The sequence below is a fragment of the Aureimonas populi genome, assembly GCF_017815515.1.
Classification (GTDB): Bacteria; Pseudomonadota; Alphaproteobacteria; order Rhizobiales; family Rhizobiaceae; genus Aureimonas; species Aureimonas populi.
The window spans coordinates 57,672-114,677 of the sequence record NZ_CP072611.1 but is presented as its reverse complement, the minus strand read 5'-3'; the positions used below and the strand labels follow the sequence as shown (position 1 = coordinate 114,677).

Below are 57,006 nucleotides of genomic sequence, written 5' to 3'. Positions count from 1 at the left end.
CCTCCAGCCGCATGTCCACCACGGCCAGCGCCGGGGCCTCGTGCTTCACCGCATCCAGCCCCTCGGCGACGCTGGTGGCGGCACGCACCGGGTAGCCGCGCGTTTCGAAGGCGCGGGCAAGGCGCGTGACGAAGGCGCGGTCGTCATCGACGAGCAGCAGTGACCGTTCGCCCGCCGCGCCATCCTGATCCTGCTGCGCATCCATCATCATCGTCGTCGATCCTTTCGCTCTAGATGGCGTATCGAGACGCCCCGTTCAATGAAGCGCGGCCTCCTGCCGCAGGGCAGGGCCGAGAAGCGCCGTGCGCGGCCATGAAATGGAAACGCTGGCGCCGCCCGCCTCGCGGTTGCGGAAGGCGATCTCGGCGCCGGAGCGCTCCAGCAGCGTCTTGGCGATGAACAGCCCGAGGCCGAGGCCTCCGCCCGTTTCTCGCTCGTCGCCCTCCCGCCGGGCCATGTAGGGATCGCCGATCCGCGACAGCACCTCGGGCGAGAAGCCGGGCCCGTCATCGAGCACGAGAACGCGCACCCGCTCCTCGTCCCAATGCACGCGCAGCGTCACCTGGGCGACGGCGAAGTCCACCGCGTTCTCCACGATATTGCCGAGGCCGTAGAGCACGCCGGCATTGCGGCGCGTCACCGGCTCCTGCCCGGAATTGCCCTTCGCCTCCACCGTGATGGCGATGCCGAAGCCCTTGTGCGGGGCGCTGACCTCCTCCACCAGCGACAGGAGGGGCAGGCGGGCCATGTGCTCCTCGGAATGGGCCGAGAGGCTCGTCAGGCGGCGCAGGATGTCTCGGCAGCGCTCGGACTGGGTGATGAGAAGATCGACATCTTCGCGCAGGGGCGCGTCGGCGGGTGTCGCGCGGCCCATTTCCTTGGCCACGAGGGCGATGGTGGCCAGCGGCGTGCCGAGCTCGTGCGCGCAGGCCGCCGCCAGCCCGTCGAGGGCCGACAGGTGCTGCTCGCGCTGGAGCACCAGCTCCGTCGCGCCGAGCGCGTCCGAGAGCGCGCGCGCCTCGGCGGCGACCCGGTAGATGTAGAAGGTGGCGAAGGCGAGCGTCACCACGATGCCGAGCCACAGCCCACCCACATAGGCTTGGGGAAGGGCCGGCGGCAGCTCCCCCGCGGAGGGCAGGGGAAAATGGAAGAAGGTCAGGAAACTGGCCGAGGCGACGGCGAGAAGCGACAGGCCCAGCACCGTCTGCGGCGGCTGGGTGGCGGCGGCGATCATCGCCGGCACGATCAGGAAGATCGCGAAGGGATTGTAGATGCCGCCGGTGAGAAAGAGCAGGCTGGCCGGCTGGAGGATGTCGAAGGCCATGACGAGCGCGACCGCGCGCGACGACAGCCGGTGGCTCTTGCGATAGCGCAGGCGCAGCCAGACGTTGAGCGCCAGCGAGAGGGCGATGAGCGCGAAGCAGGCCGATACGGGAAACGGAAACCACAGCACCCAGGCAACGAACACGCAGGCCGCCGTCTGGCCGGTGATGGAGAGCGTGCGCAGGCGGGTGAGCGTGGCAAGCCGCAGGCGCTGGCTCTCGCGCGGCGCTTCCATCAGCGCCGGCAGGCCGGTCCAGAAGCGGGGGTCGGCGGCGGGGTTCGGCATGGTCGGTCTCCGTCGCGCCTCAGGCGCGGGGCTTGGCGCGCGCGGTGGGCTGCGCCGAGGCCGGGTCTTCCGGCCAGGAATGCTTGGGGTAGCGCCCGCGCAGGTCGGCCCGCACATCGCGCCAGGAGCCCGCCCAGAAGCCCGGCAGGTCGCGGGTGATCTGGATGGGCCGATGCGCGGGCGAAAGCAACTCCAAAGTCAGCGGCAGACGCCCCTCCGCCACCGTGGGGTGGGCCTTCAGGCCGAACAATTCCTGCACGCGCACCGGCAGTACCGCCTGCCCGTCCTCGTAGCGGATCGGCAGGCGCGAGCCCGTCGGCGCTTCGAAATGCGAGGGGGCCGCACGCTCGACACGGGCGGCAAGGCCCGGCGGCAGGCGGGCGAGAAGCGCGTCGTGCAGCGCGCCGGGGCCGATGGCCTCCATGCGGGCGATGCCGGGCAGATAGGGTATCAGCCAGTCCTCCAGATCGGCGAGGAGTGCGGCCTGCGAGACGTCCGGCCAAGGCTCCCCGACGCTCTGGCGCAGGAAGGCGAGCCGGGAGAGCAGCCGCTCGGTCTCCTTGCCGAAGGGCAGGCAGGACAGGCCGAGCTGGCGCATGCCGCCGGCAAGTGCCGCCGCCACGGCCTGCGGGTCCGGGTTCGCGAGAGGGGACTCGGACAGAACCGCGCGCCCGACGCGGCGGATCGTGCGCGCACGCACCGAGCGGCTGGCGGCGTCGAAGGCGATGCGGGCCTCCTCCACGATCCGGCCGGCGCCGCCGCTTTCCAGCGTCTCGCGCGAGAGGGCGGCGGCCGAGAGGATGCGCGCGGCGCGCGCTTCACCCTGCAACTCGGCGACGACGAGGGCCCCTTGGGCGGCGAGGGCATGGGTCTCGTCCACCCGGCCGCCGCGCCCGTTGGCGAGGAGGAAGTGGCCGCGCGCCCCGCGTGCCACGGCCACACGGTCGGGGAAGGCCAGCGCCAGCAAGGTGCCCGCCTCGGATGTGTCGAGCCCGGCCGCCGGGCCGCTTTGGGCGATGCGGCCGGCAAGCCCCGCCGCCGCCCTCGCGCGCGGGCTCTTGTCCGTTCGAAAGCGGCGCAGGCGCTCGGACAGGTCGGTGTCGTTGCCGCCGAGGCCCCGCTCTGTGAGAAGCACCGCCAGCTCGGCCGCCATGCGCCGGGCGGCGCCGGGCGCCGCGCCCACCACCATGCGCGACAGGCGCGGCGGCAGGCCGAGCGTGCGCATGGCCCGGCCCTCGGCGGTGAGCCGCCCGTCGGCGTCGAGCGCGCCGAGTTCGACGAGCAGCGCGCGCGCCTCGGCCAGCGCGGGCGCGGGCGGCGGGTCGAGGAAGGCGAGGTCGGCGGGCGACGCGACGCCCCAGGCGGCGCAATCGAGCACGAGGCCGGACAGGTCGGTGGAGAGGATCTCCGGCGGGTCGAAGGCCTCCAGCGCCGCGCTGGCCTCCGCGCGCCACAGGCGGATGGCGATGCCCGGCTCGGTGCGCCCGGCGCGGCCGGCCCGCTGCTCGGCGGAGGCGCGCGAGACGCGCACCGTGGCCAGCCGCGAAAGGCCCGTCGCCGGCTCGAAGACCGGCCTTCGCGACAGGCCCGAATCGACGATGATGCGCACGCCCTCGATGGTGAGCGAGGTCTCCGCGATGGAGGTGGCCAGCACCACCTTGCGCGCGCCGCCCTCCATGGGGCGCACCGCCATGTCCTGCGTCTTCTGGTCGAGCGCGCCGTAGAGCGGGGCCAGGACGACGCCCGCCGGCAGGCGGCCATCGAGGCGGGAGGCGGTGCGCTCGATCTCGCGCTGGCCGGGCAGGAAGGCCAGGACGCTGCCCTCCTCGTCCCTGACCGCGTCGAGCACGGCCTCGGCCACCGCATCCTCGATCGCCTGCGTGCCGGGCCTGTCGCGATGGCGGATCTCGACCGGGAAGGCGCGCCCCTGCGCCTCGATGACCGGAGCATCGCCCAGAAGCCTTGCCACGCGCGCCCCGTCCAGCGTTGCGGACATGACGAGGATGCGCAGATCCTCGCGCAGCGCTCCGGCGACATCGAGCGCCAAGGCGAGGCCGAAATCGCCGTCCAGCGAGCGTTCGTGGAACTCGTCGAAGAGCACGGCGCCGATGCCCGAAAGCTCCGGGTCGGAGAGGACCATGCGGGTGAAGACGCCTTCGGTGACGACCTCGATGCGCGTGCTTGCCGAAACGCGTGTGTCGAGGCGCATCCGCCAGCCCACCGTGTCGCCGACGCTCTCGCCCAGAAGCGTGGCCATGCGGCTAGCCGCCGCGCGGGCGGCAAGGCGGCGCGGCTCGACGAGGACGATCTTGCCGGCCGGGAGATCGCGGCCGAGAAGGTCGAGCGGCACCAGGGTCGTCTTGCCGGCGCCGGGCGGCGCAACGAGGACGGCCTTGCGGCTCGCCTTCAGCGCTTCGGCCAGCCGCGGCAGCACGGCGCGCACGGGCAGGTTCGGAAGGTCGGGACGGATGGGTGTGCTCCGCTGGTCTCCTCGTCGCCGCGCTTATAGCCGAGGATCGGCCTTCGTGCAGTCGCGCTCCGCGTGAAAGACCGTCGCGGATCGCTCGGGCTTGCGCTAAGAGGGGCCCAGACCTTTTGAAGTGGCAGCGGGATCGGCACCATGGCGGAAGAAACGGCTTTGGATGAGCGCCGGGTGATCGTTCTGACGGGCGCCTCGCGCGGTATCGGCCACGCGACGGTCAAGCGCTTTTCGCGCGAGGGCTGGCGCGTGATCACCTGCTCGCGCCAGGCCTTCTCGGAGGATTGCCCCTGGCCGGCGGGGCCGGAGGACCACATCAAGGTCGATCTCTCCGACCAGGAGGATGTGGGCTACGCGATCTCGGAAATCCGGCGGCGGCTCGAAGCCAACGGCTCCTGCCTCCACGCGCTGGTCAACAACGCCGCGATCTCGCCCAAGGCCGAGAAGGGCGCGCGCATGGATTCCATCCGCACGCCCATGCATGTCTGGCGGGACGTGTTCCAGGTGAACTTCTTCGCCCCCATCATGCTGGCGCGGGGCCTCCACGCCGAGCTTGCCAAGGCCCAGGGCTCCATCGTCAACGTGACCTCCATCGTGGGCAGCCGCGTGCATCCCTTCGCCGGCACGGCCTATGCCACGTCCAAGGCGGCGCTCTCCTCGCTGACGCGCGAGATGGCGGCCGATTTCGGCCCGGCCGGCATCCGCGTGAACGCCATAGCGCCGGGTGAGATCGACACGGCGATCCTCTCGCCCGGCACCGAGAAGATCGTGGAGACCATCCCGCTGCGCCGCCTCGGCAAGACTTCCGAGGTGGCCGACATCATCTACTTCCTGTGCTCGGGACAATCGTCCTACGTGACCGGGGCCGAACTCCACATCAATGGCGGCCAGCACGTGTGAGCCGCGTCAGGCGGGGCGGTCGCGCCGGGCTTCCAGCGCGGCGAACAGCGTTCCCGACCCGGACATGACGAAGGAGATGCCGAGGAAGAGGCCGACCGCGAAGACGGCTGTCTCCGGCAGGCCGACCACGAGGTAAAGCGCGAGCGCCACGTTGACGAGGGCCGCCAGGACCAGCGGCCAGGAGCGCAGGCCCCGCGCCTTCAGCGCCCGGCCGAAGGCGAAATTGGCCACGGCCGAGAGAAGGAAGAACACGGCGAGCAGCCAGGTCAGCGTCACCGCTCCCGCGAAGGGATCGAACAGGATGACGAAGCCGAGCAGCGTGACGAGGATGGTGAAGAGAAGGGTGGAGCGGAAGCCGCTGCGCCCGCGCATGCGCCACGCGCCGAACAGGCCCAGAAGGCCGCCGAAAAGCAGCAGCCAGCCGAAGAACAGCACGGTGGCGTAGGTGGCGGCGAAGGGGGCGATGATGGCCAGGACCCCGATGACGAGCGTCAGCCCGCCCTGGAAGGCGTAGCCGCGCCAGTTCTCGTGAAGGTGCCGGCGAAGCTCGCGCTCCACCCCTTCCAGTTCCGATGTCTGCGGGGAGAGGGGCTCATGGGTCATCGAAGATGCCTCGGCTGGAGGGTTGGCGGGCTTTCAGCCCCGGCTGCGGGCGCCGTCGCCCACGCGATTATAGATCCACACGCGCGCCGGCGGGAGATTGGCCCAGACGACGGGCGTGGAAGACACGGCGTAGGCCCCGAGCTCCGGCTTGACCGGCGGCGTGAGGGAATAGGAAAGCTGGGTGAGGTTCCCGGCCGGCACGATGCGCTCGAAATAGCGCTCCAGGAGCCGCCGCCGCTCGTCCGGCTTGAAGCGGATGATGGGAATGGCGAGGAGGATGGCGGCGAATCGCTCCTCCTCGCGGCCCTTGAGCGTTTCCGTCAGGTCGAGCCCGTCGCCCTGGATGACGTTCACGTTCGGGAAGCGGGCCTTCAGCTCGCGCGCGAACTCGCGGTCGTATTCGATGGAGGTGATGCGCTCCGGCGCGATGCCGGCGCGCAGCAAAGCCTGCGTCACCACGCCCAGCCCCGCGCCCAGCTCCAGGATCGGCCCGTCGAGATGGGTCGTCGCCGCGCGCACCATCGCGTCGCAATAGCTTCTGGACGAGGCGGCAATGGCCCCCATCGCGCCGGGGTGCTTCAGCCATGTGCCGAGGAACTTCGCCCAGTCGCCCTTCGCTTCGCTCTGCCCGTGCATTCCTGCCCCCCTGATGAACAACCTCTACTCCGTGGAACGGCGATAGACGAGGACGCGTGCCGGGGGAAGGTTCCGCTTCACCCAGCGCGTCGTTTCCACCTTGGCGGCGATGCGCGCGGGCGCGACGGGGAGCGTAAGCGCGTAGGTGAACTGCACCAGCGGCGCGCCCGGCGCCATGCGGCCGAGATGGTGGGAAAGCGCGGCCTCTCGCTCCGTGTCGGGGCGCGTCATCAGCGGGAGGCTGGAGACCGTGGCGACGGTCCTTCGCCCGGCCAGCGCCTTCTCGAAGGCGGGTCCGGGCCGGTAGGCATCCCCTTCCACGATCCGCGCGCGGGGAAAACGCAGGCGCAGGCGTTTGCAGAACTCCGGGGAATATTCGACGAGAACCAGCTTCTCCTCGGGGACGCCGGCCTCGATCAGCGCTTGCGTGACGACGCCGGTTCCCGGCCCCAGCTCCACCACCACGCTCGCCTCGTCGAGGGTGGCGAGCGGGACCTCGGCGGCCATGGTCTGGGCCAGCGCCCGGGAGGAGGGGAGGACGGCGCCGGTGCGCAAGGGGCGACGCAGCCAGCCGAGAATGAAATGCGCCTCCTCGCGAATGCCCCGGCGGGGGCTGTTGCACTTGTCGCGAGCGGGCGGCAACGTCATCGGCGTATCGTCTCCCTTGGTGCGGCGGGTCTCGCCGTCAGGTGCGGCTCTCTCCGAGGCCTTCGAAGAATTCGCGCATCCGCGTGAAGAAGCCGGTGCATTGCGGCGAGTTCTCTGAGGAGGAGATCTCCTCGAACTCCTCCAGCAGCTCGCGCTGCCTGCGCGAGAGCTTCTGGGGCGTCTCGATCATGATCTGGATGAAGAGGTCGCCGGTCTGGGCCGAGCGCAGCACGGGCATACCCTTGCCGCGCACGCGGAACTGCTTGCCGGTCTGCGTGCCTTCGGGAACCTTGACGCGCGTCGTCTGCCCGTCGAGCGTCGTCACCTCGAAGGCCCCGCCGAGGGCGGCCGTCGTCATGGAGACGGGCACCTTGCAGTAGAGGTCTGCGCCGTCGCGCTGGAAGAATTCGTGCCCGCGCACGGAGAGGAAGATGTAGAGGTCGCCTGAGGGGCCGCCGCGCAGCCCGGCCTCTCCCTCGCCGGCGAGGCGGATGCGCGTGCCGTCCTCGATGCCGGCCGGGATGTTGACGGAGAGGTTGCGTTCCTCGGGCAGGCGGCCCTCGCCGCCGCACTTGCCGCAGGGGTCGGCCACCGTCTCGCCCCGACCCTGGCAGGTGGGGCAGGTGTGCTGGACGGAGAAGAAGCCCTGCGTGGCGCGGATGCGGCCCGCACCGCCGCAGGTGGGGCAGGTGCGCGGTGAGGTGCCCGGCTTGGCGCCGGTGCCGGTGCAGGCATCGCACTGCACCGTGGTGGGCACGCCGATCTCGGCCGTCTTGCCGGTGAAGGCCTCCTCGAGGCTGATCTCCATGTTGTAGCGCAGGTCCGAGCCGCGCTCGCGCCCGCCGCTGCCCCCGGCCGCGCGGCCGCGCCGCTGGCCCATCATCTCGCCGAAGATGTCGTCGAAGATGTCGGCCATGGAGGCTGAGAAGTCGCCACGGAAGCCGCCGCCGCCCGCGCCGCCGTTCTGGAAGGCGGCATGGCCGAAGCGGTCGTAGGCGGCCCGCTTCTGCGGGTCCTTCAGGACCTCGTAGGCTTCGCCGATCTCCTTGAAGCGGCGCTCGGCCTCGGCATCTCCCGGGTTGCGGTCCGGGTGGAACTGCATGGCGAGCTTGCGGAAGGACGCCTTGAGGGTTTTCTCGTCGCAGGTTTTGGCGACACCGAGCGTCTCGTAGTAATCGACCTTGACGGACACGTCTCTTGGGCTCGTTTCTCGATTGTCTTCGGGCACGGGCGAAAGGCGCGCCCAAAACGGGCGGCGTGGGCCCGATATGGGCACGCACCTGCGGCGTTACCATAGTGGTTCCAAAGACGGAAGGTTCACCAGGCGCCCTCAGGCGGCGGCAACGCCCTGCCGTGCCCGCTCCCCGCCCGTCAGGAGCGCATAGGCCCACCGCTCGAAGGGCCGCGAGAGGAAGGCGGCCGCCATGGTGAAGGTGACAGGCAGGAGCGTGTAGGCAAGGAAGGCCGTCGACCCCGCGCCCGCGAACAGCTTGTTCCACAACAACTGATAGAAGATCGCGGCGAAGACCATGTGCCAGAGATAGATGCCGAAGGACGTGCGCAGGAGCGGGCTCCACGCCGCAAGAAAGAGGGTCGCGCAGGGGCGGGCGGTCTCGGCCGCGGCGGCCAGGAAGAGCGCAAGCGCAAGCGTGGCGATCGGCAGGAGAGGCGGCGCCTCGACGAGCATCAGCGCGACGGCGAGGAGAAGCACCGCCTGCCCCGGCCACAGGCGCGTGACGGCCACCCGCCGGGCCTCGACCGCGAGCGCCACGAGGCAGCCGGCCAGAAAGCCGATCAGCGCGCGATAGGCCCCGAAATTGTTGGCGCGGCTCCAGTGCTCCTCTCCCAGGCGCCCCGAGGCCCAGAGGAGTTCCACGGCGACGACCCAGGCCAGAAGCGCCACGAGGAGCCCCCTGGGGCCGAGGCGGCGGTGCAGCAGAAGGATGGCGGGGAAGAGCAGATAGCAGAGCAGCTCGGCGCTGAGCGACCAGGAGGGGAAGTTGAAGGCCAGTTCGTCCCTCAGCCCCCAGGCATGGGTAAGGGTGAGGTGCAGGGGCAGGAGCGAAAGATCCCAGCGCGCGGGATTGTTCAGCGTCATGAGCCCGGCCGCGCCCGCCAGCGCGATGGGAACGAAAAAGGCGAGCGTCAGGAGATGCAGGGGGTAGAGCGTGGCCAGGCGGCGGCGCAGGAAGCCCGCGAAGTCCGCCGCGCTCTCCATGCCGCGCCCGTAGCGCGTCATGACGAGGAAGCCCGAGATCATGAAGAACAAGTCGAGCAGCGCTTGCGGGCGGCGAACGATGGGACCGAGGACGTTCCACAGCTCGATCGGCGCGAAATAGAGATAGTGGTAGACCATGATGAGCATGGCCGCCACGAAGCGCCAGAGATCGAAGGTGCGGTAGTGCATTCCGGCCGACCCCTCCTGGCTCCCTGCCCGTGCGCGCCTTCAAGCTTAGGCCGCCTCCCGTAGGAGACCATGAACGGCTCCGTCCTTTTCTCGATCAAGGTTAGCAAAGCCTCGCCGAGAATGCCTTCTGCCATGCAAAAAGGGCCCGGCGCAAACCGCCGGGCCCTTTCCTGTCAATCGGGGAATTTCGGCTGTCAGGCCGACTTCTTGCGGTCGTCGTCCTGCACTTCCTCGAAGTCGGCGTCCACCACGTCGTCGCCCTGGGCAGAGGTATCGCCCGGCTGCGTCTCGCCGGCCGCCGCTTCCGCCTGGCTGGCCTCGTACATCGCCTGCCCGAGCTTCATGGACGCTTCCGCCAGGCGCTCGCTCTTGGCCTTGATGGCCTCGGCGTCCGCCTCCGGCTTCTCCAGCTCGGCCTTCAGGTCGGCGAGCGCGTCCTCGATGGACTTGCGGTCCGTCTCGGAAACCTTGTCGCCATAGTCGGAGAGCGACTTCTCCGCCGAATGGACGAGGCTCTCGGCCTGGTTCTTGGCCTCCACGCCCGCGCGGCGCTTCTTGTCGCTCTCGGCGTTGGCCTCGGCGTCCTTCACCATCTGCTCGATATCGGCGTCCGAAAGGCCGCCGGAAGCCTGGATGGTGATCCGCTGCTCCTTGTTGGTGCCCTTGTCCTTGGCCGAGACGTTGACGATGCCGTTGGCGTCGATGTCGAACGTGACCTCGATCTGCGGCACGCCGCGCGGTGCGGGCGGGATGCCCTCGAGGTTGAAGCGCCCGAGCAGCTTGTTGTCCTGCGCCATCTCGCGCTCGCCCTGGAAGACCTGGATGGTCACGGCGTTCTGCGAATCCTCGGCCGTGGAGAACACCTGGCTCTTCTTGGTCGGGATGGTCGTGTTGCGGTCGATAAGGCGCGTGAACACGCCGCCCAGCGTCTCGATGCCGAGCGAGAGCGGGGTGACGTCGAGAAGCAGCACGTCCTTGACGTCGCCCTGCAGCACGCCGGCCTGGATGGCCGCGCCCATGGCCACGACCTCGTCCGGGTTGACGCCCTTGTGCGGCTCCTTGCCGAAGAAGTTCTTCACCGTCTCCTGGATCTTGGGCATGCGCGTCATGCCGCCGACCAGCACGACCTCGTCGATGTCCGAGGCCGAGAGGCCGGCATCCTTCAGCGCCGCGCGGCAGGGGCCGACCGTGCGCTGGACGAAATCGTCCACCAGGCTTTCGAACTTGGAGCGCGTCAGCTTCAGGGTCAGGTGCTTGGGGCCGCTCGCGTCGGCGGTGATGAAGGGCAGGTTGATCTCGGTCTGCGAAGCGGAGGACAGCTCGATCTTGGCCTTCTCCGCCGCTTCCTTCAGGCGCTGAAGGGCGAGCTTGTCGTTCTTCAGGTCGATGCCCTGGTCCTTCTTGAACTCGGTTGCGAGATAATCGACCAGGCGCAGGTCGAAGTCCTCGCCGCCGAGGAAGGTGTCGCCATTGGTGGACTTCACCTCGAAGACGCCGTCGCCGATCTCGAGGATCGACACGTCGAAGGTGCCGCCGCCCAGATCGTAGACCGCGATGGTCTTGCCGTCGTTCTTCTCAAGCCCGTAGGCGAGGGCGGCGGCCGTCGGCTCGTTGATGATGCGCAGGACGTCGAGGCCCGCGATCTTGCCCGCGTCCTTGGTGGCCTGGCGCTGGGCGTCGTTGAAATAGGCCGGAACGGTGATCACCGCCTTCTCGACCTTCTCGCCCAGATAGGCCTCGGCCGTCTCCTTCATCTTCTGAAGGATCATCGCGGAAATCTGCGAGGGCGAATACTTCTCGGAATGGGCGCGGACCCAGGCGTCGCCATTGTCGGCGCGCACGATCTCGTACGGGACGAGACCCTTGTCCTTCTGGGTCAGCGGGTCGTCATAGGTGCGCCCGATCAGCCGCTTGATGGCGAAGAGCGTGTTCTCCGGGTTGGTCACGGCCTGCCGTTTGGCGGGCTGGCCCACCAGTCGCTCGCCATCATCCGAGAAGGCGACCATCGAGGGGGTGGTGCGCGCGCCCTCGGCGTTCTCGATGACCTTGGCGTTCTTGCCGTCCATGACGGCGACGCAGGAATTGGTGGTGCCGAGATCGATGCCGATCACCTTGGCCATGGGACGAAACTCCTTCGAATTTAGCGACCCGCCGGGACCCTCTCGCTGGAGGCATTCCGGGGGGCGGGCCCTTGTCGATCAAAACCGCTGCCGCCGGCCACCTTGCCTTTCGGCTGCCGGCTCCGGTGCGGCTGGGGGCTATATATGAATGGGGTTTTGAGGGCGCAAGACGGATCGCACGGCCCTTTCGCGCCCGCGCAAGCCCGCTCGCGCCTAACGAACAATCGCGGCCGGCGCCGGAACCGGCCATCCTCCCGGGCCCTTATGGCATCAAAGCGTGAAGGCGTGCGCCACACGCGGCACGCGAGCCCAGGGAAGACATCTCATGCACAGCATCATCTATCTCATCGGGGTGATCGTGGTCGTCCTCTTCATCCTGTCGTTTCTCGGCCTCGCCTGAAGAAAAGGAACACCGCCATGGTCTCCAATCCCAACATCCCACAACCGCCGGACGAGGCGAAGGCAGACGCCGGCGCCTTGCGCGACGCGGCCTCGCGTGAAGCCTCCTCGGCCAAGGCCGAGGCGCAGAAGGCAGGCGCCACTCTTCGAGACGAAGCCTCGCGCCTGGCATCCGATGCAAAGGACAAGGCGTTCGAAGGCGCCGAGAGCGGCAAGGCCTATGCCGCCAGCAGCCTCAACGACTTCACCGCCGCCATCAAGAAGGCCTCGGAGGAACTGGGCGCCCGCGACCAGTCCATGGCCGCCAACCTCGTTCGAGAGGCCGCGTCCGGGCTGGAGCAGGTGTCGGGCGCCATCGAGGGCAAGAGCATCAAGGAGCTGACGGGCTCCGTGGCCGGCTTCGCCCGCCGGCAGCCGGCGGCCTTCCTCATCGGCGCGGCGCTGGCGGGCGTGGCCATCGGCCGCTTCGCCAAGGCCTCCGGCGAGCATGACGAACGGGACTATCCGGGCGCCGACGAGCGTCCCGATTATGGCCGGCCGGCCCCGCGCTCGCCGGGCTACGGCGCGTCCTCGTCCGGAACGTCCGGCTTTGCGGGCGAGGAGCGCAGCGCGCCGGTGAGCGGCTCGGCCGGCACCGGCACCTCCGCCACGGGCTCGCCCGCCGCATTCGGCTCCGCGACGCCCAAACCGTCCTCCTCCGTATCCGGCGCGCCGGGCCGCGAGACCCCGGGCGAGACGACGACGCCGGGCTCCACCTCCACGCCGGGCGTGGCGCGCACGGCCATCACGCCGGCGACCTCCGGCTTCGGCGTCGCGGACAAGAAGGGAGACAGCCATGAGCGTTGAGCCGCGCGAGACGAAGTCGGTCCCCGATCTCATCGCCGAACTGATGCGTGAGGCGAGCGAGCTCTTCCGCACGGAAGGGCGCCTGATCCGGTCCGAGATTTCCGACAAGATCACCCAGCTCCAGGTCGGCGGCGGCTCCATCGCCGCCGGCGCCATCTGCCTGCTCGTCGCGCTCATCGTGCTGGCGCAGGCGCTCGTCATCGCCCTGTCCGAGTTGATCGCGCCCGGCTGGGCAGCCCTGATCGTGGGCGTCGTCATCGCCGCCATCGGCGTGATGCTGCTCCTGAAGGGCAAAAAGGACCTCGACCCGGCCAATCTGACGCCGGACCGCACCGCGCAGCAACTGCGCAAGGACGGACAGCTCGTGAAGGAGCAGACCCGATGAGTGAAGAAACCGAACGCCTCGCAAGGGAGGCGGAAACGCATCGCGGCCGGGTCGACGAGACGCTCGACCGGCTGAAGGAGCGGTTCTCGGTCGGCCAGATCGTGGACGAGCTTTCGGGCTATGTCCGCGACGGGCAGGGCGCGGACATGGTGAAGAACCTGAACCGGCAGGTGCGCGACAATCCGCTGGCGCTCGGTCTCGTGGGAGCGGGCGTCGCCTGGCTGCTGATGGGCCAGGGCGTGCGCGACGAGGGCCGGCGGCTCAAGGGGCGCTATGAGGACTGGCGCGAGGAGGACGACCTCTACGATCGCGACCGCCTCTCGGGCGGGGGCTATCCCATCGCCGACGGCCGCCCGCACACGGTGGGCGAGGGCCCCTACGCCGGTTCGACGGCGGGCAGCTACAGCGATTCCGGGCGCGGGCCGGGCTATTCCGCACGCGCCAAGGAGGCCGCTTCCTCGGCCGCGTCCGGCATTTCTGGCGCCGCCTCTTCCACGGCTTCGAGCGTCTCGGGGGCGGCCTCCTCGGCGGCGTCCGGCGTCGCCGGTGCGGCTCGCTCGATGGGCTCGTCCGTATCCGATGCCGCGCAATCGGCAGGCTCTGCCATCTCGGATGCAGCCGGTTCCGCCTCCGAGACCGTCACCCATGCCATGCATGACGCGCGGGACGCGGCCTACGGGGCAGGCGAAGCGGTCTATCGCGGCGGCGCCTCAGCCGGGCGGCGGGCCGCCGGCTACGGCCGCAAGGCGCGCCGCAGCTTCCTGGACACGCTACAGGAGGAGCCGCTGATCGTCGGCGCGGTTGCACTGGCCATCGGCGCGGCCGTAGGCGCCGCGCTTCCCGCCACGCGCCGCGAGGACGCCTTGTTCGGCGAGGCGCGCGACCGCCTGCGGGACGACGCGGTGGACTATGGACGCGACGCGTTGAGCAAGGCCGAGCATGTGGCGAGCGAGGCCTACAAGGCCGGCAGCGAAGAGGCCGAGCGCAAGGGCCTGAAACCGCAGGGCGAGGGCGAGACGCTGGCCGAAAAGGCCTCGTCGGTCGTCGGCAAGGCGGTGGACGCCGCCAAGGACGACGCCAGGAAGGAAGGGCTGGTCTAGGCCACTCTGCCCGCCCATCACGGCGAACCAGCAGAAAGGCCGCGGGAGCGATCCCGCGGCCTTTTCATGTCATCCGCCGAAGAGGCCCCGGAAGAGGGAGCGGTCGATGGAGCGTCCCCCGCCGACCGGGCCTTCCAGCACCGCGTCCGGCGGAAGCTCGTCCCGGCGCACTACGCGCGCGGGCGGTTCCACGGGCACCGGCTCGTAGCCGTATTCGGGCGGGGGCGCGCCATAGCCGCCGTCCCCGTAGGGGTCCTGCGGCCCGCGCGCATAAGCGCCGTCGGGCTGCGGGGCCGGCTGCTCGGACGGGGGCAGGGCCGCATAGCCTTCGTCCTGCCCGCCGCGCACGGTGGGAAGCTCCTGCTGCTGCCCGTTGTCCACCAGCCCCTCGCCGCCCAGCGGGCGGCCATAGGGATCGACCGGATTGCCGTATTGGTCGACATAGTTGCCCCACTGGTCGATGAAGACCTGCACCGGCTCTTCCGGCAGGCCCGGCTGCGCGGGCGGCTCGCCGATCCGGTAGTCGCCCGGCAAGGGCACGGGCGGCAGGCCCTCATGGGCGGCGACCATGAAGGTTTTCCAGGCCTCGGCCGGCAGCGCGCCGCCCGTGACCTGGCGCATGGGCGCGCCATTGTCGTTGCCGAACCAGACACCGGTGGTCAGGTTGGCCGTGTAGCCGACGAACCAGGCGTCCTTGAAGTCCTGCGTGGTGCCCGTCTTGCCGGCGGCCTGCCAGCCCTCCAGCGCCGCGCGCCGGCCCGTGCCGTTGGTGACGACGCGGCTGAGCATGGCGTTCATCATCCCCGCGATATCGGCGGTGACGATGACCGGCGGCACTTCCGCACCGCGCTCGTAAAGCACCTTTCCCGAGACGGTGGTGACGCGGTTCACCAGATGCGGCGTGGCCTGGTAGCCGCCATTGGCGAAGGGGGCGAAGGCGCCCGTCAACTCCAGCAGCGAGACCTCGGCCGTGCCGAGGGCGATGGAGGCGTTCTCCTGCATGGGCGAGTTGATGCCCATGCGCTTGGCGGTTTCCACCACCTGCGCCGGCCCGACCTCGGCCGTGAGCTGCGCGGCGATGGTGTTCAGCGAGGAGGCCAGCGCGTCGGCGATCGTCACCTGCCCGCGGAACTTGTTGTCGTAGTTCGACGGGCTCCAGTTGCCGATGCGCGTGGGCGCGTCGTTGACGATATTCTCGGGCCGCCAGCCATATTCGAGCGCGGTGGCGTAGACGAAGGGCTTGAAGGTGGAGCCCGGCTGGCGCTTGGCGTCCACCGCGCGGTTGAACTGGCTCTCATTGTAGTCCCGGCCGCCGACGATGGCGCGGATCGCGCCGGTGCCGTCCAGCGCCACCAGCGCGCCCTGCGTGACGTTCTGCGTGGCGCCGTCGATGGTCTCGCGGATGACGGTCTCGGCCTGCTTTTCGAGGCTCAGGTCGATCGTGGTCTCCACCACCACGTCCTCGGCGATGTCCGGGGCGAGGTTGCGCAGGTCGCGCATCACCATGTCGGCGGCGTAGTGCTCGCCCCCCGTCCAATAGGCGCGGGCGGTGGTGGGCTCCTCGGCGCGGGCGGCTTCCAGCTCGGCCTCGGTGATGAAACCGGCCTCGCGCATGGATTGCAGAACCACCATGGCACGCGCCTTGGCGCCGTCGGGGTTTCGCACCGGCGTCAGGCGCGAGGGAGCCTGCAGGACGCCGGCGAGCGTGGCGGCCTCCGTCAGCGTCACTTCGGAGGCGTTCTTGTCGAAATAGCGACGGGCGGCGGCCTGCACGCCAGTGGCGCCGGAGCCGAAATAGACGCGGTTGAGATACATCTCCAGGATCTGGTCCTTGGAGAACTTGGCCTCCAGCCACAGCGAAAGGACGGCTTCCTGGATCTTGCGCTGGATGGTCTGCTCGGGCGTGAGGAAGACGTTCTTGGCGAGCTGCTGGGTCAGCGTGGAGCCGCCCTGCACGGTGTTGCCCGCCGCCATGTTCTCGAAGAAGGCGCGTGCGATGCCGATGGGATCGACGCCGAGATGGTTGTAGAAGCGCCGGTCCTCGATGGCGATCACCGCCTGCGGGATGTAGGGGCTCATCTGGTCGAGCGAGACGGCCTCGCCGCCGGTCAGGCCGCGATCGGCCAGAAGCTCGCCATCGTACGAGACGATCTTCACGTTGGGCGGCCGGTCCGGAACGACCCAGGCCTCCTGCGGCAGGGTCATGGCGAAATAGCCGACGATGCCCGCCACGGCGACCGCGCCCCAGAACGCCACGACGAGCGCCAGACGAGCGATATGGCCGAAGAAAGTGCGGCGCTTGCGCGGCGGGCGGCCGAAGAAGCCGCCTCCGCCTCCGCCTCCCTGTCCGGCCGGCGTCCTGCCCTTGCGGGCGGTGCGGGAGGGGGACGGGGCGCCGGACGGGCCGGCCTTGGCGCGGGCCGCCTTGTCCTGCGCGGGCACGGCGCGGTCGTCGGCCGACAGGCGGAAGTCCTCGCCAGAGGCGGGCTCGCCCCCGAATGTCGGCTCGATTCGCGTTTGCCTGCGCTGAAGCGCCATCGGCCAGACCCCCTTACATGCCCGGCGGGAGGAGCCATGCGCCGCCCCGCTTCCCGCACCCCTCTATCGCCCGCGTCCGGAAAAGTCCGGCCGAAAACGCGCCATCATGCCGCTTCAGCCTGAATTCACCCTGAACGGCGCAAGGCAAGCGGCCCGCTCCGGTTCCGGATCGTCTTTGCCGCGCCAGGGCGCAACAAATCGAATCCGGCCGGCGAGCGGGCCAGCGAAATCGGAAGGCGATCCCCGCTTCGATGCCTCTACGGAACGGCGTGGACGAAAAATGCGGCGATTTGACGGGGTTGGGCGATCAGAGCCCGAAGCGCTTCGGGCGCAGAAGCCCCTGCTCGATCTCACGCTGGCGGCGCTCCAGATCGGTGCGCGAGCTGGACTGTTCCAGATAGGCGCGTTCGATGTCCTGCTGGCTGCGGACCGAAAAAGCGCCACGCAGGGCGCTGCGAATGTTCATGATGCTGTTTCCCTTGTTTTCGCAGGGGAAATAAGAATTGCCCATGAGGGCCGCAACTCGGCATCGCGCATGCGAGCCATGCAGAAAGGCGAAGGGGGCACCGGCCGACCGGCGCCCCCCTTCGAATCAGGAGTTGGCGAAAGCGGCGAGGTCGGCGGTCAACCGATCCTTCTCGGTGAAGTGCAGCCCATGCGGCGCGCCGTCATAAGTGATCAGTCGCGCACCCGGAATCATCTCGGCGGCCCGCTTGCCGGAGGATTGGAAGGGCACGGTCTGGTCCGAGGTGCCGTGGATGACGAGCGTCGGGACGTTGAAATGAGCCATGTCGGGCCGGAAGTCGGTGCGCCCGAACGCGTCCACGCAGGCGATGGTCGCCGGCAGCGAGGCCTGCATCGCCAGCATCAGCGTCCAGTCGAGCACCTCCTGAGAGACCTCGAAATTGAGCAGCCCAGCGCCGAAGAACTTCTTGCCGAAGCCGGCCAGGAAATGCGGCCGGTCCTTCTCCAGCTCCGCGATGAAACCGTCGAAGGTGGAGCCGTCGACGCCGTCCGGATTGTCGTCGGTCTTCAGAAGGAAGGGTGGCACCGCGGCCACCAGCACGGTCTTGGCCACGCGCTTGCCGCCATGGCGCGACATGTAGCGGGCCACCTCGCCGCCGCCCATGGAGAAGCCCACCAGCGTGGCGTCCTGCAGGTCCAGTGCCTCCAGAAGGGCGGCCAGATCGTCCGACAGCGTGTCGTAGTCGTAGCCGCTGAAGGGCTGGTCGGACCGGCCGAAACCGCGCCGGTCGTATGAGATCACGCGCAAGCCCTGGCCGGCGAGGCCGAGCGCCTGGTCCTCCCACATGTCGGCGTTCAGCGGCCAGCCGTGGATCAGGACGATGGGGCGGCCCGTGCCCCAGTCCTTGTAGAAGAGATCAACGCCGTCTTTGGTCTGGACGAAGCCCATGCCCGTCTCCTTCGATTGGTTCGAGGAGCGGGAATGCGCCGTTGCCCGGCGGAGTTCCGCCGGGCGCGTCGGCGCCAGCGGGCCCGTGGCTCAGAAAAGATCGAGCGAGAAGCGGCGCGACACGCCGATGCCTGCGGTGAACTGGTTGGCGCTGCCGACCCGCACGATGGGCGAATCCTCCGCATCTCCCACGAGCCGCTCGTAGCCGGCCTCGAGATTCAGGAACCAGTCCGGCCGGAACTCGTAGCGGGCCGAGGCTTCCAGCCCCACCGAATAGAAACCGCCATCGGCCTCGTAGGCCTCCAGCCTGCCCAGCGAAGCCATGCTCTCGGCCGGCGAGACGGAGAAGTAGGTCTGCACGTAATCGTCCGAGGCGAGGCTGGCGCGGGGGCCGACCTTCAGCTCCAGCACCTCCGTTGGACGGACGATGGCATGCACCCCGAAGCCGCCGACGAAGCCCTCGGCCTCGCCGAAGGCATAGCGTGCCTCGCCGAAGACCTCGGCGCCGTAGACGGCGTTGAAATTGAACTCGTAGCCGGCGCGCAGGCCGACTTCGTAGGTGCGGTCCAGCTCCCGCGTGCCGGCGAGATCCTCATGGTCGGACGGGTCCCGCTCGCCGATGAAGCGGAAGGAGGGCGCCAGCGAGAAAGCCGTCTTCGGGCCGCCGCCGATCTCGAACAGGCCCGGAAGGCTCAAATACGAGAGCGAGACGATGGGGAAGGGGGAAAGGATATACTCGTCCGAGCCCAGGAAACGCGGCTGCACCTGCCCGCCGATGCCAAGTTCGATGACGAGATCGGCGTTGTTGGCGATCGCCACCTGCGAGGTGTCCAGAACGTAAGGGTCGGCGGCCAAGGCGGGGGAGGCGACGAGGATGCCGGCAAGGCCGGCGGCGAGGCGATGGATGGACAAGGGATGTCTCCGGCAGCGAGTGCGCACACGGGGCGCCTCCGATCGACCTTCGTCTTCGCAGGCCCCCCCGGAACACGGCAATCGCTTTCGCGCGCCGCTTAGCCGCTGGGGGCTGCTTTTGCGGGCGGCCGTTGCATGTGGGCCACGCGCGCCTTGTCGGGCGCCCGGCGGGGCGTTAGCCTTTACCAAGGGCGGGATTGGGCCTGTCCCGAGGGAGAGATTCGATGAAGAAGATGTTCGCCGGAGCGGCCGTGGGCATGGCCGCGCTGATCGCCGCAATCGTGCCCGCGCGCGCGCAGTCCGACTTCCCCACCCAACCGATCACGCTCGTCGTTCCTTTCGCGGCGGGTGGCTCGACCGATCTCGTCGGGCGCCTCGTGGCACAGAGGATGAGCCAGGAGCTCGGCCAGCAGGTGCTGGTGGACAACCGCGCCGGGGCGGGCGGCAATCTGGGCGCGACGGCCGTGGCGCAGGCGCAGCCGGACGGCTACACGATCCTGATGGGCACCATCGCCACCCACGCCCTGTCCGCTTCGCTCTATTCGAACCCGCCCTTCGACCCGGTGGAGGATTTCGAGCCCATCGCCTGGCTCGTCACCGTGCCGAACGTGCTGGCGGTGAACCCGCAATTTCCGGCGCAGACCGTGGAAGAGCTGGTCGCGCTCCTGAAGGAGAACCCGGACGAGTATGTCTACGCCTCCTCCGGCAACGGCTCGCCGCTGCACCTCTCGGGCGAATTGTTCAAGGCGCTGGCCGAGGTGGACATGGTGCATGTGCCCTATCAGGGCTCCGGCCCGGCGCTGGTGGACGTGATCGGCGGGCAGGTGCCGATCATCTTCGACAATCTTCCCTCCTCTACCGAGCCGATCAAGAGCGGGCAGCTCCGGGCTCTTGCCGTGACGACCACCGAGCGCGCTGCGACCTTCCCGGATGTGCCGACCATGCAGGAAGCGGGCATCGAGGGCTACGAGACCAATACGTGGAACGCCTTGTTCGCGCCGGCCGGCACGCCGCCGGAAGTCGTCGCGAAGCTCACCGAGGCGGCGTTGGCCGCCGTGGCGGACCCCGGTGTGGCGGCGCGCCTGGAGGAAGTGGGCGCGATCATCGTGGGAGCGGGACCGGAGGAACTCGGCGAGCACGTGCGGGCCGAGGTGGAGCGCTGGGCGCCGGTGGTGGAACGCGCCGGCGCGCGCATGGACTGACGCGAAATCGGGGGCAGGTTCCGGCCTGCCCCTTCCATACGGAAAGAATGCATGGACATCGTTCTCTACGGCATCCGCAATTGCGACACGGTGAAGAAGGCCCGCGCCTTCCTCGACGGGCGCGGCGTCGCCTACCGCTTCCACGATTTCAAGACCGAGGGTGTCGAGAGGGCGCGGCTCGAGCGCTGGTGCGCCGAGGCGGGCTGGGAAACGGTGCTGAACCGCGCGGGCACCACTTTCCGCAAGCTTCCCGAGGAGGAGAAGCAGGGGCTCGACGGCACCAGGGCCGTGGCCCTGATGCTGGCCCAGCCCTCGATGATCAAGCGCCCGGTGCTGGAGGCGGGCGGAGAGCTGCGTGTGGGCTTCAAGCCGGAGACGTATGAGGCGATCGCCTCCTGAAGGCGCTCGCCCGATCGTTTCAGGCCTCGGGAGCCCGATAGCGCCGTTCCGTTTCCAACGGCTCGCATCCCCTTGTCCTGCGCTGTTCGTCATCCCGGCCCTGAGCCGGGACCCGTGCCGTTCCCTTCATCCGTCCAATCCGTGGTTGCAGAAGCGGCTTGTACCGCTTGGCGTGCTCTCCCGCTCAAGGCCGGGATGACGATCGGAGAGGCAAGGGTGGACGCTCCCGCGGCGGCCACCCTCGTCCATGGGTGTCTTCAGATCGCGGCTTTATCGCCCAGCGCGGCCAGCACGCGCGCCCAGGAGCGCTGGCCCTTGGCGAAGGAGCTCATCTCGTATTTCTCGTTGGGCGAGTGGATGCGGTCGTCGTCGAGGCCGAAGCCGATGAGGAGCGAGGGCATGCCGAGGCGGTCCTTGAACTCGCCGACGACGGGGATCGAGCCGCCCATGCCGATCATCACGGCCGGCTTGCCCCATTCCTCCGTCAGCGCCTGGCGGGCATTCTGGATCAGCGCGGAATCGTAGGGGAGCTGGATCGCGGCCGAGCCGCCATGCTCGTGGAACTCCACTTCGCAGTCGGCCGGAATGCGCGCGCGCACGAAGTCGCGGAAGTTCTCGCGGATGGCGACCGGGTCCTGGTCGAAGACGAGGCGGAAGGAGACCTTGGCGTGGGCCTGTGCCGCGATCACCGTCTTGAACCCCTTGCCAGTGTAGCCGCCCTCGATGCCGTTGAACTCGGCGGTCGGGCGCGCCCAGACCTGCTCCAGCACCGTGCGGCCCTTCTCGCCCGAGGGAACCCAAAGGCCGATCTCGCCGAGGAACTCAGATTCGCTGAAGCCCAGGCCGTCCCAGATAGCGCGCATCTCGTCCGAAATGTCGGGCACGCCGTCGTAGAAGCCGGGAATGGTGACACGCCCGTCCGCGTCGTGGATGTCGGCCAGGATGCGCGAGAGGATGCGGATGGGATTGGCGGCCGCGCCCCCGTAATGGCCCGAGTGCAGGTCGCGCGTGGCGGCCTTCACGGTGATCTCCTCGCCCACGAGGCCGCGCAGGCTGGTGGAGATCGCCGGGGTCTCGCGGTTCCACATGGAGGTGTCGCAGACGAGCGCCACGTCGGCCGTCAGCTCCGCGCGGTTGGCCTCGAGGAAGGGGATGAGCGAAGGCGAGCCAGATTCCTCCTCGCCTTCCAGGAAAATCGTCACCCGGCAGGGCAGGGTGCCCGTCTCGCCGATGAAGGCGCGGCAGGCCTCCACGAAGGTCATGAGCTGGCCCTTGTCGTCCGCCGAGCCGCGCCCGGTGATGCGCCGGGTGCCGTCCGGCATCTCCTTCACCTGCGGATCGAAGGGGTCCGTTTCCCACAGGTTCAGCGGGTCGACCGGCTGCACGTCGTAATGGCCGTAGAAGAGCACGTGCGGCTTGTCTAGCCCGGCGCCGCCGTGATGGGCGACGACCATGGGATGGCCGGTCGTCTCGCGGATCTGCGCCTCGAAGCCGATGGCGGAAAGGTCGGCCGCCAGCCATTCGGCGGCGCGGCGCACCTCCTGCGCATAGGCGGGGTCGGTGGAGATGGAGGGAATGCGCAGAAGGTCCTTCAGCCGCTCGAGCGAGGCGTCGAGCTCGCGGTCGAGGCAGGTCAGAACGCTATCGAGGGCGGGCATGAAGACTCCTTGCGAATGGGCCGGCCGCGCCGGCGAATGCGAAGGATGGTCTAGAACAGCGCGCGGCCGAGCGAAACGCCCTTTACCAAGGGCGCCTTACGGCCTATGGCCCGATTGCAACAGTTCCAAAGAAGGAAGAGCCCCAAAAACAGAAAAAGGCCGCCGCGGACTGGAGGGGGATTGTCGCGACGGCCCTTTCTGGTAAAGCGGAAATCCCGAGAGGGGGGAATGGGACTTCCGCTCATTATCCGGCGTCGAAAGCGGGGGACGAGCTTTGCGCCGAACACGACGCTATCGTCGCGTCGTTGCATCCTAAATGCGCCTTCCCGGCAATGGGTTCAAGACACTGCGATCACATCCGCGTGATCGCGCGGTTAAACTCTCGTAAGAATCGTAACGTCTTTCACGGCCTCGTGTTTTCGAGCCAGCCGATGGCGCGCAGCATCGGGCCGCGTCAGCGCCCGATGGACTCCCGCCCGACGCCGCGATACGAGCATGGCCCATGCAAAAGGGCGATCATCTCTTCCTCGTCGACGGCTCGGCCTACATCTTCCGCGCCTATCACGCGCTGCCGCCGCTCACACGAAAGTCGGACGGGCTGCCCGTGGGCGCGGTCTCCGGCTTCTGCAACATGCTGTGGAAGCTGGTGGAGGAGTCTCGCGACACCTCGGTCGGGGTCGCTCCCACCCATTTCGCGGTGATCTTCGATCATTCCTCCACCACCTTCCGCAATGCGCTCTACGACCAGTACAAGGCCAACCGCGCCGCGCCGCCCGAAGATCTCGTGCCCCAGTTCGCGCTGATCCGCGAGGCGGTGCGGGCCTTCGACCTGCCCTGCATCGAGAAGCAGGGCTTCGAGGCGGACGACCTCATCGCGGCCTATACGCGCCAGGCGCTGGAGGCGGGCGGGGACGTGACCATCGTCTCCTCCGACAAGGACCTGATGCAGCTCGTCGGCCCCTGCGTGACGCTCTACGACCAGATGAAGGACAAGCGCCTCGGCCCGCAGGAGGTGTTCGACAAGTTCGGCGTCTATCCGGACAAGATGATCGACCTTCAGGCGCTGGTCGGCGACAGTTCTGACAATGTGCCGGGCGTGCCGGGCATCGGCCCGAAGACCGCGGCCAAGCTGCTGGAGGAGTTCGGCACGCTGGAGGCGCTTCTGGAGCGCGCCGCGGAGGTGAAGGCGGCCAAGTGCCGGGAGAACCTGATCGCCTTCGCCGAGCAGGCGCGCCTTTCCAAGCGCCTCGTCACGCTGGACCAGAACACGCCGCTGGACGTGCCGCTCGCCGATCTCTTCATCCACGAGCCGGATGGGGAGAAGCTCGTCTCCTACCTCAAGGCGATGGAGTTCACGACGCTGACGCGGCGCGTCTCCGCACGCCTGGGCACCGATGCCTCCGAGGTGAAGGCGGCCGACATCAAGGTGGACGGGCCCGCGCGCGGGCCTGATCTCGACGCCAGCGCCCCGCCGCCGGCCGGCGATGGGGCGCTGGCCCTGTCGCCACAGGCCTTCTCGGTTGCGCGCCTTGCCGAGATGGCCGCGTCCAGCTTCGACCGCTCCGCCTATGTCACCATCCGCGACGCCGACACGCTCAAGCGCTGGATCGCGCGCGCCTACGAGACGGGGCTCCTGTCCTTCGACATCGAGACCACCGCGCTCGACGCGATGAACGCCGATATCGTGGGCTTCGCGCTGGCCGTGGCGCCGGGCGAAGCGGCCTATGTGCCGGTGGCGCACGTGCACGAGGGGGAGGGCGACCTTCTGGGCGGCGGCGAGGGCGCGCAGGGGCCGGGCGAGCAGCTATCGCCCGGCGCGGCGCTCGACCTCCTGAAGGGGCCGCTGGAGGATGCGAGCCTCCTGAAGATCGGCCAGAACTTCAAATACGACTATCTCGTGCTCCTGCGGCACGGCGTCGCCGTCTCGCCCTTCGACGACACGATGCTCATCTCCTACGCGCTCGACGCCTCCTCCTCGCTGGAGGGGCACGGGATGGACGAGTTGTCCGAGCGGTTCCTCGGCCACAAGCCCATCTCCTACAAGGAGCTTTGCGGCTCGGGGAAGGGCGCGAAGGCCATCGCCGCCTGCCCGGTGGAGAAGGTGACGGAGTACGCCGCCGAGGACGCGGACGTGACGCTGCGCCTGTGGATGGCGCTCAAGCCCCGCCTCGTCGCCGAGGGGCTGTCCCATGTCTATGAGCGGCTGGAGCGCCCGCTGGTGCCGGTGCTGGCGCGCATGGAACGGCGCGGCATCAAGACCGACCGGCAGATCCTCTCGCGCCTGTCGGGCCGCTTCGCGCAGAAGGCCGCGAGCCTGGAGTTCGACGTCCATGCCATGGCGGGCGAGCCCTTCAACCTCGGCAGCCCCAAGCAGCTCGGCGAAATCCTCTTCGGCAAGCTCGGCCTGCCGGGCGGCAAGAAGACGCGCACGGGGCAGTGGTCCACCGATGCGCGCACGCTGGAGGATCTGGCGCTGGAGGGCCACGATCTGCCGCGCCGCATCGTGGAGTGGCGCCAGCTCACCAAGCTGAAGGGCACCTATACGGACGCGTTGCCGCTGCACATGGATGGCGAGAGCCGCATCCACACCTCCTTCTCCATGGCCTCCACCACAACGGGGCGGCTCTCCTCCACCGAGCCGAACCTCCAGAACATTCCCATCCGCACCGAGGAGGGGCGGGCGATTCGCACCGCCTTCGTGGCGGCAGAGGGGCACAAGCTCCTTTCGGCGGACTACAGCCAGATCGAGCTGCGCATCCTGGCCCACATGGCCGAGATTCCCCAGCTCGTGGAGGCATTCCGCGAGGGCACGGACATTCACGCCATGACGGCTTCCGAGATGTTCGGCGTGCCCGTGGAGGGAATGCCCTCGGATGTGCGCCGGCGGGCCAAGGCCATCAATTTCGGCATCATCTACGGCATTTCGGCCTTCGGGCTGGCGGCCCAGCTCTCCATCCCGCGCGAGGAGGCCGGCCTCTACATCAAGCGCTATTTCGAGCGCTTTCCCGGCATCCGCGACTACATGGACCGCACCAAGGCCGAAGCGCGCGAGAAGGGCTATGTGGAGACCCTGTTCGGCCGGCGGGCGCACTATCCCGACATCCGCCATGCCAACCCCAGCGTGCGCGCGGCGGTGGAGCGGGCGGCGATCAACGCGCCCATCCAGGGAACGGCCGCAGACGTCATCCGCCGCGCCATGGTGCGCATGGAGGACGCGCTGAAGGCCGAGAGGCTGGAGGCGAAGATGCTTCTCCAGGTGCACGACGAACTCGTCTTCGAGGTGCCGGACGAGGAGGTGGAGCGCGCGATCCCCGTGATCCGCGCCGTCATGGAAAAGGCCGCCGAGCCGGTGGTGGAACTGAAGGTGCCGCTCGTCGTCGATGCGCGCGCGGCGCAGAACTGGGAGGAAGCCCATTGACCGCCGACATGCGCGAACGCCTCATCGTCGGCCTCGACCTGCCGGACCGCGAAAGCGCCGAGGCAATGGTGGGGCGGCTCGGCGACACGGTGTCCTTCTACAAGATCGGCTACCAGCTCGCCTATGCGAAGGGCGGGCTCGAATTCGTCTCCGAGCTGGCGGCCTCGGGCCGTAAGGTGTTCCTCGACCTCAAGCTGCTGGATATCGACAATACGGTGGAGAAGGGGGTGGAAAGCGTCCTGCATCTGGGCGCCTCCATGCTCACCGTCCACGCCTATCCGCACGCCATGCGCGCGGCGGCGAGAGCCGCGCGGGGCACGGGCCTGACCGTTCTGGGCGTCACGGTGCTGACCTCTCTCGACGAGGCGGGGCTGGCCGAGGCGGGCTACGAGACCGGCGTCGAGGCGCTGGTGGAGCGTCGGGCGCGGCAGGCGCGTGAGATCGGCGTCGGCCTCGTGGCCTCGGCGGCGGAGGCGCGCGCCATCCGCGCGATCGTGGGGCCCGAGCTGGCGCTGGTCACGCCCGGCATTCGGCCGAAGGGCGCCGAGGCGGGCGACCAGAAGCGCGTCGTGACGCCGTCCGATGCGCTCGCGGCCGGGGCGTCGCATCTGGTCGTCGCCCGTCCCATCATCGCCGCGCCGGACCCGAAGGCGGCGGCGCAGGCCATTCTCGCCGAGATGAGCCGCTGAATTTTCAACGCAGGAGGAGAAACCCACATGCCCAAGGCCTATTGGATCGCCCGCATCGACGTGCGCGAGCCGGAGCGCTACCCGGACTACATCGCCGCCGCCAAGCCCGCCATGGAGCGCTATGGCGCGAAGTTCCTGGCGCGGGGCGGCCCCTTCGTGGAATGCGAGGGCACGGCGCGCAAGCGCAACGTGGTGATCGAGTTCGCCTCCATGGAGGATGCGCAGGCCTGCTACGAGAGCCCGGAATACCAGGCGGCCCGCGCCATCCGCGAGGAGATCGCCGACGGGGAACTGGTCCTGGTCGAAGGCGCCTGATCCAGCAGGGCGTTCGGGCCTGTTTCGCGTGGGCGGCAAAAGAGGTGGACGAAACCGCCCGGCCGGTGGAAACGTTGTAACCGACCGGGGCCTTTCGCCGGGATGAAAGCTGGGAGCGGATGTTGTACCAGTTCTTCGAATGGAGCCACGCGGCCATGGCGCCTCTGCGGGCCGTGGCCGACGCCACCCGTTTGCTCTACCGCGACCCGCTGAACCCGCTTTCGCAAACCCATCTGGGGCGAACCGTCGCGGCCTCGGCCGAGCTGTTCGAGCGCGCGACGCGGGTCTATGGCAAGCCCGAATTCGGGCTGGAGGAGACGCTGGTGGGCGGGCTTCGCGTTCCCGTCGCCGACCGCACGGTCTGGGAAAAGCCGTTCTGCCGGCTGCTTCATTTCGACCGCGCCCTTCCCGAGGGCAAGGATCGCAGCCCCCGCCTGCTCATCGTCGCGCCCATGTCCGGCCACTACGCCACGCTCCTGCGCGGCACCGTGGAAGCGCTGCTCCCCCACGCCGAAATCTACATCACCGACTGGTCGGACGCGCGGCAGGTGCCTCTTTCCGACGGCCGGTTCGATCTCGACGACTATGTCGACTACCTTATCGAGATGCTGCATTTCCTTGGCCCCGATACGCATGTGGTGGGCGTGTGCCAGCCGGCGGTGCCGGTGCTGATGGCCGTGGGGGTTATGGAGCAGCGCGGCGACGAATGCGCGCCCTCCTCCATGACGCTGATGGGCGGGCCAATCGACACGCGCGTCAGCCCCACCGGCGTCGACAAGCTGGCCAAGGACCGGGGCATCGACTGGTTTCGCGACAATGTCATCATGACCGTGCCGTTTCCCCAGCCGGGCTTCATGCGCCCGGTCTATCCCGGCTTCCTGCAACTCACCGGCTTCATGTCGATGAATCTCGACCGGCACCTCACCTCGCACAAGGATTTCTTCTGGCACCTTGTGAAGGGCGACGGGGATTCGGCAGAGAAGCACCGCGCCTTCTACGACGAATATAACGCCGTGATGGACCTGACCGCCGAGTTCTACCTGCAAACGGTGGAGGAGGTGTTCATCAAGCACTCGCTGCCCAAAGGCGAGATCACCCATCGCGGGGAGAGGATCGACCTGTCGAAGGTCAAGCGCACCGCGCTTTTCACCGTGGAAGGCGAAAACGACGACATTTCGGGCGTCGGCCAGACGATGGCGGCGCACGACCTCTGCTCCTCGCTGCCGCAGGACAAGCGCGTGCACTACCTGCAACCCGGCGTCGGCCATTACGGTGTCTTCAACGGCTCGCGCTTCCGCTCCGAGATCGCTCCGCGCATCATGGATTTCGCGCTGACGCACGGGCGCCCGGCAAAGGGGCGCAAGTCGCGGCCGGGCAAAGGCGGGCAGCGCTGACGCCCGCTCCTTATTGAAGGCGGGGCTTCCACTTCCCATCTCGAAAGCGGAGCCGGGCGCAATCCGGCTCAGTCCCCGCTTCGATAGACAAGGGAAGCCCGACATGCGCTCACAGGCCCTGATTCGTCCTGCCTGGACACCGGCGACCATCGCGCTGATGGTCCTCGGTTTCATCGTATACTGGCCACTCGGCCTTGCCGTTCTCGCCTATATTCTCTGGGGCGACCGGCTGGAAGCCTTCCGCACCGATGTCAGCCGGTCCACCGACCGGGTGGTCGGCGCGTTCCGCCGCTCCGGCGCCAACCTGCCCTTCGGCGCGGACCGCACCGGCAATGTTGCGTTCGACGACTGGCGCGAGAAGGAACTGGCGCGGCTCGAAGCAGAGCGCGCGCGACTGAACGATGCGGCGGCGGAGTTCGCCTCCTACGCCCGCGAGCTGCGGCGCGCCAAGGACCAGGAGGAGTTCGACCGCTTCATGGCAGCGCGGCGCCACGGCGACATTGAGACGGCCGAGCCCGCTCGCTGAAGCCGTCCCTCGCAAGACCAAGCAGGATGGGCCGCGATCGCCAAGCGATCGCGGCCTCTTCGCGTCCGCCTCTGGCGGGTGCGGGCGCGGGGGTGTAATCCTGCGGTCGGATATTCTGTCGGCTCGGGGAAGCACGGGATGAAGGGAGCGCTGGCCAGACTGCTGCGGGCACGCGGTCGCCCCGCCGCACCCTCCTTCCCGGCCGAGTTCGAGATCGCAGGTCGCGCGGTGCCGCTCCGGGTGCGCGAGCATCCCACGGCGCGCCGGATCGTCATGCGGCTCTCGCCCTGCGGCGGCATGTTGAGGATCACCGTTCCGCGCCGCACCTCCTCGCAGGCGCTTCTTTCCTTTCTCGACCGACACAGCGCCTGGGCCGATGCGCGGCTGGCGAGCGCCGGCGGCGCTCGTGGCGTGGTCGACGGGGCCTTTCTGCCCCTTCGCGGGCGCGACGTCCTCATCCGACACGAACCGGCGCGCCGGACCGCCCGGCTCGACGAGGCGGGCGGGGTGATCCTTGTGGGCGGCGCGCCGGAGCACCTGCCGCGCCGTGTGCGCGACTGCCTCATCCGGGAGGCGCGCCGCGACCTCGAGGCAGCGGTAGCGTGCCATTCGGCCAGCCTCGGCATCCGCCCGGCGGCCATGGCGCTGAAGGACACGCGCAGCCGCTGGGGCTCCTGCTCGGCCGAGCGCCGGCTCTCCTTCTCCTGGCGCATCGTCATGGCGCCGCCGCATGTGCTGGACTATCTAGCCGCGCATGAGGTGGCGCATCTGAAGGAGATGAACCACGGGCCGGATTTCTGGGCCCTGTGCCGCACGCTGTGCCCGCGAATGGACGAGGGGCGCGACTGGCTGAAGCGACATGGCGCGTCGCTCCATGCCGTGCGTTTCGACTGACGCGCCTTTACCCCGCGCCATGGAGGCGCGATAAGCAGGCGATGAGCTCTTACACCCGCCCCTTCGTCAAGATCTGCGGCCTCTCGACCGAAGCCGCCATCGACGCCGTGCTCTCGCGCGGCGGAGAGGAGGTCGGCTTCGTCTCCTTCGCCAGGAGCCCGCGCCATGTGCCGATCGAGGCGATGGCGCGGCTGCGGCGGCATGTGGGCGAGCGGGCGCGCGTGACCATCGTCACCGTGGACCCGGACGATGCGCTTCTGGCGCGCCTCGCCGCCGAGGTCAGGCCGGACACGATCCAGCTTCATGGCGGGGAGTCGCCCGAGCGCGTGGGCGAGGTGGCCGTGCGCACGGGGCTGGACACTATGAAGGCGCTCTCCATCGCCGGGCCGGACGATCTGGCCCGGGTGGCAGCCTATCGCCCCGTCGCCGGTCGCATCCTGCTCGACGCCAAGGCGCCCAAGGGCTCGGCCATCCCCGGCGGCAACGGCGTCTCCTTCGACTGGTCGATCCTGGCGGCATGGACGGGCGGCCCCTTCGTCCTTTCCGGCGGCATCAACCCGGACAATGTCGCGGATGCGGTGCGCGTGGCGCGCCCGGCCGGCATCGACATCTCCTCGGGCGTGGAAAGCGCGCCCGGCGTGAAGGATATCTCCCGCATTCACCGGCTGTTCGACGCGCTCGACGCCGCGACCCTTCTCGAACCCGAACGGCAAGCCTCATGAACGAGACCCCGAGCCCGAACTCCTTCCGCGCAGGCCCCGACGAGGAGGGGCGCTTCGGCCTCTTCGGCGGGCGCTTCGTCGCCGAGACGCTGATGCCGCTCATCCTCGACCTGCAGCAGTCCTGGACCCATGCGCGCACCGACCCGGCCTTCAAGGCCGAGCTGGACCATCTCAATACGCACTATACCGGCCGGCCCTCGCCGCTCTATTTCGCCGAGCGGCTGACGGAGGAGCTCGGCGGGGCGAAGGTCTATTTCAAGCGCGACGAGCTGAACCACACGGGTTCGCACAAGATCAACAACTGCCTCGGCCAGATCCTGCTCGCGCGGCGCATGGGCAAGACCCGCATCATCGCGGAGACGGGGGCCGGCCAGCACGGCGTGGCGACCGCCACGGTCTGCGCGCGCTTCGGCCTGCCCTGTGTCGTCTATATGGGCGCGACGGATGTGGAGCGGCAGGCGCCCAACGTGTTTCGCATGAAGCTCTTGGGCGCGGAGGTGGTGCCCGTCACCGCCGGCCACGGCACGCTCAAGGACGCCATGAACGAGGCACTGCGCGACTGGGTGACGAATGTCGAATCGACCTATTACCTGATCGGCACCGCCGCCGGCCCGCACCCCTATCCCGAGCTCGTGCGCGAGTTCCAGTCGGTGATCGGCAAGGAGGTTCGCGAGCAGATCATGGCCGCCGAGGGCCGCCTGCCGGACCTTCTCGTGGCGGCGGTGGGCGGCGGCTCCAACGCCATCGGCCTCTTCCACCCCTTCCTCGACGATCGCGACGTCGCCATCGTGGGCGTGGAGGCCGGCGGCAAGGGGCTGGACGGCGAGGAACACTGCGCCTCGCTCACGGCCGGCTCGCCCGGCGTGCTGCACGGCAACCGCACCTATCTGCTCCAGGACGGCGACGGCCAGATCAAGGAAGGCCATTCCATCTCCGCGGGCCTCGACTACCCCGGCATCGGCCCCGAGCATTCCTGGCTCAAGGACCAGGGCCGCGTGGAATATGTGCCGATCATGGACAAGGAGGCGCTCGACGCCTTCCAGCTCCTGACCCGCGTGGAAGGCATCATCCCCGCGCTGGAGCCAGCCCACGCGCTGGCAGAGGTCATCAAGCGCGCGCCGAAGATGGGCCGGGACCAGATCATCGTGATGAATCTGTGCGGGCGCGGCGACAAGGACGTGTTCACGGCCGCAAAGCATCTGGGCGTGGAGCTTTGAACCAAGGCGCTTCGTTCGTCGTCGACACCTACCGGGCTCGGCAGATCGGGCTCCTCGGACAATGGCAGCCCAACGGGGCGAATGTGAAATGCTATGCCATCCGTGCGACGTCGGAAGCGCTCGATCCCGCCGTTCTCGATGCGGCCGCGGCGAGGGTGGCGGCGGAGCCGCCGCCTGCCGGCAGTCTTGGCTTCGTCATCCTCCACCGGGGAGAGGAGGCCGTATGGCTGCTTCTGCACTGGTGGCTGCCGGGCGGAATGTTGGCAGAGCGTCTCTGGTCCGCGTCCTTGGGTGAGCCTGGCGCCTTCCAGCCGGTTGACCGGCCTTCCATGGCTTGCGTATGGGAACTGGTGCCGATCGCCTTCGAACGGGACGCTTATGTGCGCACGATGATGAATGGCGGACGCGACAGGGATTATCTGGCGTGCGTCATGCCGGACGGGAGCTACTGACTTGACGACACGCATCGAAGAGCGTTTTCGCGCCTTGAAGGCGGAGGGCCGCCCGGCGCTCGTCACCTTCCTGATGGCGGGCGATCCCGACATCGAGACGGCCTTCTCCATCCTGCGCCAGCTTCCCGCCGCCGGGGCCGACGTGATCGAGCTCGGGATGCCTTTCTCCGATCCCATGGCCGACGGGCCGGCGGTCCAGAAGGCGGGCCTGCGGGCCCTGAGGGCCGGCGAGACGCTGCGGCGCACGCTGGAGACGGTGCGGCGCTTTCGCGCCGGGGATGCGGCCACGCCCATCGTACTGATGGGCTATTTCAATCCCATCTACATCTACGGCGTGGAGCGCTTCGTGGCCGATGCCCGGCAGGCGGGCGTGGATGGCCTCATCGTCGTCGACCTGCCGCCGGAAATGGACGAGGAACTTTGCCTGCCGGCGATGAAGGGCGGGCTGAACTTCATCCGCCTCGCCACGCCCACGACCGACGAGAAGCGCCTGCCGGCGGTTCTGAAGAACACGTCCGGCTTCGTCTACTACGTGTCGATCAACGGCATTACCGGCTCGGCCGCGCCCGATACCGGCAAGGTCGCCGCCTCGATCGAGCGCATCCGCGCCCGGACCGACCTGCCGGTCTGCGTCGGCTTCGGCGTGCGCAATGCCGAGCAGGCAGAGGCGCTGGGCCGCCATGCGGACGGCGTGGTGGTGGGCTCCGTGCTGGTGGGCGCCATCGAGGGCTCGCTGGTGAACGGCGCGGCGAGCGCCGACACGCCTGAGGCCGTCCTGTCCCTCGTGCGCGAGCTGAGGGAGGGGGTCGCCCGGTCCCGCCTTGCGCTCGCCTGATTGCCGGCCCATCTCGAACCCACCTCAAGACGCCTGAAGAGGCCGCGCCCGTGAACTGGATCACCAATTACGTCCGCCCCAAGCTGACGAGCCTGCTCGGCAAGAGCGAGGTTCCCGAGAACCTGTGGATCAAGGACCCCGAGACGGGGGAGATGGTCTTCCACAAGGATCTGGAGGCCAACCAGTGGGTCGTGCCCAATTCCGGCGTCCACATGAAGATCGGCGCGAAGGAGCGCCTGGCGGCCTTCTTCGACGACGGCGCCTATGAGGCGGCCGAATTGCCGAAGGTGGCGGTCGATCCCCTGAAGTTTCGCGATTCGAAGCGCTATGTGGACCGCCTGAAGGAGTATCGCGCCAAGACCGGCATGGAGGATTCCGTGCTGGTGGCGAGTGGCGAGATCGAGGCGCTGCCCATCGTCGCCGCCGTCCAGGACTTCGCCTTCATGGGCGGCTCGCTCGGCATGGCGGCGGGCGAGGCCATCGTGAAGGCGGCCGAGATCGCGGTGGAGACGAAGCGCCCGCTGGTGCTGTTCGCCGGGTCCGGCGGGGCGCGGATGCAGGAGGGCATCCTCTCGCTCATGCAATTGCCGCGCACCACCGTGGCGGTGGAGAGCGTGAAGGAAGCCGGGCTTCCCTACATCGTCGTCCTGACCAATCCGACCACGGGCGGCGTCACGGCCTCCTATGCCATGCTGGGGGACGTCCATATCGCCGAGCCGGGCGCGCTGATCGGCTTTGCCGGGGCGCGCGTCATCGAGCAGACCATCCGCGAGAAGCTGCCGGAGGGCTTCCAGCGCTCCGAATATCTGATGGAGCACGGCATGGTGGACATGGTCGTGCATCGCCACGAGCTGAAGGGCACCATCGCGCGCCTCCTGCGCATCATGACGAAGCAGCCGGCGCGCTCGGTGGAGGTCTCGCCGGCGCCCCAACCGGCGCAGGAGCCGGTGGCGGCGGAGGCCTCGGCCTGAGCCCGGTCCCCCAGCCCGTGAGCGCCGCCAGCCTTGCCGGCGGCGAGATCGAACGCCTGATGCTGCGCCACCCCAAGGGCACGGATCTCGCGCTGGAGCGCATCCGCCGGCTTCTTTCGGCGCTGGGCGAGCCGCAAAGGCGGCTGCCGCCGGTGATCCATGTGGCGGGCACCAACGGCAAGGGCTCCGTGGTCGCCTTCTCGCGCGCGATCCTGGAGGCGGCGGGCCTGTCGGTCCATGTGCACACCTCGCCGCACCTTGTTTCCTGGCACGAGCGCTACCGGCTCGGTCGGGCGGATGGGCCGGGGCGGCTGGTGGAGGACGCGGTGCTGGCCGAAGCCATCGCACGCGTCGGGCAGGCCAATGGCGACGAGCCGATCACCGTCTTCGAGGTGCTGACGGCCGTGACCTTCCTGCTCTTCTCCGAGCATCCGGCCGACGCCGCGCTGATCGAGGTCGGGCTCGGCGGGCGCTTCGATGCGACCAACGTGATCGAGAATCCCGCCGCCACCCTCGTCTCCTCCGTCTCGCTCGATCATCAATCCTATCTCGGCGACCGGGTGGAGCTGATCGCGGCCGAGAAGGCCGGGATCTTCAAGCGCGGCGCGCCGGCCGTCGTCGGCCTGCAGGGTGAATCGGTCGCGCTCGACGTGCTGCGGGCACGGGCCGGGCGGGCAGGAGCGCCCCTTCACGTCTATGGCGAGGACTTCTTCGCGTTCGAGGAGCGCGGGCGGCTGGTCTATCAGGACGAGCGCGGGCTGCTCGACCTGCCCCTGCCGCGCCTGAACGGGCGCCACCAGCTCGCCAATGCCGCGCTGGCGCTCGCCGGGCTGCGCGCCGGCGGGTTCGATCCGTCCGAGGAGGCGGTGGCCGAGGGCATCGCGCGGGCAGAGTGGCCCGGCCGCCTTCAGCGCATCACCTCCGGGCCGCTTCACGCGCTGGCCGTGCCGGGAGCGGAAGTCTGGATCGACGGGGGCCACAATCCGGGCGCGGGCGTGGCCATCGCGGAGGCCATGGCCGAGATGGAGGACCGCGTGCCCCGGCCGCTGTTCCTGATTTCGGGAATGCTCTCGACCAAGGACCCGATCGGCTTCTTCGAGGCGTTCTCAGGCATGGCGCGCCGGGTCTTCACCGTGCCGATCGTCTCGTCCGAGGCGGGAATGCCGGCGGACGAGCTGGCCGACGCCGCCATCGAGGCGGGGCTGGACGCCGAGCCCTGCGACAGCGTGGCCGAGGCGATCGCCCTCGTCTCCACGGGCTGGCGCTCGCAACCCGCGCCGCGCTTTCTCATCTGCGGCTCGCTCTACCTCATCGGCGAGGTGCTGGCCGAGAGCGGGCTGGCCCCGCAATGAAAAAGGCCCGGCGCGCGGCCGGGCCTTCCCATCAGGACGGTGCCTTCGAAATCAGGCCGCGACGTTCTGGTTGATCCAGGCCACGAGCTTGGACTTCGGCGCCGCGCCAACCTGCACGGAGGCCTGCTGGCCGTCCTTGAACAGCATCAGCGTCGGGATGGAGCGCACGCCGAACTGGGCGGCGAGGTCGGGGTTCTCGTCGATATTGATCTTCACGACATCCACGCCCGTCATCTCCTCGGAGATCTCCTCCAGGCTCGGCGCGATCATCTTGCACGGGCCGCACCATTCGGCCCAGAAGTCCACGACCACAGGCTTGCCGGCCTGCAGCACGTCGGACTGGAAATTGGTCTTGTCGATCTTCTTGGTGGCCATGGAAAGGCTCCCTTGCGCCGGCGGGAGGCCGGCATGGTGAATCGCTTAAGGGGCGGATGCCCCGTCGGCTCCGAAGGTAGAAGCGCGCGCGCCCGACTTCAAGCCGCGCCGCGTCGCGAGGCAAGGCCGGCCAGCGCCTCTTCCATCGCCGCGGGAGGCAGCTCGATCAGGCGCGGCGCCTCGGTGAAGAGCAGCGCCGCTTCCACCGGACGGCCGGGATACAAGGGCATGAGCAGCGCGCGATAGAGCGCAAGCTGGGTGACATAGGCGGCCGGAACCTCGTCCAACGTGGCCGGCGGCAGGCGGTTCGTCTTGTAATCGACGATGAGAACGGACCGTTCAGAAACGGCGAGACGGTCGATCGTGCCGCTGACGGGATAGGTCCGGCCGGCGATTTCCACCGTGCCGCGAAGCCCCACTTCGGCGCGGCTGCCGGGCGAGAACAGCGCCGAGAAGCGCTCGTGCGATAGCACGGCGAGGGCGGCGCCGAGGATCGCCTCGCGCTGCGCCTCGCTCATCTCGCCCGCCGCGACGGCGAGATGGCGCCTGGCCGCCGCCTCGCGCGCCTGCGGGGGGAGTTCGGGCAGGATCTGCAGGAGCTTGTGGGTCAGCAGGCCCCGGCGGATGGCGAGCGAGGCCTGCGGCTGGCCGGAGAGGACGGGCGAGCCGAGGCGAGGCGGCTCCTCCTCCATCTCGATGCGCAGCGTGCCGGCCGGGTCCGAGGGCACCAGCGGGCGCGGCGGGCGCAGCTCGGCCGGAAGCGGGGAAAGGTCGAGGACGCGGGACGCGGCGGCTTGCGCGGGCGTTGGCCCGGCCAGCTTCGCCTCGGCGGGGGCGGGGCCCCAGCGATAGGCCACGAGCTCGCCCGCCTCATCGCGCACCTCCTCGCAATCGGGCCCGAGGCTGGACTGCACCCGCATCAGCCAGCTCGATTCGTGCGGGCCCCGCGTGCCCGCATGGCCGCAGATCACCAGGCGGTCGGCGGCGCGCGTCATGCCCACATAAAGCAGCCGGCGATACTCCTCCTCCGCGCGCTGCCTTTCCGCCTCGCGCAGGGTCTCGACCACGGGGGTGACGAGCGCCTTTTCCGGGCACCAGAGGAAGCCGGGGGCGGCGCCGGGCGCGAGGCCGGGCATGGCCTCCCACTCCATCAGCCGCGCGCCATGGGTGTGCACGAAGGGCGCCGAGCCGGGATCGACGAGGAAGACGACCGGCGCTTCCAGCCCCTTGGCGGCGTGCGCCGTCATGATCCGCACCTCGCCGCGCCCCTGGTCCATCTCTCGCTTGATGGTGGGCGGCGCGCTGGCCAGCGTGGCGAGGAAGGCGTCGAGATCGGGCTTTCCGTCCGCCTCGTGGGCGCAGGCGAGGTCGAGGAAGGCATCCACCACTTCGCCGGCATCGTGGCCGAGCCGGGCGATGAGGCGCGCGCGCGCGCCTTCCGGCCCCAGCAGCCGGGCATAGAAGGTGAAGACGCCCTCGAAGCCGGCGCGGTCGCGCAGTTCCTCCAGCCGCAGGAAGGCCGCCGCCGCCCTGGCGGCGAGCGCCGCCTTGTCCGTCACGAAGGCGGGCAGGCGCTCCGCGCCCCCTTCGGCCGCGAGGCGCCGCAGGGCGAAATAGAGGGGCTCGGGCCGCTCGGCGCGCCGCGAGAGGGCGAGCCCCATGAGGTCGTCGTCGGAGAAGCCGAAGAGCGGGCTCTTCAGCGCCTCGGCCAGGGACAATTCGTCCTCGGCGTTGGAGACGACGCGCCCCAGGGCCATCAGATCCTGCACGGCGATGTGATCGGTGATGACCAGGCGGTCGGCGCCGGCGACCGGGATGTGCCGGTCGCGCAGGGCCGCGCTCATCGCGCCGACGAAGGCCGAGCGCTTGCGCACCAGCACGATCACGTCGCCGGGCCCCAGCGGCCGGCGCCCGCGCCGGTCCTCCAGCGGCTGGCCGAGCCAGCCCTCGATGGTGCTGGCGATGCGCATAGCCAGCCGATTGACGGGGGAGGAGAGGGGTTCGGTGTCGATGGGGTCGAGCCAGTCGTCGCTCTCGCGCGCGGCCTGCTTCACATAAGGCGGCCAGATCTCCACGAGGCCCGGCACGGCGCCGCGCGCGGAGACATGGACGGGTTTCTCGTTCTCGACCGAAAGGCCGCGCCTGTCCTCCTCCGCCTCGAACGCCTTGTCCACGGCGGCGAGCACCGTTGCGGTGGACCGGAAGGATTGCTGCAACGCCACGCGCGAGAAATCGGCGCGCGCGGCCTTGGCCTGCGCCTCCAGCCGCCGCCGCTCGGCGGTGAACATGGCCGGCGAGGCGCCCTGGAAGGAATAGATCGACTGCTTCTCGTCTCCCACCGCGAACATGGTGCGCCGCTTGCGGTCGTCGCTCGAGAAGAACTCCTCCACCAGCGAGCGCACGACCTCCCACTGGCGCGGGCTTGTGTCCTGCGCCTCATCGACCAGCACGTGGTCGATGCCCTGGTCGAGCTTGTAGTGCACCCAGGCCGCCGCCTCGCCGCGCGTCAGCAGGTCGGCGGTGCGCACGATCAGGTCCTCGAAGTCGAGCCGGCCGCGCCGCCGCTTCAGCTCCTGATAGTCGCCCTCCAGCTTGCGGGCGATTATCAGCGCCGCGCGGCTGGCGCGGAACAGGCGCAGCGTCGAGAGGCGCTCCGCCGTTTCCTCCACGAAGCCGGCCAGCGCGTGCAGCCGCTCCTCGAAGTCCGCAAAGGCGCCGGTCACGGCCTTCGTCGCCACGCTGCTCGTCTTGTAGCGTCCGCCATCGGCCTTGAGGCACAAGGCCTTCAGCGCCTCGAACCGCTCGGGCGCCTGCGAGGCGGCGTGCAGGGACGAAAGCTTCGCCAAGAGCTTGGCGTCCGTCGGCTTGCCGCTCTCGCGCGCGGCCTCGGCAAGGCGCGCGGCGAAGGCGTCATCGAAGCCCGGCGGGTGGAAGGCGGGCGCCAGCAGGCTCTCCTGTGTCTCGTCCGCCCGCACGTCCAGCGCCTTCGCCAGCCGCCCTACCGCCTCATCGAGGCCGCCGGCGGCGCCGAGATGCGCGCGGATGCGGTCGCGCTTGGAAACGCATTCCCCGATCAGCCGGTCGAGCCCGGCCTCGCCGGCCAGCGAGAGCGCCTCGGCGAAGGCCTCGGCCAGTCCCTCGTCGGCCTCCTCGCCGCTGGCCTGCACGATGAGAAGACGGCGCGCCTCGGCCAGGAGCATGGCGCTTTGCGCATCGTCCAGCACCTCGAAATGGCCGGGCACATGCGCTTCCAGCGGGAAGAGATGCAGGAGCGATTCGCAAAAGGCGTGGATGGTCTGGATCTTCAGCCCGCCGGGCGTTTCCAGCGCGCGGGCGAAGAGCCGGCGCGCGGCTGCCAGCGCCTCGGGCGTGGGCCGCGCACCGAGTTGGGCCAGCTCGGCCGCCAGCGCCTCCTCGCTCGCCCGCGTCCATTGCGAGAGCGTCGCGAAGATGCGCGTCTGCATCTCGGCGGCGGCGGCCTTGGTGTAGGTGAGGCACAGGATGCGCGAGGGCTCGGCGCCGGAGAGGAGAAGGCGCACCACGCGGCATGCGAGCACGAAGGTCTTGCCGGAGCCTGCATTGGCCGCCACGAAGACCGAGCGGGCGGGATCGGAGGCGCGCTCCTGCGCCGCGCGCGTGCCTTCGGAAATGTCGAGCGCGCTCATGCGCCGTCCCCTTGCGCGTCGTCCTCGTCGCCCAGCGCCCATTCCCGCGCGCGCGAAAGATGGTCGTAGTCGCCCGAGAAGTCCGAGGAGAGAAGCGGGCGGGCGCGCGAGAGGAAGCCCTTGGCGGGGTCGAGGTAAGAGGCGGCCAGGCCCTTGAAGCGCGCCAGTGCCTCCTCGCCCAGGCCGTCGGCCGTCACCGCCTCGCCGGAGGCGCCGCCCGAATGGGAGAGGCCCTCGGGCTTGAAGGCTCGCTCGCGCAGGCGCACGTAGAGAAGCTCCGAAACGGTCTCGACCGGCCCGACGGCCTTGAATGCGCCGAGCCGCGCCATCGCCGCTTCCAGCGGAAGCTGGGGGGCGAGCAGCGTGCGGGCCTGTTTGACGCTGGGCTGGGTGCCCGTCTTGAAATCGATGATCTCCACCGAGCCGTCCTCCATCGCGTCGATGCGGTCGGCGTAGCCCTTCAGCGCGACGCCGATATCGGCCAGCTCCACGAAGCCGCCCAGCTCGGCATGACGTTTGGCGACGGCGCGGCCGCGCTCCCAGGCGAGGATGCGCCCGGCCAGCCCCTCCATGCGCGGCCACCAGATGGCGCGGATGTCGGCGGGCAGGGCTTCCTCGTCGAAGGCCTCGCGGGCGATGGCGAGGAGGCGCGCCTCGGCGTCCGGCGCGGCCGGGTCCACGCCGCGCTCCACCATGCGCGCCAGGATGGCGTGGAAGAGATTGCCGCGCTCGGCCGCGCCGGGGGCGCGAATGGGCGGCGGCAGCCTGTCGAGGTTCAGCACCCGCTTGGCATGGATGGCGTAGGGGTCGCGGATCAGCCGTTCCACCTCGGTGATGGAATAGGCGCGCGGGCGGGCTTCCACGGGCGGGCGCGGCTCGGGGCGGGCGGCGCGAGGCTCCGGCGGCGCCGCGTCCAGCGCACGGGCATGGGCGAGGAAGGGCTCCCCCGCCGCCCGCAGCCGCGCCTCGCCCTCGGGCCCGGCCAATGTCAGCAGGCGCTGGAGCCAGCGCGAGGGAATGGCGGGCGCGCCGCCGGCGCGTGCAGAGCGCGCCAGCACCACGCGCGGATGGCCCATGGCCATCCAGAAATCGTGCGCGGCAAGGCCGATGCGCCGCTCGGGCGGATCGAGCAGGATCTCCGAGCGCATGAGCCGCGAGAGGAAGGCGTCGCTGCGCGCGCCCTGCGGCCAGGTGCCCTCGTTGAGCCCGCCGAGGATCATCGTATCCACCGATTGGAGCCGGGCCTCCAGCGCACCCCAGACGAAGGCGCGCTGCGAATGGCCGGCGCGGGGACGGGCAGTCGTTTCGGCGGCGAGCGCGCGGAATACGTCCGGCCATTCGGCGGGCGCGAAGGCGAAGCCGACGGGCGGAGCGGCCACCAACTCGCGCATCAGGGCCGCGAAGGCGGCGCCCGCTTCCTCGGCGTAGAGGCCGGCGGTGCTGCCGTCCTCGTCCGCGCCAAGCGCCTCCATGGCCTGTGTCAGCGCCACGGCGTAGGTCGCGACCTCGGCCGGGGCCGTGCGGCGCAGCGCCACGAGCGGCGAGAGGGCCCCGGCCAGCCGCTCGCACAGCGCCTGCCCCTCGTCGCGCTCCTCGGGCCCCAGATGCTGGACCGGGCGGGTGACGCGCTCGCCGCCTTCGATGGCCGCGCGGCGCCGGGCGAAGAGCGCGGGCAGGGTGGCGGCATCGGCCCGGCCGCTGCCGCCGCGCAGGGCGATCAGCTCCACCACGCGCGCCGCGCGCCGCGCCGCGCCCTGCGACAGGCCGAGGCGGGTGAGGGGATGCTTGAGGAGCGAGACCAGCGCCACGGGGTCGCCCGGCTCGAAGCTGGCGGCCAAAGCGAGGGTCGCCAGCGTGCCTGGCGGCGTGGCCGAAAGCGGACGCCCGGCCGAATCGTTGGCGTCTATGCCGAAGCGGGCCAGTTCGGCCGCCACGCGGCGCGCGAGGTCGCGGTCGGGCGTCGTCAGCGCGACGGTCGCGGCCGGATCGCTCAAGGCATCGCGCATGGCGACGGCGATGGCGAGCGCCTCCTCGCGCTCGTCCGCCGCCTCGATCAGGGCCAGATCATCCAGCGCGGCCGGCGGATGGGCGGGGCCCTCGGCCCAGAGCTCGGTGGTTTCGGCCGGGCGCAGGGCATCGGAGACGAAGGCCTCGCGCGCGGCCGGCGCGCTGCCGGCATCCGGCGCCAGCGTTGCCACCGCCTCGCGCGGAACGCCGAGGCCGCCGAGAATGCGCTTCAGGCCATATTGCGGGTGGCCGGCGGCCGAAAGCGAGGCGGCGCGCTCGATCCCGGCGAAGCTCGGCGCGTCCAGCGTCCGGTCCAGGCCGGGGAGGACGACGGCGCCGTTCTGAAGCTCGGCCACCGCCCGCATCAGCTCGATCGTGGCCGGGGCCGTGGCCGTGGAGCCGGCGATCACCACCGGGCCCGGCGAGCCCTCGGCCCGGTAGCGCGCCGCCGTTTCGCGCGCGAAGCGGCGGCGGATCTCGGTGCTGGAGACCATGCCGATCTCGGCGAGGTGCCGGGGCCATTCCTCCGTCAGGATAGCGAGAAAGGTGAGGGTGAGCTGCCACCATTCGGCCAGCCGGTCCTCTATGCCGAGCCTGGCGAGGCCGGAGAGCGAGATTTCCTCGTCCTCCGCCTCGTCGAGAAGCGTGGCGAGATCGCTGGCAAGGTAGAGCGCATCGGCCGCCGAGGCGGGCAGGACGATGTCCTCGCCGGCCAGCATCGAGGCCGTGCCATCGCCGATCCGCGACTTCCAGAAGCGCACGAGGCGCGCCAGCTCCAGCCGGCGCCGAAGCGGATCGACGGCGGGCAGGAGCGCGGGCGCGCCGAAGAAGGGGGCGTCGTCCTCGTCCTGGCCGAGCGGGCGCACGCGCGGCAGGATGGCCGCCGGCCCGCCGATCTCATGGGCGAAGGCGGCCGTGAGCGCGATGGCGGCGCGGCGCGTCGGCACGTAGACGGTGAGGTCGGCCAGCGCCAGCGGATCGCCGCTACCCATCACGCCCTTCACGATCCGCCCGGAGAGGATGGAGCGCGCGAGCGTGGGAAGGAAGGGCAGGCCGGGCGCGATGGAGAAGATGTTGGCTGGCATTGCGCGGGACTTTACCGCCTGCCCCGCGCCCCGGCCAGCATCGAAAGCTCAGGCGGCGCTGGAAAGAAGCACGCTCTCGGCCTCGCGGATCGAAGCCGGCGTGCCGACCGTGATCCAGAGCCCGTCCAGGCGCACCCCGTGCAGCCGCCCCGCCTCGATCGCGGTGTCGAAGACGCGGTTCAGCGAGAACTTCTCCTCCGGCAGGCCCGCGAAGAGCGAGGGTTTGAGGATCGCCGCGCCGGCATAGATGAAGGGGCTCATGTCGCGCTCGGCCACGCGGGAGAGCCGTCCTTGCGCATCCATGGTGAAATCGCCGCGCCCCTCATAGCCCGTCGCCCGCTTCATGTCGGCGATGAGAAGGAGCGCGTCCATCTCGTCCTCGTCCCACAGCTCGGCCAGAAGGTCGAGATTGTCGCGGTAGCCCTCGATCCAGAACGTATCCGAATTGACGAGGAAGAAGGGCCGGTCCCCCAGCTCCGCCAGGGCCTTCACCACGCCGCCGCCCGATTCCAGAAGCGCCGACGTCTCGTCGGAGATGACGATCCGCGCGCCCTTGCGCTTGCGCAGATGCCCGCGGACGAGATCGGCCATGTAATGCACGTTGACGACGATCTTCGTCACGCCGGCGCGCTCCAGCGCGTCCAGCCCGTAGTCGATCAGCGCCTTGCCGCCCACTTCCACGAGGGGCTTGGGCGTGGTCGAGGTGATCGGGCGCATCCGCTTGCCGAGCCCGGCCGCGAGGACCATGGCCGTCCTCGGGCGCGATCCCTTCTCATCTGTCTCAGTCATCGGCAAGAATGCCCCATTCCTCGTAAAGCGCGGCCACCGGCGCCAGCACCGGGTGGCCCAGCGTGCGGCGCAGATAGGCTCGTATGCGCGGAAGATGACGCAGATATTGCGGCTTGCCGTCGCGCTCGTGCAGCCGCACGAAAATGCCGAGGATCTTGGTGGCGCGCTGGGCGGCCATGGCCGCATAGGCCGCGTCGAAGCCCGGCGTGTCGAAGGGGCCGGCGGTGGAGCGCGCGGCGCGGTAGGCGGCAAGGAGCCGCGCCTCGAGCTCGGCGGGCATGTCCACGCGCACGTCCTGCGCCAGCGAGGCGAGATCGTAGGCTGTCGGCCCGATCATCGCGTCCTGGAAGTCGAGGAGCCCGATGCGCCGGCACCCCTCCCGCTCGCCCTGCCACAGGATGTTGGGCGAGTGGAAGTCCCGCAGCAGAAGGTTCGTCTCCGTGCCCGCCAGCGCGTCGAACACACTGTTCCAGACGTTGGCGAAGGCGGCGCGCTCCTCCTCGGAGGCGCGGCGGCCCTTGATGCGCGGGAAGGCCCAGTCGACCAGAAGCCCGACCTCCACCATCATCGCCGCCCGGTCGAAATCCGGTATCTCGTAGGCGAGGCCATCGCTCGTCTCGACGTGCCGGCCGAAGGGCCGGGCGTGGAGTTCGGCCAGGCACAGGGCGGCGGCCTCGTAGCGCTCGGCGATCGGCCGGCCCGCGGCGTCGAGGATGCCTTCGTCCCCCAGATACTCCATCAGCACGAGCCCGGCGGAGAGGTCGGCCGCTACGATATGCGGGGTGGAGAAGCCGCGCGCCTCGAGCGTTTCGGCCAGCGCGACGAAGGGCAGCACCTCCTGCGCGAGATGCGCGGTCTGCGCATAGAGCCGCGCGGCGTCGGAAACCGGCCCATTGGCGGGCGCGTCCATCAGGACGAGCGAAGCGTCGGCGTTCTCTATATGCTCATAGCGACGCGCGGAGGCATCCGCCGGGAAGGGGCGGCGGTGCGCCGTGCCGTGGCCCGCCGCGCGCAGGAAGGCACGCACGGCCAGCGAGCGCTCGACCCGCGCCGCCGCCTCCGGTGTCAGCAGGACCGTGGCCTCGCGCCGCTCGGGGCTGTCGCCCGACAGGGTCAGGTGGATATTGGCCTCTTCCATCACCAGCGTCGAGCGCTCCGGCCATTCGACGAGGACGAGGCCGGTCTCGGCCGCCTCCTCGAAACCGAGTTCGACCAGATCGTCCTCTCCACCGATTCGGTAGAGGTCGAAATGGGTGGCCTTGGGGCGCGTCTCGTAGGTCTGGACGAGGGTGTAGGTGGGAGAGGGCACCTCCAGCGCGTCGTCGCCGGCCAGATGGCGCAGGAGGGCGCGCGCGAAGGTGGTCTTGCCGGCGCCCAGCTCGCCCGAGAGGGCCAGCATGTCGCCCGTGCGCATGACGACGGCGAAATCCTGCGCGAGACGGTGGCTGGCTTCCTCGCCTTCCAGCATCATGGTGAAGCCGTCCGCCAAGGGGGCGGGCAATTCGTCCTGGCTCATTCGGCCGCCCTGTCGGCAAGGGAGCGGCGCACGGGGAAGCGGCAGGTGACGACGGTGCCGCCCTTGGGCCCGGCGGCGATGGAGACCTTGCCGCCATGCAGCTCGACGAAGCTCTTGACGATGGACAGGCCGAGGCCCGCGCCCGACTGCCGCCCGCCGGAGGGGTTCGCCTCGAAGCGCTCGAACACCTTGGAGATATCGTCCTTGGCGATGCCCGGTCCCTCGTCGGACACCTTGAAGACCACGTCCTCGCCCAGCCTCGCGGCGCGCAGCGAGACGGTGGAGCCGGCCGGGGCGAAATTGGCCGCGTTGGAAAGAAGGTTGAACAGGATCTGGGTGATGCGGTGCTCGTCGGCCGAGAAGCTCTTGCCGGCGTTCGAGACGTCCACTTCAAGCTCGATCTCGTTCTCGCGCAGGCGCTCGCGCACCGCGTCCGCCGCGTAGCCCACGGTCTTGGCGATATCCACCTCTGTGATGTCGAGATCCATGATCCCCGCATCCACGGTGGCCAGGTCCAGAATGTCGTTGACGATGGTCAGCAGCGTGGAGGTGGAGGTGGAGATGTAGTCGAGATACTCGCTCTGGCGCTCGTTGAGCGGGCCGGTCTCCTGCGCGCGCAGAAGGGCGGAGAAGCCGATGATGTTGGTGAGCGGGGAGCGCAGCTCGTAGTTGACGTGCTGGACGAAGTCCGACTTCATCCGGTCCGCTTCCACCAGCGCCTCGTTGCGCTCGCGCAGCATCCGCTCGGCGGCGCGCGCGTCGGAGATGTCGGTGAAGGTCAGCATGGTCTGGCCGTTCGGCAGGGGCACGATGCCGTAGCTCTGCACCCGGCCGTCCGAAAGCTCGAACTCGCCCCATTGCGATTCGCGCGCGCCCTCGTCGAAGGCGGTGACGGCACGGGCGAAGCCCTGCCAGCTGGCGTTGGAATCGTCCTCGCGCGCCAGGATCGAGACCGAGACGGTCTGGCCGAAGGTGCGGATATGCGGCTTGGCCTCCACGAACTCCTTGGAGAGCCCCCACATCTCGGCGAAGATCGGGTTGGACAGGCGCAGGCGCCCGTCCTGCCCGAAGACGGCGACGGCCTCGTTCAGGCAGTCCAGCGTCTCGCCCTGGAGGCGCACCAGGGCGTTGAGCCGGCTTTCCAGCTCGAACTTCTCGGTCAGGTCCTCGAACACCCAGGTCGCGCCGCCCTGCGGCTCGGGGCTGGCGAAGACGCGCAGCGTGCGCCCGTCCGCCAGATGCCAGATCGTGTCCGTGGGCTGCGGCGCGCGGTAGGCGGCCATGATCTCGGCCTTGAGGTCGCGCAAGGGGCGGTCCTCGGGCAGGATGCCGCGCGAGCGCAGGCGGTCGAGGATGGAAATCTGGTCCGGCTGCCCCTCCAGATAGGCGGGGGCGAGGTCGAAGAGCCGTTCGAAGGCCGCGTTGTGGTAGATGAGCTGCGTCTTCTCATCGAAGCGCGCCACGGCCGTGGTCAGGTGGTCGAGCGTCTCGGAATGGCTGCGCATGGTCTCGCGCAGCTCGAGGCGCACGGCTTCGGCAGCCGAAACGTCCACCGCAAGGCCGGCCGAGCCGAGGGGGCCGGCGGCATCCACGACGTGGAAATTGCGCCGGTCGGCCTCCACGACGGCCGTCAGGCGCCCGTCATAGACGCCGGAGGCGGCGACGCAGGCGGAGATCTCGGCGCGGTCCTGCGCGTTGAGAAACTCCAGCTCGCGCTCGATCGCCTCGTCCGGCCCGTCGGCGTCCACGGCCCGCGCGAAGGCGGAATTGATCCAGACGAGCGCGCCGTCGCGCCCGCGAAGCCACAGGGGCAGGGGCGCGGCGTCGAACAGGTTCTGCAGCGTCTCGATGGTCTGCATGGCCCGCTCATGCTCGATCTTGACGAGCGCCAGCTCCTCGCGAAGCCCGCCGAGCGGCGAGAAGCGAACGAGGGCAAGGGCGCCGAGCGTCTTGCCGACGATCTCCAGCGGCGCGCCGTCGGCCATCTCGATTTCCATGCGGAAGGGCTCCGCGCGCTCGCGCAGCCGCGCGATGCCCTCGTCGAGCGTCCGCGCGTCCTGGGCCGGCATCCACTGGGCAAATTGCAGGAAACCCTCCGGCGGGCGGGGGGCGGGGCAGCCGTCCGGCAACTGGCCGACCAGCTCCGGCGCCTCGCGCCCGCGCCATGCCACGATGCGCTGGCCCTCGGCGGCGATCATGGCCGCGCGGGTCTCGGCCTCGTTGCGCGCATCGGTGAGTTCCGTGCGCAGCCGCTCGTTCTCGGCCTCCGTGGCCGCGCGGGCGCGCACCAGCCAGAACGATGCGATCATGGCCGCGCCGAGGAGGAGCGCCAGGAGCGCGAGGCCGAAGACGGTTTCGGGCGCCATGGCGCGGTCCAGGAACTGCGCCTGCGCCGGCCCGGCCATCAAAGCCAGCGAAACGGCGGCGAAAAGGCCACGCGTCCATCCATGCCGGTGCTTCACCATTCCCCCGTCCCCGTCGCCGCATTCCAAGGAGGGCGCGGCAAGCCCCGCCCCTGCGCGCCCAGCCCCGCTTCCGGGCGCGATTCGGGTTCAAACTAGACGGGCGGCGGCTCACACGCAAAGCGCAGGAAGCCACACCGGGTGGAAAAATGGTTAACGGCCAAACGGCCGCCGGCGCATGTCGCGCCGGCGGCCGCCGGATGGAGCTTCGGGGAAGGCGTTCGGCTTTAGTATCGGTAGTGCTCGCTCTTGAACGGGCCCTGCGGCGAAACGCCGATATAGGCGGCCTGCTCCTCCGACAGCACGGTCAGCTTCGCGCCCAGCTTGTCCAGATGCAGGCGGGCGACCTTCTCGTCGAGATGCTTGGGCAGGACGTAGACTTCCCGGCCGTATTTCTCGCCCTTGGTGAAGAGCTCGATCTGCGCCAGCGTCTGGTTGGTGAAGGAGGCCGACATCACGAAGGAGGGGTGGCCCGTGGCATTGCCGAGATTGAGGAGACGGCCCTCCGAGAGCAGGATCATGCGCTTCCCGTCCGGGAAGGTGATCATGTCCACCTGCGGCTTGACGTTGGTCCAGGTGAGGTTGCGCAGGGAGGCCACCTGAATCTCGTTGTCGAAATGGCCGATATTGCCCAGGATCGCCATGTCCTTCATGGAGCGCATGACGTCCAGCGTCACCACGTCCTTGTTGCCGGTGGTGGTCACGACGATGTCGGCGGTGGGGGCCGCTTCCTCCAGCGTCACGACCTCGAACCCGTCCATCGCCGCCTGCAACGCGCAGATCGGATCGACCTCCGTCACCTTGACGCGCGCCCCGGCCCCGGCGAGCGAGGCGGCCGAGCCCTTGCCCACGTCGCCATAGCCGCACACGACGGCGACCTTGCCGGCCATCATCACGTCCGTGCCGCGGCGGATGCCATCCACCAGCGATTCCTTGCAGCCATATTTGTTGTCGAATTTCGACTTGGTGACGCTGTCGTTGACGTTGATCGCGGGGAAGGGGAGAAGCCCCTTCTTCTGGAGCTGGTAGAGGCGGTTGACGCCCGTCGTCGTCTCCTCCGTCACGCCCTTGATGGCATCGCGCTGGCGCGTGAAGAAGCCCGGCGTCTCGGCCATGCGCCGGGCGATCTGGGCGAAGAGGATTTCCTCCTCCTCGTTGCCGGGGCTGGAGAGCACGTCCTCGCCCGCCTCGGCGCGCGCGCCGATGAGGATGTACATCGTGGCGTCGCCGCCATCATCCAGGATCATGTTGGTGGGCTGGCCGTCCGTCCACTGGAAGATCTTGTCGGTGTAGGTCCAGTACTCCTCCAGCGTCTCGCCCTTGACGGCGAAGACGGGAACCCCGCTCGCCGCGATGGCGGCGGCGGCCTGGTCCTGCGTGGAGAAGATGTTGCAGGAGGCCCAGCGGACCTCCGCGCCCAGAGCCGTCAGCGTCTCGATCAGCACGGCGGTCTGGATCGTCATGTGGAGCGAGCCGGAGATGCGCGCTCCCTTCAGGGGCTGGTCGGCCCCGAACTCCTCGCGGCAGGCCATCAGACCGGGCATTTCGGTCTCGGCGATGGTGATCTCCTTGCGGCCCCAGTCGGCCAGAGAGATGTCCTTGACGATGTAGTCGGCGCTCATGCGAGGCTCCGCTTCTTGGCGAGAGGAGGGCGCGCGCAGGCGGCGGCCCGGTGTCGCGCGCATCTGTAACAACGCGCTCGCCAGGCCACAAGGCATATAACGATGTCCTTATGTGTTCTTAGCTGTCCTCGCCGAAGCGCTCTTCCACCAGTGCGGCGATGGCCGCCAGCGCCTCGCTCGCCTCGCGCCCGCAGGCGCTCACTTCGATGGCCGTGCCCTGGCTCGCGGCCAGCATCATCAGCCCCATGATGGACTGCCCCCCGACGGACAGGCCGTCGCGAGTGATGGTCAGCTCCGCGTCGAAACCCTCGGCCACCTGCACGAAGCGGGCCGAGGCCCGCGCGTGCAGGCCGCGCTTGTTGACGATGGTCAGGATGCGGTGAAGCTCGCCTTCTTTCGCCGCCTCGCTCATTTGCCGGCCAGGACCCGGCTGGCGACGGTGATGTATTTGCGGCCCGCTTCCTGCGCCTCGGCGAGCGCCTCGTCCATCGGCCGGATCTCGCGCGCCCGCGCCAGCTTGATGAGCATGGGAAGATTGACACCCGCCAGCACGTCCACCGAGCCCTGCTCCATCACCGAGATCGCGAGATTGGACGGCGTGCCGCCGAACATGTCGGTGAGGATGATCACCCCGGCTCCACGCTGGGCGCGCGCCACCGCCTCCACGATATCCTCGCGCCGTCGCTCCATGTCGTCCTCGGGCCCGATCGAGACCGTCTCGAAGGCGTCCTGAGGGCCGACGACATGCTCCACAGCGGCCTTGAACTCGCGCGCCAGCAGGCCGTGCGTCACGAGCACCAGTCCGATCATCGGCATTCACTCCCCGTTCGAGGCGGGCTGCCCGGCCGTCCTCATCCGGGAAGCTCTAGCGGCAGACCGTTTCGGAACTATTCCAGATCAGGCGGCGCTTGGCCAGATATCGCAGTGCAGCGCGCAGGAAGATGGATGTCTGTCGCTTCTCGATCACAGTTTCGAGAGCGCGCCGGGGCCCGCTTCGAGAAGGGTCAGGACGACATCCGCGCCGAAGGCCGCCTCGCGCGGCGGCAGGAAGACGCGCGGAAGCGAGATGCCGCAGATCTCTTCCCCCGGCTCCTCCGGCAGGCGCGGCGCCTCGGTCTCCAGCCGGACGAGAAGGTCCACCGGGCCGGGGCCGGCGACGGGGAGGCGCAGCAGGCCCGCGCCCGAAATCTCGATCAGCCCCGCGATCGCCTCGGGCGCGCGGGCGTGGAGGCGTCCCTTGCAGGGGCGCAGGAGGAGCTGGTCGTCGCCGACCAGCGCACCGGCAAGCCCTTCGCGCCGTGCGCCCCGCAACAGGGCGATCGCCAAAGCGGACTTGCCCGAGCGCGCCGGGCCGGCGATCAGCACCCCCGAGGATCCGATGCGGACCATGGTGGCGTGGAGGTTGATCTCGCCCGGCGTCATTCCTCGGCCGGCAGGACGACGGTGAAGCGCGCGCCGGCGATACCGTTCGGCGCGTTCGGGTCGCGCACGTTCTCGGCCGTCAGCGAGCCGCCGTGCGCCTCGACGATCTGGCGGGAGATGGACAGGCCGAGGCCCGAATTCTGCCCGAAGGCCTCGCCGGCCGGGCGGTCGGTGTAGAAGCGCTCGAAGATGCGCTCGATCTTCTCGGCCTGGATGCCTGGCCCGTTGTCCTCCACGGTCAGCACCACGCGCTTGGGCAGGCGCTTCAACCGCACGCGGATACGCCCGTCCTCGGCCGAGACGAAGGAGCGTGCGTTCTCGAGGAGGTTGGTGACGACCTGGCTGATGCGCAGGTCGTGGCCGGACACGACGTAGCTCGCCGGCAGGCCCTGCGCGGGCGGGTCGAGCGTGAACTCGATCGAAACCTTGCGGCCCTCGCGCTCATGGGCGCGGGCGCCGTCGATCACGGAGGGGATGAGCCGCGCCATGTCGACGCGCTGGGACACCTCGCGGGCCAGCTCCGCGTCGAGGCGCGAGGCGTCCGAAATGTCGGTGATCAGCCGGTCGAGCCGCCGCACATCGTGCTGGATGATGGCCAGCAGGCGCTCGCGCGATTCCTCGTTGCGCGCCAGCGGAAGCGTCTCCACGGCGCTGCGCAGCGAGGTGAGCGGGTTCTTCAGCTCGTGCGAGACGTCGGCGGCGAAGCTCTCGATGGCGTCCATGCGCGCATAAAGCGCGTTGGTCATGCCGCGAATCGCGGAGGCGAGGTTGCCCACCTCGTCCGTTCGGTCGCCGAAATCGGGAATCTCCTCTCGGGCGTTGACCGAGCGGCGCACGCGGATCGCCGCCGCGGACAAGCGCCGCAGCGGTGTGGCGATGGTGGAGGCGAGAAGCGTGGACAAAACGATGACGACGAGGGCGGCCACGGCGAAGACGCGCACGATGGCCATCCGCTCGGCCTGCACGATCTTGTCGATATCGCCCCCTTGCGTGGACAGCATGAGGACGCCGAGAACGGCGCGGAAGCGCTGGATCGGCACGGCGACGGAGACGATCAGCTCGCCGTTCTCGGTGGCGCGCACCACGGTGGAGGGGCCGCCCGTCAGCGCGCTCATCACCTCCGGATAGGTCGTGCCCGAGCCGCCGGGCGTTTCGCGATAGACCGGCAGCGCGCCGGCGCGGAAGAGGCGCGCCACGCGGTCGCCGAGCTTGTCGAGGAAGCTCGAATCCTCGTCCTCCACCGGCGGCAGCGAATAGCGCAGGATCTGCCCGCGCGAATAGAGGTGGCGCGAATCGAGGATGAGGTTGGCATCCCGGTCGTAGATGCGCGCGCGCGTGCGGGTGGGCGAGATCAACCGCCGCAGCAGCGGGGCCACCTGCTCGGGATTGATGGGGAAGTCCAGGCTTTCGGAAAATTCCGAGCCCGGTTGCAGCGTCGAGCCGGCCTGAAGCTCCAGTAGGCGCTCGGGATCGAGCGTGATGGAATTGGTCTCCACCGTCGCCGAGGACGCGATGGCCCCGGCGATGATCTCGCCCTGGGTCAGCAGGCTCTCCACCCGCGCGTCGATGAGGCCGGCGCGGAACTGATTGAGGTAGAGGATGCCCGAGACGAGCACGATGAGCGCGACGAGGTTGAGGAAGACGATGCGCCGCGTGAGCGAGGAGAAAACCGAATGGCCGAGCAGCCAGCGGATGCGGTAGGCAAGCCGGCGCACGAAGGGCAGGCGGCGCAGCCGCCGGCGCACGCGCGTGTCGCGCAGCGTGCTGCGTCCGGGCCGTGCCGCTTCGCTGTCGTAGCTGGAGACCAAAGGGCGTCTTTCGAGAAGTTGGTGTCCTCGCGGAAGGTCAGACCTCGCGGAAACGGTATCCCACGCCGTAGAGCGTTTCGATCATGTCGAAGTCGTCGTCGATGGCCTTGAACTTCTTGCGCAGGCGCTTGATGTGGCTGTCGATGGTGCGGTCGTCTACATAGACCTGCTCGTCATAGGCCGCGTCCATCAGCGCGTCGCGGCTCTTGACCACGCCCGGCCGCTGGGCGAGCGAATGGAGGATCAGGAATTCGGTGACGGTCAGCGTCACCGGCAGGCCCATCCAGGTGCAGGTGTGCCGCTCCTGGTCCATCACCAGTTGCCCGCGCTCCAGCGACGATTCGGGGTTCGGGCCGGTCTTGCCCGCCGGGCCGCTCTCGCGCGCCGCGCCGCGCCGCAGGATGGCGCGCACGCGCTCCACCAGGAGGCGCTGGGAGAAGGGTTTGCGGATATAGTCGTCCGCGCCCATCTTCAGGCCGAACAATTCGTCGATTTCCTCGTCCTTGGAGGTGAGGAAGATCACCGGCAGGTCGGACTTCTGGCGAAGGCGCCGCAGAAGCTCCATCCCGTCCATGCGCGGCATCTTGATATCGAAGATCGCCAGATGCGGGGGGCGGGCGGACAAGCCTTCGAGGGCGGACGCCCCGTCCGTGTAGGTCTCGACCCGATAGCCCTCGTTCTCCAGCGCGATCGACACGGATGTCAGGATGTTGCGGTCGTCGTCGACCAGCGCGATCGTCGGCATGGGTCTCGTCTCCTTGTCAGCCCCGGCGACAGCGCCGCCGTGGAGCTTTTCATGTCTGGCGCTTCAACTGCCTTGGGCAGCATGGCGCTCCTTGCCGCTAAATGTGGCAATTCTCCCACAAAAGCAAAATTTTAACCAGCGACACGAAGGCGCGGGGGGAAGTTCGGGCCCGCCGCGCCCGCCCGGCTACGGCCGAAGCGTCTCGTGCCGCCCGACATCCGGGCGGTCCTTGTCGCCGGCATAGGCCTTGGCCAGTTCCCAGGCCCGCGCGACGGCGTTCTTCTTCACATCCCACAATTCGGCCGTGCGCGGATCGACGGCGAGCACGGCGACGTTCGGGCCGTCCTTGCCCTGCGGCATCCAGGCCTCGACCTCCGCGTCCCACGCCTCGTCGATCAGCGCGCGGTCGGTGGAGACGCGCGCCGTGCCGGAGACAGCGAGATACTGGCCATGCCGGGTGAAGGTGCACGCGACCTGGTTGTCGCGCTCGATCTCATCCACCTTGTGGGTGTCCTTTTCGGTCACGAAGAGGATCTCGCCGCCCGCGCCCGCCTTCGGCGCCATCGGCCGGCCGCGCAGGCGCTGTCCGTCGCGCGTCACCACCATGCAGGTGTCGAACTCCTTGAGAAGCTCCCAGAATTTCTGCGTATCGTCTGCCATTGTCCCTTGCCTTTCGGGTGGTCGTGTCGATGGACAAACGCATGAACGGGGCAAAGGTGCCTGCCATGGCAGGGCGGCTCGCCGAGTCGAGCTGCAAGGATAAGCGGGGCGTGAGGCGACGGTTGTATGAACAAACCGATTTAAACAGTGGAACGCGAGATTTAAACGATTGAATACTCGCTCGTCCAAGTAGTGGAGGTGATTTTCCTTGCGGAGCGGGTGCGATCGACGTATTTCCGTTTGGCAGGAGCGCTGGCCACGGTCTTTGCCGTGGGCGATGCGATCACAAGGAGCATGTTGGAATGGAAGAAGTCGGCGTTCGCAATCCGGGGCGGGGAATCGAGACCACGGGTCTGTCGGGCTTGTCCTCGGTGCGCTGGAACCTGACCGAGGCCGAGCTGGTGGAAACCGCCATCCGCCGCGGCGAGGGCAAGCTGACCGCCCACGGCGCCTTCGTGGCGACCACGGGCCAGCACACGGGCCGCTCGCCCAAGGACAAGTTCGTCCTGGCCGACGAGAACACCGATCCGCGCATCTGGTGGGACAACAACAAGCGGCTGGAGAAGGACGCCTATGAGCGCCTCTCGGCCGACTTCCGCGAGCATGCCAAAGGGCGCGATCTGTTCGTCCAGGACCTGATCGGCGGCGCCGATCCGCACAATGGCATCAAGGTGCGGGTCGTCACCGAATATGCCTGGCACTCGCTGTTCATCCGCAACCTGCTCATCCGCCCCGCGCGCGAGGAGCTGGAGAGCTTCGAGCCGGAGCTGACGATCATCGACCTGCCGTCCTTCAAGGCGGACCCGGCGCGCCATGGCTGCCGCTCCGAGACGGTGATCGCCTGCGACTTCACCGGCAACACCATCCTCATCGGCGGCACCTCCTATGCCGGGGAGATGAAGAAGAGCGTCTTCACCGTCCTCAACTACCGCCTGCCCGAATCGGGCGTGATGCCGATGCACTGCTCGGCCAATGTCGGCCCGCAGGGCGATGTGGCGGTTTTCTTCGGCCTCTCGGGCACCGGCAAGACGACGCTCTCGGCCGATCCGCAGCGCACGCTCATCGGCGATGACGAGCACGGCTGGGGCGAGGACGGCGTCTTCAACTTCGAGGGCGGCTGCTACGCCAAGACGATCCGGCTCTCGGCCGAGGCGGAGCCCGAGATCTTCGCCACGACCCGCCGCTTCGGCACGGTGCTGGAGAATGTCGTTCTCGACGCTTCGCGCGTGCCGGACTTCGACGACGGTTCGCTGACGGAGAACACCCGTGCCGCCTATCCGCTGCACTTCATTCCCAATGCCAGTGAAACCGGCCGGGCCGGCCATCCGAAGAACATCGTGATGCTGACGGCCGACGCCTTCGGCGTTCTGCCGCCGATCGCCAAGCTGACGCCGGCCGAGGCCATGTACCACTTCCTCTCGGGCTACACCGCCAAGGTGGCGGGTACCGAAAAGGGCGTGACCGAGCCCGAGGCGACCTTCTCCACCTGCTTCGGCGCCCCCTTCATGCCGCGCCATCCCAGCGAATACGGCAATCTCCTGAAGGACCTCATCGCCGATCACGGGGTGGATTGCTGGCTGGTCTCCACCGGCTGGACGGGCGGCGCCTACGGCACCGGCAACCGGATGCCCATCAAGGTCACGCGCGGGCTGCTGGCCAAGGTGCTCGACGGCTCCTTGAAGGATGTCGAGTTCCGCACCGATCCCAATTTCGGCTTCCAGGTGCCCGTGGCCGTGGAAGGGATCGATTCCGCGATTCTCGATCCGCGTTCCACCTGGGCTGACGGCGCGGCCTACGACGCGCAGGCGCGTCGTCTGGTCGAGATGTTCCAGGCGAATTTCGAGAAGTTCGAGGCGCATGTGGACGGAGACGTCCTGAAGGCCGCGCCGCAGCTCGCCATCGCCGCCGAATAGGCCGCACGGCACCACTGCCGCAAAGCCCGCGTTCCTCGCCGGAACGCGGGCTTTGCCATGTCCGGCAAGCCGGTTATCCTGGGGGCTCCCGTTCCCTCTCCATGAAGTCAGGCGCGATGGCGACCGATTCCCGCTTCGACGGCCTCGTCGTTTCCTCCCGCGTCACGCTTCCAGAGACGGAGCTGGAGGAGAATTTCATCCGCGCCGGCGGGCCCGGCGGGCAGAACGTCAACAAGGTGTCGTCCGCCGTTCAACTGCGCTTCTTTGCCGCCGCCTCGTCTGTCCTGTCCGGGGAGGCCAAGGCCCGTCTCCTGAAGCTGGCCGGATCGCGCGCCACCAAGGAAGGGGAGATCCTCATCGAGGCTTCCCGCTTCCGGGCGCAGGAGCGCAACCGCGAGGATGCGCGCGAAAGGCTGGCCGGCCTCGTGCGCGAGGCGTTGAAGCCGCCGCCCCCGCCGCGCAAGAAGACGCGCCCCTCGCGCGGCGCGGTCGAGCGCCGACTGAAGGAGAAGAAGGGGCGGGCCGGCATCAAGCGCATGAGGGGGCGGGTGGACGACTGACCGCGCCTGTCACGAAGGCGTGAGCGGTGCATCCGGTGGCGGTCCTCGCCCGTAACTCGGGCAACCTCCCGATGACGGGAGGGCCGACCCGATGAGGAAACAAGATCATGAAGAATGCTTTCATCCGCAGCCTCGCGCTGGCCACCGTCCTGTCCGCCGGCGTTACCGGCGCCGCGCTGGCGCAGGGCAGCACCTCGCCCTCCGCGCCCGATTCGGAGCAGGACGCCACCACGGTGCAGCCGGGAGACACGATGGGCACAGGCTCCATGGCTTCGGGCGGTTCGATGGGCGCCGGCAGCGGCGACATGGTGGAGGTCGGCGGCGCGCCGATGTACGCCAACATGACAATCGCCGAGAATGCGCCGAACGCTTCCAATCTCTCCACCCTCGTGGCGGCCCTCCAGGCGGCCGGTCTCGTGGAGACGCTGGATGGCGCCGGCCCGTTCACCGTCTTCGCGCCGGACAACGCGGCATTCGAGGCGCTGCCGGCCGGCACGGTCGACACGCTGCTGGAGCCGGAGAACCGCGAGCAGCTCAGCGCCGTCCTGACCTATCATGTGGTGCCGGCGGCGGCGACCGCCGAGGCGGCCATGCAGATGATCCAGGATGACGGCGGCACGCACGAGGTGACGACCGTGGAGGGTGGCACGCTGACGCTCGCTATGGATGGCGACAACCTGACCGTCACCGACGAGCAGGGCAATGTCGCCACCGTGACGCAGGCCGATGTCATGCAGTCGAACGGCGTCGTCCACGTCATCGATACGGTGCTGATGCCTGCCAGCTAAGGCTGCGGGCGACAAGAGGCGCGGGCAGGGCTTTCCAACGGCCTGCCCGCTGCCCATTCTTCCCCGCAGCCCGTCGCGGGAAGATGCGTTCCAGGAGCAGGGATCCGGTGCCCGTCCCGGCACCGGCACGAGCGATCGAAGGAAAAGAGCGATGCGCAGGCGTGACTTTCTCTTCTCGGGCGGCGCCCTTGCCGGGCTCGCCGCCTTCGGGCTGCCGCTCGGTCTTCCGGCACCGGCCCGCGGCCAGAGCGGCGTGGCGGTGCGTTTCCCCTTCCAGATGAGCGAGGCGGCCTGGCGCTCCCGGCTCTCGCCGGAGGCCTTCGCGGTGCTGCGCCAGCAAGCCACTGAGCGTCCTTATACGAGCCCTCTGAACGAGGAGAAGCGCGACGGCGTCTTCCACTGCGCGGGATGCTCCAACGCCCTTTATTCGTCCGAAGCCAAATACGATTCGCGCACCGGATGGCCGAGCTTCTGGGCGCCCATCGACGAGGATGCGGTGGGCACGAAGGTGGATCGCGTGCTCCTCTATTCCCGCACGGAGGTGCATTG

50 protein-coding genes (2 of these 50 running past the window's edge) are annotated in these 57,006 nt (G+C 69.3%); 23 read left to right on the top strand and 27 right to left on the bottom strand.

Annotated elements, in window-relative coordinates:
* The 3 genes from J7654_RS00535 to hrpB all read right to left on the bottom strand — a co-directional run.
* A protein-coding gene (locus tag J7654_RS00535) for an ActR/PrrA/RegA family redox response regulator transcription factor (protein ID WP_209740070.1) crosses the window boundary here: on the bottom strand, nt 1-208 show its 5' portion. 353 nt of this gene lie to the left of the window's left edge; the window shows 208 of its 561 coding nt (coding positions 1-208); the start codon lies at nt 206-208; the stop codon falls past the left edge of the window.
* A gap of 48 nt (nt 209-256) precedes the next feature.
* Nucleotides 257-1,558 carry an ActS/PrrB/RegB family redox-sensitive histidine kinase gene (locus J7654_RS00530; protein ID WP_209740069.1) on the bottom strand — a complete coding sequence of 434 codons (1,302 nt, stop codon included), beginning with the start codon at nt 1,556-1,558 and terminating at the stop codon, nt 257-259.
* Between the two features lie 70 nt (nt 1,559-1,628).
* Entirely contained in the window at nt 1,629-4,052 is a 2,424-nt protein-coding gene (gene hrpB, locus J7654_RS00525; protein ID WP_245195575.1) for an ATP-dependent helicase HrpB, read from the bottom strand.
* 177 nt (nt 4,053-4,229) lie between these two features.
* Between hrpB and J7654_RS00520 the strand changes: the two genes are divergently transcribed.
* Complete coding sequence (locus J7654_RS00520; RefSeq protein WP_209737336.1) at nt 4,230-4,988, top strand: SDR family NAD(P)-dependent oxidoreductase; 759 nt, start codon at nt 4,230-4,232, stop codon at nt 4,986-4,988.
* 6 nt (nt 4,989-4,994) lie between these two features.
* Here the strand turns inward: J7654_RS00520 and J7654_RS00515 are convergent, their stop codons facing one another.
* The 6 genes from J7654_RS00515 to dnaK form a co-directional block, all read right to left on the bottom strand.
* Nucleotides 4,995-5,591: an HdeD family acid-resistance protein gene (locus J7654_RS00515; RefSeq protein WP_209737335.1), complete on the bottom strand. Its 597-nt coding sequence runs from the start codon at nt 5,589-5,591 to the stop codon at nt 4,995-4,997.
* Nucleotides 5,592-5,624: 33 nt separating this feature from the next.
* Nucleotides 5,625-6,227 carry a class I SAM-dependent methyltransferase gene (locus J7654_RS00510; protein ID WP_209737334.1) on the bottom strand — a complete coding sequence of 201 codons (603 nt, stop codon included), beginning with the start codon at nt 6,225-6,227 and terminating at the stop codon, nt 5,625-5,627.
* 24 nt (nt 6,228-6,251) lie between these two features.
* Nucleotides 6,252-6,875: a class I SAM-dependent methyltransferase gene (locus J7654_RS00505; RefSeq protein ID WP_209737333.1), complete on the bottom strand. Its 624-nt coding sequence runs from the start codon at nt 6,873-6,875 to the stop codon at nt 6,252-6,254.
* Nucleotides 6,876-6,912: 37 nt separating this feature from the next.
* The gene (gene dnaJ, locus J7654_RS00500; protein ID WP_209737332.1) at nt 6,913-8,067 is read right to left on the bottom strand and encodes a molecular chaperone DnaJ; all 1,155 of its coding nucleotides are present in this window, start codon (nt 8,065-8,067) and stop codon (nt 6,913-6,915) included.
* 138 nt (nt 8,068-8,205) lie between these two features.
* The gene (locus J7654_RS00495) at nt 8,206-9,282 is read right to left on the bottom strand and encodes an acyltransferase family protein (protein WP_209737331.1); all 1,077 of its coding nucleotides are present in this window, start codon (nt 9,280-9,282) and stop codon (nt 8,206-8,208) included.
* A 194-nt stretch (nt 9,283-9,476) separates the two neighbouring features.
* Entirely contained in the window at nt 9,477-11,402 is a 1,926-nt protein-coding gene (gene dnaK, locus J7654_RS00490) for a molecular chaperone DnaK (RefSeq protein WP_209737330.1), read from the bottom strand.
* Nucleotides 11,403-11,679: 277 nt separating this feature from the next.
* Here dnaK and J7654_RS18400 point away from each other — a divergent pair, with 277 nt between their 5' ends.
* From J7654_RS18400 to J7654_RS00475, 4 genes are read left to right on the top strand one after another with little or no spacing between them, the layout of a single operon-like run.
* Entirely contained in the window at nt 11,680-11,802 is a 123-nt protein-coding gene (locus J7654_RS18400) for a hypothetical protein (protein ID WP_280842347.1), read from the top strand.
* A 17-nt stretch (nt 11,803-11,819) separates the two neighbouring features.
* The gene (locus tag J7654_RS00485; RefSeq protein WP_209737329.1) at nt 11,820-12,647 is read left to right on the top strand and encodes an ATP synthase subunit B family protein; all 828 of its coding nucleotides are present in this window, start codon (nt 11,820-11,822) and stop codon (nt 12,645-12,647) included.
* Nucleotides 12,637-13,032, top strand: coding sequence for a phage holin family protein (locus J7654_RS00480; RefSeq protein WP_209737328.1), 396 nt, complete (start codon nt 12,637-12,639; stop codon nt 13,030-13,032). Before J7654_RS00485 ends, J7654_RS00480 begins: the two co-directional genes overlap by 11 nt.
* On the top strand, nt 13,029-14,132 hold the full coding sequence (locus J7654_RS00475) for a DUF3618 domain-containing protein (RefSeq protein WP_209737327.1): 1,104 nt from the start codon (nt 13,029-13,031) through the stop codon (nt 14,130-14,132). Before J7654_RS00480 ends, J7654_RS00475 begins: the two co-directional genes overlap by 4 nt.
* Nucleotides 14,133-14,201: 69 nt before the next feature.
* Here J7654_RS00475 and J7654_RS00470 read toward each other — a convergent pair whose 3' ends face one another.
* The 4 genes from J7654_RS00470 to J7654_RS00455 all read right to left on the bottom strand — a co-directional run bounded on the left by J7654_RS00470 (nt 14,202) and on the right by J7654_RS00455 (nt 18,996).
* Nucleotides 14,202-16,670 (bottom strand): transglycosylase domain-containing protein, encoded by a 2,469-nt coding sequence (locus J7654_RS00470; protein ID WP_209737326.1) that lies wholly within the window; start codon nt 16,668-16,670, stop codon nt 14,202-14,204.
* Nucleotides 16,671-16,977: 307 nt separating this feature from the next.
* Nucleotides 16,978-17,136 carry a DUF3563 domain-containing protein gene (locus J7654_RS00465; protein ID WP_209737325.1) on the bottom strand — a complete coding sequence of 53 codons (159 nt, stop codon included), beginning with the start codon at nt 17,134-17,136 and terminating at the stop codon, nt 16,978-16,980.
* A gap of 126 nt (nt 17,137-17,262) precedes the next feature.
* Nucleotides 17,263-18,084 (bottom strand): alpha/beta fold hydrolase, encoded by an 822-nt coding sequence (locus J7654_RS00460; protein WP_209737324.1) that lies wholly within the window; start codon nt 18,082-18,084, stop codon nt 17,263-17,265.
* Nucleotides 18,085-18,174: 90 nt separating this feature from the next.
* Nucleotides 18,175-18,996 carry a MipA/OmpV family protein gene (locus tag J7654_RS00455; RefSeq protein ID WP_245195574.1) on the bottom strand — a complete coding sequence of 274 codons (822 nt, stop codon included), beginning with the start codon at nt 18,994-18,996 and terminating at the stop codon, nt 18,175-18,177.
* Between the two features lie 224 nt (nt 18,997-19,220).
* On the opposite strand from J7654_RS00455, the gene J7654_RS00450 reads away from it, so the two are divergent.
* Complete coding sequence (locus J7654_RS00450; protein ID WP_209737323.1) at nt 19,221-20,198, top strand: Bug family tripartite tricarboxylate transporter substrate binding protein; 978 nt, start codon at nt 19,221-19,223, stop codon at nt 20,196-20,198.
* 51 nt (nt 20,199-20,249) lie between these two features.
* Nucleotides 20,250-20,597, top strand: coding sequence for an ArsC family reductase (locus J7654_RS00445; protein WP_209737322.1), 348 nt, complete (start codon nt 20,250-20,252; stop codon nt 20,595-20,597).
* A 257-nt stretch (nt 20,598-20,854) separates the two neighbouring features.
* Here J7654_RS00445 and J7654_RS00440 read toward each other — a convergent pair whose 3' ends face one another.
* A complete protein-coding gene (locus tag J7654_RS00440) occupies nt 20,855-22,255 on the bottom strand; it encodes a dipeptidase (protein ID WP_209737321.1) in 1,401 nt (466 codons plus the stop codon).
* Nucleotides 22,256-22,757: 502 nt separating this feature from the next.
* On the opposite strand from J7654_RS00440, the gene polA reads away from it, so the two are divergent.
* The 12 genes from polA to J7654_RS00380 all read left to right on the top strand — a co-directional run bounded on the left by polA (nt 22,758) and on the right by J7654_RS00380 (nt 35,040).
* Nucleotides 22,758-25,673: a DNA polymerase I gene (polA, locus tag J7654_RS00435; RefSeq protein WP_209737320.1), complete on the top strand. Its 2,916-nt coding sequence runs from the start codon at nt 22,758-22,760 to the stop codon at nt 25,671-25,673.
* An 8-nt stretch (nt 25,674-25,681) separates the two neighbouring features.
* Nucleotides 25,682-26,362: an orotidine-5'-phosphate decarboxylase gene (pyrF, locus tag J7654_RS00430; protein WP_377946567.1), complete on the top strand. Its 681-nt coding sequence runs from the start codon at nt 25,682-25,684 to the stop codon at nt 26,360-26,362.
* A 27-nt stretch (nt 26,363-26,389) separates the two neighbouring features.
* Complete coding sequence (locus tag J7654_RS00425) at nt 26,390-26,677, top strand: DUF1330 domain-containing protein (RefSeq protein ID WP_209737318.1); 288 nt, start codon at nt 26,390-26,392, stop codon at nt 26,675-26,677.
* A 119-nt stretch (nt 26,678-26,796) separates the two neighbouring features.
* Complete coding sequence (locus tag J7654_RS00420) at nt 26,797-28,071, top strand: polyhydroxyalkanoate depolymerase (RefSeq protein ID WP_209737317.1); 1,275 nt, start codon at nt 26,797-26,799, stop codon at nt 28,069-28,071.
* 103 nt (nt 28,072-28,174) lie between these two features.
* Nucleotides 28,175-28,597, top strand: coding sequence for a DUF2852 domain-containing protein (locus J7654_RS00415; protein WP_209737316.1), 423 nt, complete (start codon nt 28,175-28,177; stop codon nt 28,595-28,597).
* A 138-nt stretch (nt 28,598-28,735) separates the two neighbouring features.
* Complete coding sequence (locus J7654_RS00410; protein WP_209737315.1) at nt 28,736-29,491, top strand: M48 family metallopeptidase; 756 nt, start codon at nt 28,736-28,738, stop codon at nt 29,489-29,491.
* Nucleotides 29,492-29,532: 41 nt separating this feature from the next.
* Nucleotides 29,533-30,213, top strand: a complete 681-nt coding sequence (locus J7654_RS00405; protein WP_209737314.1) for a phosphoribosylanthranilate isomerase — start codon at nt 29,533-29,535, stop codon at nt 30,211-30,213.
* Nucleotides 30,210-31,430, top strand: a complete 1,221-nt coding sequence (trpB, locus tag J7654_RS00400; RefSeq protein ID WP_209737313.1) for a tryptophan synthase subunit beta — start codon at nt 30,210-30,212, stop codon at nt 31,428-31,430. The genes J7654_RS00405 and trpB overlap by 4 nt, the downstream gene beginning before the upstream one ends.
* Entirely contained in the window at nt 31,427-31,882 is a 456-nt protein-coding gene (locus tag J7654_RS00395) for a hypothetical protein (RefSeq protein ID WP_209737312.1), read from the top strand. Before trpB ends, J7654_RS00395 begins: the two co-directional genes overlap by 4 nt.
* A 1-nt stretch (nt 31,883) precedes the next feature.
* Nucleotides 31,884-32,717: a tryptophan synthase subunit alpha gene (gene trpA, locus J7654_RS00390; protein WP_209737311.1), complete on the top strand. Its 834-nt coding sequence runs from the start codon at nt 31,884-31,886 to the stop codon at nt 32,715-32,717.
* Nucleotides 32,718-32,767: 50 nt separating this feature from the next.
* Nucleotides 32,768-33,688 carry an acetyl-CoA carboxylase, carboxyltransferase subunit beta gene (gene accD / locus J7654_RS00385; RefSeq protein ID WP_209737310.1) on the top strand — a complete coding sequence of 307 codons (921 nt, stop codon included), beginning with the start codon at nt 32,768-32,770 and terminating at the stop codon, nt 33,686-33,688.
* 59 nt (nt 33,689-33,747) lie between these two features.
* Nucleotides 33,748-35,040 carry a bifunctional folylpolyglutamate synthase/dihydrofolate synthase gene (locus J7654_RS00380; RefSeq protein WP_209740066.1) on the top strand — a complete coding sequence of 431 codons (1,293 nt, stop codon included), beginning with the start codon at nt 33,748-33,750 and terminating at the stop codon, nt 35,038-35,040.
* A gap of 51 nt (nt 35,041-35,091) precedes the next feature.
* Here J7654_RS00380 and trxA read toward each other — a convergent pair whose 3' ends face one another.
* From trxA to J7654_RS00315, 13 genes are all read right to left on the bottom strand, one after another.
* A complete protein-coding gene (gene trxA, locus J7654_RS00375; protein WP_209737309.1) occupies nt 35,092-35,415 on the bottom strand; it encodes a thioredoxin in 324 nt (107 codons plus the stop codon).
* Between the two features lie 98 nt (nt 35,416-35,513).
* On the bottom strand, nt 35,514-39,080 hold the full coding sequence (gene addA, locus J7654_RS00370; RefSeq protein ID WP_209737308.1) for a double-strand break repair helicase AddA: 3,567 nt from the start codon (nt 39,078-39,080) through the stop codon (nt 35,514-35,516).
* Nucleotides 39,077-42,172 (bottom strand): double-strand break repair protein AddB, encoded by a 3,096-nt coding sequence (addB, locus tag J7654_RS00365; RefSeq protein WP_209737307.1) that lies wholly within the window; start codon nt 42,170-42,172, stop codon nt 39,077-39,079. Before addB ends, addA begins: the two co-directional genes overlap by 4 nt.
* Before the next feature lie 48 nt (nt 42,173-42,220).
* The gene (locus tag J7654_RS00360; RefSeq protein WP_245195573.1) at nt 42,221-42,919 is read right to left on the bottom strand and encodes a nucleotidyltransferase family protein; all 699 of its coding nucleotides are present in this window, start codon (nt 42,917-42,919) and stop codon (nt 42,221-42,223) included.
* Nucleotides 42,920-42,953: 34 nt separating this feature from the next.
* Nucleotides 42,954-44,477, bottom strand: coding sequence for a tRNA (adenosine(37)-N6)-threonylcarbamoyltransferase complex ATPase subunit type 1 TsaE (tsaE, locus tag J7654_RS00355; RefSeq protein ID WP_245195572.1), 1,524 nt, complete (start codon nt 44,475-44,477; stop codon nt 42,954-42,956).
* Nucleotides 44,474-46,942, bottom strand: a complete 2,469-nt coding sequence (locus J7654_RS00350) for an ATP-binding protein (RefSeq protein ID WP_209737305.1) — start codon at nt 46,940-46,942, stop codon at nt 44,474-44,476. The genes tsaE and J7654_RS00350 overlap by 4 nt, the downstream gene beginning before the upstream one ends.
* Nucleotides 46,943-47,166: 224 nt before the next feature.
* Complete coding sequence (gene ahcY / locus J7654_RS00345; RefSeq protein ID WP_209737304.1) at nt 47,167-48,561, bottom strand: adenosylhomocysteinase; 1,395 nt, start codon at nt 48,559-48,561, stop codon at nt 47,167-47,169.
* Nucleotides 48,562-48,679: 118 nt separating this feature from the next.
* A complete protein-coding gene (locus tag J7654_RS00340; protein WP_209737303.1) occupies nt 48,680-48,973 on the bottom strand; it encodes an HPr family phosphocarrier protein in 294 nt (97 codons plus the stop codon).
* Entirely contained in the window at nt 48,970-49,371 is a 402-nt protein-coding gene (locus J7654_RS00335) for a PTS sugar transporter subunit IIA (RefSeq protein WP_209740062.1), read from the bottom strand. Before J7654_RS00335 ends, J7654_RS00340 begins: the two co-directional genes overlap by 4 nt.
* Nucleotides 49,372-49,524: 153 nt before the next feature.
* The gene (locus J7654_RS00330; protein WP_209737302.1) at nt 49,525-49,983 is read right to left on the bottom strand and encodes an HPr kinase/phosphorylase; all 459 of its coding nucleotides are present in this window, start codon (nt 49,981-49,983) and stop codon (nt 49,525-49,527) included.
* Nucleotides 49,980-51,743 carry a stimulus-sensing domain-containing protein gene (locus J7654_RS00325; RefSeq protein WP_209740060.1) on the bottom strand — a complete coding sequence of 588 codons (1,764 nt, stop codon included), beginning with the start codon at nt 51,741-51,743 and terminating at the stop codon, nt 49,980-49,982. Before J7654_RS00325 ends, J7654_RS00330 begins: the two co-directional genes overlap by 4 nt.
* 85 nt (nt 51,744-51,828) lie before the next feature.
* Nucleotides 51,829-52,536 (bottom strand): response regulator transcription factor, encoded by a 708-nt coding sequence (locus J7654_RS00320; RefSeq protein WP_209737301.1) that lies wholly within the window; start codon nt 52,534-52,536, stop codon nt 51,829-51,831.
* Nucleotides 52,537-52,722: 186 nt separating this feature from the next.
* On the bottom strand, nt 52,723-53,196 hold the full coding sequence (locus J7654_RS00315) for a pyridoxamine 5'-phosphate oxidase family protein (RefSeq protein ID WP_209737300.1): 474 nt from the start codon (nt 53,194-53,196) through the stop codon (nt 52,723-52,725).
* Between the two features lie 302 nt (nt 53,197-53,498).
* Here J7654_RS00315 and J7654_RS00310 point away from each other — a divergent pair, with 302 nt between their 5' ends.
* The 4 genes from J7654_RS00310 to msrB all read left to right on the top strand — a co-directional run.
* Entirely contained in the window at nt 53,499-55,109 is a 1,611-nt protein-coding gene (locus tag J7654_RS00310) for a phosphoenolpyruvate carboxykinase (RefSeq protein WP_209737299.1), read from the top strand.
* Between the two features lie 116 nt (nt 55,110-55,225).
* Nucleotides 55,226-55,669: an alternative ribosome rescue aminoacyl-tRNA hydrolase ArfB gene (arfB, locus tag J7654_RS00305; protein WP_209737298.1), complete on the top strand. Its 444-nt coding sequence runs from the start codon at nt 55,226-55,228 to the stop codon at nt 55,667-55,669.
* A gap of 251 nt (nt 55,670-55,920) precedes the next feature.
* On the top strand, nt 55,921-56,457 hold the full coding sequence (locus J7654_RS00300; protein ID WP_209740058.1) for a fasciclin domain-containing protein: 537 nt from the start codon (nt 55,921-55,923) through the stop codon (nt 56,455-56,457).
* 151 nt (nt 56,458-56,608) lie between these two features.
* A protein-coding gene (gene msrB / locus J7654_RS00295) for a peptide-methionine (R)-S-oxide reductase MsrB (RefSeq protein ID WP_209737297.1) crosses the window boundary here: on the top strand, nt 56,609-57,006 show its 5' portion. Its footprint extends 118 nt past the window's final position; only the first 398 of its 516 coding nucleotides appear in the window; its start codon is at nt 56,609-56,611; its stop codon lies beyond the right edge, outside the window.

Coding starts and splice junctions, on each gene's coding strand:
- polA (WP_209737320.1), top strand. CDS start 22,758: ATGCAAAAGGGCGATCATCTCTTCCTCGTCGACGGCTCGGCCTACATC.
- J7654_RS00405 (WP_209737314.1), top strand. CDS start 29,533: ATGAGCTCTTACACCCGCCCCTTCGTCAAGATCTGCGGCCTCTCGACC.
- tsaE (WP_245195572.1), bottom strand. CDS start 44,477: ATGAGCCAGGACGAATTGCCCGCCCCCTTGGCGGACGGCTTCACCATG.
- J7654_RS00495 (WP_209737331.1), bottom strand. CDS start 9,282: ATGCACTACCGCACCTTCGATCTCTGGCGCTTCGTGGCGGCCATGCTC.
- J7654_RS00465 (WP_209737325.1), bottom strand. CDS start 17,136: ATGAACATTCGCAGCGCCCTGCGTGGCGCTTTTTCGGTCCGCAGCCAG.
- J7654_RS00335 (WP_209740062.1), bottom strand. CDS start 49,371: ATGATCGGACTGGTGCTCGTGACGCACGGCCTGCTGGCGCGCGAGTTC.
- J7654_RS00310 (WP_209737299.1), top strand. CDS start 53,499: ATGGAAGAAGTCGGCGTTCGCAATCCGGGGCGGGGAATCGAGACCACG.
- J7654_RS00415 (WP_209737316.1), top strand. CDS start 28,175: ATGCGCTCACAGGCCCTGATTCGTCCTGCCTGGACACCGGCGACCATC.
- J7654_RS00480 (WP_209737328.1), top strand. CDS start 12,637: ATGAGCGTTGAGCCGCGCGAGACGAAGTCGGTCCCCGATCTCATCGCC.
- J7654_RS00450 (WP_209737323.1), top strand. CDS start 19,221: ATGAAGAAGATGTTCGCCGGAGCGGCCGTGGGCATGGCCGCGCTGATC.
- trpB (WP_209737313.1), top strand. CDS start 30,210: ATGAACGAGACCCCGAGCCCGAACTCCTTCCGCGCAGGCCCCGACGAG.
- J7654_RS00445 (WP_209737322.1), top strand. CDS start 20,250: ATGGACATCGTTCTCTACGGCATCCGCAATTGCGACACGGTGAAGAAG.
- J7654_RS00440 (WP_209737321.1), bottom strand. CDS start 22,255: ATGCCCGCCCTCGATAGCGTTCTGACCTGCCTCGACCGCGAGCTCGAC.
- arfB (WP_209737298.1), top strand. CDS start 55,226: ATGGCGACCGATTCCCGCTTCGACGGCCTCGTCGTTTCCTCCCGCGTC.
- ahcY (WP_209737304.1), bottom strand. CDS start 48,561: ATGAGCGCCGACTACATCGTCAAGGACATCTCTCTGGCCGACTGGGGC.
- J7654_RS00340 (WP_209737303.1), bottom strand. CDS start 48,973: ATGAGCGAGGCGGCGAAAGAAGGCGAGCTTCACCGCATCCTGACCATC.
- J7654_RS00330 (WP_209737302.1), bottom strand. CDS start 49,983: ATGACGCCGGGCGAGATCAACCTCCACGCCACCATGGTCCGCATCGGA.
- addA (WP_209737308.1), bottom strand. CDS start 39,080: ATGAGCGCGCTCGACATTTCCGAAGGCACGCGCGCGGCGCAGGAGCGC.
- J7654_RS00530 (WP_209740069.1), bottom strand. CDS start 1,558: ATGGAAGCGCCGCGCGAGAGCCAGCGCCTGCGGCTTGCCACGCTCACC.
- dnaK (WP_209737330.1), bottom strand. CDS start 11,402: ATGGCCAAGGTGATCGGCATCGATCTCGGCACCACCAATTCCTGCGTC.
- J7654_RS00520 (WP_209737336.1), top strand. CDS start 4,230: ATGGCGGAAGAAACGGCTTTGGATGAGCGCCGGGTGATCGTTCTGACG.
- J7654_RS00350 (WP_209737305.1), bottom strand. CDS start 46,942: ATGGTGAAGCACCGGCATGGATGGACGCGTGGCCTTTTCGCCGCCGTT.
- J7654_RS00505 (WP_209737333.1), bottom strand. CDS start 6,875: ATGACGTTGCCGCCCGCTCGCGACAAGTGCAACAGCCCCCGCCGGGGC.
- J7654_RS00300 (WP_209740058.1), top strand. CDS start 55,921: ATGGGCACAGGCTCCATGGCTTCGGGCGGTTCGATGGGCGCCGGCAGC.
- J7654_RS00380 (WP_209740066.1), top strand. CDS start 33,748: ATGCTGCGCCACCCCAAGGGCACGGATCTCGCGCTGGAGCGCATCCGC.
- J7654_RS00360 (WP_245195573.1), bottom strand. CDS start 42,919: ATGGTCCTCGCGGCCGGGCTCGGCAAGCGGATGCGCCCGATCACCTCG.
- J7654_RS00460 (WP_209737324.1), bottom strand. CDS start 18,084: ATGGGCTTCGTCCAGACCAAAGACGGCGTTGATCTCTTCTACAAGGAC.
- J7654_RS00320 (WP_209737301.1), bottom strand. CDS start 52,536: ATGCCGACGATCGCGCTGGTCGACGACGACCGCAACATCCTGACATCC.
- J7654_RS00410 (WP_209737315.1), top strand. CDS start 28,736: ATGAAGGGAGCGCTGGCCAGACTGCTGCGGGCACGCGGTCGCCCCGCC.
- J7654_RS00420 (WP_209737317.1), top strand. CDS start 26,797: ATGTTGTACCAGTTCTTCGAATGGAGCCACGCGGCCATGGCGCCTCTG.
- J7654_RS00510 (WP_209737334.1), bottom strand. CDS start 6,227: ATGCACGGGCAGAGCGAAGCGAAGGGCGACTGGGCGAAGTTCCTCGGC.
- pyrF (WP_377946567.1), top strand. CDS start 25,682: ATGCGCGAACGCCTCATCGTCGGCCTCGACCTGCCGGACCGCGAAAGC.
- addB (WP_209737307.1), bottom strand. CDS start 42,172: ATGCCAGCCAACATCTTCTCCATCGCGCCCGGCCTGCCCTTCCTTCCC.
- trxA (WP_209737309.1), bottom strand. CDS start 35,415: ATGGCCACCAAGAAGATCGACAAGACCAATTTCCAGTCCGACGTGCTG.
- J7654_RS00470 (WP_209737326.1), bottom strand. CDS start 16,670: ATGGCGCTTCAGCGCAGGCAAACGCGAATCGAGCCGACATTCGGGGGC.
- J7654_RS00315 (WP_209737300.1), bottom strand. CDS start 53,196: ATGGCAGACGATACGCAGAAATTCTGGGAGCTTCTCAAGGAGTTCGAC.
- J7654_RS00425 (WP_209737318.1), top strand. CDS start 26,390: ATGCCCAAGGCCTATTGGATCGCCCGCATCGACGTGCGCGAGCCGGAG.
- J7654_RS00475 (WP_209737327.1), top strand. CDS start 13,029: ATGAGTGAAGAAACCGAACGCCTCGCAAGGGAGGCGGAAACGCATCGC.
- J7654_RS00515 (WP_209737335.1), bottom strand. CDS start 5,591: ATGACCCATGAGCCCCTCTCCCCGCAGACATCGGAACTGGAAGGGGTG.
- J7654_RS00485 (WP_209737329.1), top strand. CDS start 11,820: ATGGTCTCCAATCCCAACATCCCACAACCGCCGGACGAGGCGAAGGCA.